This window comes from Natronococcus sp. A-GB1 (assembly GCF_029688845.1).
Classification (GTDB): domain Archaea; phylum Halobacteriota; class Halobacteria; order Halobacteriales; family Natrialbaceae; genus Natronococcus.
In genome coordinates this window covers 279833-335484 of sequence record NZ_JARUKW010000001.1, presented here as the reverse complement: position 1 = coordinate 335484, position 55652 = coordinate 279833, and the positions used below count along the sequence as shown (strand labels likewise).

The window sequence follows — 55652 nt, the reverse complement described above, 5'->3', positions numbered from 1 at the left end:
ACGGGTGCAGCGTTCGCTGCCGGTGGCGTACTCTCCTCGACCGTCTCCGGCGACGGCGACGGCGACGCCGACGATAACGACCTCCCGGACCCGGCTATCGAACCGAATCCGGAGACGGACGCGGTGTGGCCGTCGTTCGACGGCGACGCCGGCCACGCGAGATACGCCGCCGGTGCCCCCGAGTTCGACGGCGAGGCCCTCGAGGTGGCCTGGACGTTCGAACGCGCCACTGGAGAGGCGGCAGTCGTCGACGGCGTCGTCTACGCGTCGAGTCCGGACGGAATCGTCGCGCTCGACGCCGCGGACGGCTCGACGATCTGGGAGTACACTGACGCCGACGCGAATAGGCCGTCGGTCGTCGACGACACCGTCTACGTCGTCGATGACGAACTGTACGCGCTCGACGCCGCCGACGGAGACGTCCGCTGGCAGACCGAGATCGAGCCCGAGGATTCGACAGGGACACAGACGATCGCCTACGGGAGCGCGTTCGTCGTCGCCGACGGCACGCTGTACGCCCTCGATACCGACGACGGCTCGGTTCGGTGGGAGCTCGAGTCGATCACCGCCGAGACCCAGGGCTCAGACGACGAGGAGGCGGAGTTCGAGTTCAGGAGTACGACCGCCGCCGCGAACGGCGTCGTCTACGCGCTGGCGGCGGACGACGACGGCGGCGCGCGCCTCGCGCTCGACCCCGAAACGGGCGACGAGGTCTGGCGGGCCGAGTATATACAACACGACGGCTTCGGAATTCCGCGGGCACGTGCGACCACGACTGTCGTCGCTCTCGGCGGGGTAAGCCACTACGCACGAGACGTCCTCGACGCACAGACTGGCGAAGAAAAGGGGAAAGCACGGGCCGAAGGAATCGCACTCGTGCTCGGCGAGGCGATCCACATCGGCGGCTACGACGGCGACGCGCTGACCGCAACGTCGGTTTCCGACGACGCTGACGATTGGGGTGTCGACGTGCTTCGAAACGTTAAGCATGCGGCGGCCATCGGCGGTGATACCGTCTACCTGCACATCAACGACAACGCGGGGACCGGCGACACCACAGATGCCGACGAGCTCGATCACTCGGAGTACCACGACGAACTCGTCGCCTTGAACACGGACGACGGGAGCGAGCAGTGGACGATCTCGCCCGACGAGCTGCCGATCGGCCATGTTGTGGCTATCGACGACGAGACCCTTTACGTCGAAGACGACGACAACGAGGGCGAGGGCCTCGTGGCACTTCGCGAGGAAACCGACGAAGACGGTCAGCAGGAGGATGACGATGGACAGGAAGACAGTGAGGATGAAGAGGACGGTACCGATGAGGACGAGCGGGAGGGGCCGGAGGAAGACGGCGAAGACGACGGAGACAACGGCGACGAAGACGAAGATGGCGACGGTGACGAAGACGAGCAAGACGACGGTAGCGAGGAGGATGACAGCGGGGACGAACAGGATGAAGACGACGAGGATCCGGACGATGACGACCAGGGAGAGCCGGAAGGCGATGGCGAGGACGAAAGTGAAGCCGACGACGACGAAGAGCCGAACGGCGACGATCAAGAGCATGACGACGAGGAGGAGAGCGCTGACGATGGAGATGAGGAAGACGACGCCGACGAGGACGACGAGCAGTACGGCGGGGAAGAAGGAGACGAGGACGAAGCCGAGCGTGATGACGGCGCCGGCGACACCGACGAGGACGACGGTATCGGCGAAGAGGGAGACGATGAAACGGGTGACGACGACCCGAACGGAGACGACGAAGTCGAAAGCGAGGACGAGCCGGACGCCGACGACGAAGACGATGAAGCCGATACGGACGACGATGACGACACGGACACCGAAACCGACGACGAGTCCGACTCCGTCCCCGGGTTTACTACCGGTGCGGGTATCGCGGGCGGTGCGTTAGGGCTCGAGTGGCTCCGCCGACGGGCCGCAGCCGACACGTCGGCGGAGTCGATGAACGAAAAGGGAGAATCCGCGGACGAACCCACGAACTAGCGGGTCCATCGCGGCACCGTCAACGACGCCTTTTCGACGATTCGATCGGCAGAAACCGAAACGCTGCCGTGCTACTCCGGCGCGCCCTCGAGGATCTCGACCCCGCTCGAGGCGCCGATCCGTTCGGCACCGGCGTCGATCATCGCCATCGCCTCCTCGTAGCTGCCGACGCCGCCGCTTGCCTTGACTGGAAGATACTCGCTCATGAGTTCGACGTCCGCGACCGTCGCGCCGCCGTCGGCGAACCCGGTCGACGTTTTGACCATCGCGGCGTCGGCCTCGCGGGCGGCCTCGCAGGCGTCGCGTTTCTCGTCGTCGGTCAGCAGGGCCGTCTCGATGATCACCTTGACGGGGATCGGGACGGCCGCGACGAGCTCGGCGAGTTCGTTTTCGACGGCCTCGAGCCGGCCCGTTTTGACGTCCGCAACGTTGAGGACGACGTCGAGCTCGTCGGCGCCGGCCTTCCAGGCGAGGACGCCCTCGCGGCGTTTCACGTCGGGGGCGTTCTGACCGTGGGGAAAGCCGATTACGGTCGCGACGGTGACCTCGGGGGCGTAGTCGGCGGCGTGTTCGACGGCGTACGGCGGGATACAGGCGTTCATCCCGTGTTCGGCTGCGACGTCGAGGACGGCCTCGACGTCGGCGATCGTCGTTTCGGGGCCGAGGACGGTGTGGTCGATCAGGGGAGCGAGTTCGTCGCGATCCATACCGACCCGACTCGCCGAACGGTCAAAAATCCGTCCGATCCCTTATTTGGGTTCGGTGGCTACTGGCCGCCATGGACGAGGAGCAACCCGACGTCGCCCCCGTCGTCGAGGCGACGGCCGACGATATCGCGACGATGGAGATCCGCGGCGCGGCGGCGATCGGGGACGCCGCGGCAGAGGCGCTTGCAACCCAGGCCGAGCGCTCCGACGCGTCGACCCCGGCGGCGTTTCGCGACCAGCTTCGCGCCGCCGCCAAGGAACTGTACGAGACCCGGCCGACCGCCGTGAGCCTCCCGAACGCCCTCCGGTACGTCCTGAGAGGGATCGAGGGCGAGACCGTCCCGGAGCTTCGGGAGTCGACGATCGGACAGGCCCGGGAGTTCCAGGCCGACCTCGAGCAGGCCCAGGAACGACTCGGCGAGGTCGGGGCGAACCGCTTGCGGGACGGCGACGTCGTGATGACCCACTGTCACTCGACCGACGCGCTGTCCTGCGTCGAGGCGGCGCTGGATGCGGGCAAACACGTCGAGGCGATCGTCAAGGAGACCCGACCGCGAAAGCAGGGCCACATCACGGCCGAACAGCTCCGGGAGTGGGACGTTCCCGTGACGCTGGTCGTCGACAACGCGGCCCGGCGCTACCTCGACGACGCCGATCACGTGCTGGTCGGCGCCGACAGCATCGCGGCCGACGGCAGCGTCATCAACAAGATCGGGACCAGCGGACTGGCGGTCAACGCCCGCGAGCGCGGCGTTCCGGTGATGGTCGCCGCCCAGACGATCAAGCTCCACCCCGACACGATGACGGGCCACACCGTCGAGATTGAGATGCGCGACGAGTCGGAGGTACTCTCCGAGACGGAGTACGCCGACATCACCGGCGGCGACCGCGCCGACGACGGCCTCACGGTGGAGAACCCGGCGTTCGACGTCACGCCGCCGAGACACGTCGACGCGATCGTCACCGAACGGGGCCAGTTCCCGCCGGAAAGCATCGTCACGCTCATGCGGGAGCTGTTCGGCGAGACGACCGGCGAACCCTGGGAGGTGTAGACGGGACGACGGCACCTCGAGGCGGTCGGGATCGGAAGCGGTTAGTCGCTGCTGTGTTCCAACTCGAGTATGGTGCTTCCCGAGGGGTTCGCGCTCCCGCCCGCGCAGTTTCTCGTCCCGCTCGCAGTGGCAGCCGTCGCCGTCGCCGCGGCGCTGTGGTCGGCCGATCCGCCCGTAACCGATCGGACGGTGCTCGCCTTCGTCCCCTGGATGGTGTTCGGCTCGAGCCTGCACGTTCTCCACCGGCTCGAGGCCTACCCCGACGACCTCGCCGTGCTGTTCGGAACGCCGAGCGTCTACGTGATAACGGGGACCGTCGGCGGCGCCGTCTGGCTCGGTGGGATCGCGCTCGAGCGAACCGGAGCCGTCTCGAGCGAGTCCCTCGTCGCCGCCGTCGGTACGCTCGGCTTCGTCGGCGCTGCAGCGACCGCCGTCAGCGTTCAGGGCGGGTTCGGCAACGTCTTCTGGCCGCTGCTCTCGGTCGTCCTGACGGTGCTGGTCACGGCCGGCGTCTGGGCCGCGCTCGGCCGGCGCTACGACCGAGTCGCCGCAGTCACGGGCGCGACCGGCGCGCTGGTCGTCTTCGGCCACACCCTAGACGGGATCTCGACGGCGATCGGCTTCGACGTTCTCGGGGCCAGCGAGGAGGTTCCGCTCTCGCTCATGATCCTCGAGGCCGGCCACGCCCTCCCGACGGCCGACTACATCGGCGGCGGCTGGCTGTTCGCCGTCGTGAAGGTCGCACTCGCAGTGGTTATCGTCGGCCTGTTCCGGGCGTACGTCGAGGACGCCCCGCGACAGGGTCGGGCGCTGCTCGCCCTCCTCGCTGCAGTCGGTCTCGGACCGGGCGCGCACAACGTGCTCCTGTTTCTCGTCACCTAGACTTTTTGCCCCCCGCGCCCTCTGTTGATAATCTGTTATGGTTACCGTCCTCACCGCGGGTCACGTCAACTGGGACGTGACGCTCCGTATCGATCGACTCCCGGTCGCCGACGGCGAGGCCTCGATCCGCTCCCAGCAGCAGTCCGGTGGCGGCAGCGCGGCGAACGTCGCCGCGACGCTGGCCGGACTCGAGGTCGACGTCGGTCTCGTCGGCAGCGTCGGCGACGACGACAACGGACTGCTCGCCCGTCACGAACTCGAGGAGACCGGGGTCTCGATCGACGGCGTTCGGATCGTCGAGGACGCCGAGACGGCCGTCAAGTACCTGCTGGTCGAGGACAGCGGCGAGGTCGCCGTCCTCGGCAACGACGGTGTCAACGAGGCCGTCGAGCCGGCCGACCTCGAGCCCGAGCGAATCCGGGCGGCGAGTCACGTCCACCTGACGAGCCAGCGTCCCGACACCGCCGCCGAGATCGCGTCGATCGCCAGCGAGGCCGGCGTCACCGTCAGCTTCGATCCAGGACGTCGCCTCGGCGAGCGGGACTTCGGCGACGCGCTCGCGCTCGCCGACGTGATCTTCGTCAACGACCGCGAGGCCGAGGCGATGCTCGAGGCCGAGTACAACGATTCGGCGTTCGACGACCGGTTCGTCGTCGTCAAACACGGTGCCGACGGCGCGTTGCTCCACACGCCCGACGGCGACCACGTTCACCCCGGGTTCGAGGTCGAGACGGTCGACACCGCGGGCGCCGGCGATGCCTTCGCCGCCGGCTTCCTCGCAACGATGGCCGCTACCGGCGACGGCGAGTTCGACCCCGAGCGAGCACTCGAGTACGCGAACGCCTGCGGTGCGCTGACTGCCGGACGGAAGGGAGCACGAAGCGTCCCGTCGGCCGCCGAGGTCGAGGCGTTTCTCAGCGAACGCCACTGATGGGTTATTTTATATGATCAAGTATGGTAGATGACGGTAGATGTCTGACATACGAATGACGGCTGTATGACGAGCGGATGAGAGCGTCCGCGTCCGGCGGTTCTCATCGAGTGTTTCCCGGCGGTACCTATTTGTCGAGTGCCGTTGGCCAGTGGTCTAGGGAGTCACGGCGACGTGACTGAGAGACATGAACGAACGAACGACACCCAACACCCCTGGATGTGGGTTCGGTCAGCGCGTCCAGTACGACCGAGACGACAACGAACCGCCCAGTATCGCCGTCGCGACGGCACTCGCGACCTACCACGGTGAAGAGGTCACCGACTCGAGCATCCGGCTGTACGACTACATCGATCCCGAGGCGCTCGACTCGCTGTTCGTTCGTACGTACGGCGGCGGCGATCGGTCGGCCGGGACGGTCGTCTTTGACGTCGACGACGTCACCGTCACCGTCAGCCCGGACCAGGTAGAGGTAACCGGGTAGGCCGACTGCGCGCTCGAGGGTCGACGGGGGCTCCGGGGGTGCCCTCGAGGCCGTGCCGGCCTCGAATCTTTTTTCTCGTCGCCCGCGGAACGCGAGGCTATGGCAACGCAGCCACACCTGCTGGTCGAGGAGGGAGACCTGACGGACGTCGCGCTGATTCCGGGGGATCCGGGTCGCGTCGATCGGATCGCCGACCACTGCGACGAATCCGAGACCGTCGCCGAAAACCGCGAGTACAAGGTCGTCAACGCCACCTACGGCGACCGCGAGCTGACGATCTGCTCGACGGGGATCGGCTGCCCCTCCGCGGCGATCGCAATCGAAGAGATGGCAAACGTCGGCGTCGAGACGTTCATCCGCGTCGGAACCACCGGTGCGCTCCAGTCCGATATCGAGATCGGCGACATGATCGTCGCGACCGGCGCCGCGAAGAACGAGGGAACCTCGAAGCGATACGAGGACGCGGAGTACCCCGCCGTTCCCGATTACGAGGTGCTGTCCTCGCTGGTCGACTCGGCGGAAGCCAACGACGAGGACGTTCACATTGGTCCGATCGTCTCCGACGACGCCTACTACGCCGAAACCGACGAACACGTCGCCGACTGGGAGAACGCTGGCTTGCTCTGCGTCGAAATGGAGGCCGCCGCCGTCTTCACGCTGGCCCGACGGCGCGGACTCAGCGCGGGCGCCATCTGTACCGTCGACGGCAACCTCGTCGAGGGTACCCAGAAGGGGACCGACACCGAGGACGACGAACTGCCGGAAAAGGCCAAGAACAACGTCGGCCGCGCGATCGACATTGCGCTCGAGGCGACGACCCAACTCTAAGCAGTTCCTGGTGAAACCCTAACCCGTTACGGGTTGTACCGGGCGTATGCGAGACACACTGTTCGAACTCGAGCACGCCTACGACCGCGACGAGCTGGCCGCCATTTTCCGCGAGTTCGCTGCCGCCCTCGAGGCCGAGACCCCCGTCGAACTGCATAGCGGCAAGCGCCGGCTCACGATCGACGTCCCCGCGGACGTCGTCGCCGAGCTCGAAGGCGAACATGAGGACGGACGGACCGAACTCGAGTTCGAACTGGAGTGGGACGATCCGGACGGCTCCGGCATTCGCATCACGGACGCCGGGGCAGAGGAGGGTGCCGAAGACGACCGGACGCCCGCCGCAGACGAGAGTGCGGACGCAGACGCTGACGAGGCGAGCGACCGCGTCGAGACGAGCGAGTCCCCGGGCCGACGGAGCCGATTCGAGGTGTACGAGGACCGCGCGGAGGAGTGGCGCTGGCGACTCGTCCACTGGAACGGGAACGTGATCGCCGACAGCGGCGAGGGGTACGCCTCCCGGTCGAACGCCGAACGGGCCGTACGGGGGGTCATGCGGAACGCTCCGAGCGCGCGGATCGAACGTCTCGACGGCTAACTGGGAGCGGCTCAGCGCTCGAGCGTCTCCTCGAGTTTCAGGGTCTCGCGACGGGGCGCCCGCTCGTACTCGAGGGTCGGCGTCGCCGACTCCGGGATCGACTCGTACTCCCGGAGGAACGACAGGATGCCGCGCTTGCCGCCGAAGTCGCCGCGGTACCGCCAGAAGAGGCGGGGAACCGTCGCCGTCTCGTCGTCGGGATCGTAGCCGACGGTTTCCTCCAGGTGCCAGCGGATCGAGATGTCCAGCTCCTCGTCGACGTCGGCCGCCGAGTAGACGGCGATCGGCGGACAGTGGTCGCCGCCACGACTCAGCGCGAAGTGGATCCGCGGATCGCACTCCTCGAGTCGGAATCGGCGCTCGAACCGGGAGGGAAACGGCCGCGGGACGTAGCCGAAGCCCCAGGGATGTTTCGATCGGCGGAGCATCCCGTGTTGAATATCGTTGAGACTCAGCCAGACGCCGCCGACGGGGATCCGGTCCCGGCCGAAGAACGTCCAGCGGTCGACGAGCCCGCCCTCGAGGAGTTCGGGCGACTCCTCGAGTAGCAACTGCGCATAGGCGTTGTAGCAGTTGAACCAGAACGCCAGTCGGCGCTTGCGACTCGACAGCGCCCGCTCGAGCCGGGAGCGCTCGAGGGTCGCCAGGTGCGTTCGCAACCAGTCGTGGTCGCCCTCGGTTTTGACCGTGTAGAGAAGATCGGCCGACAACGAGAGGGGATCGAGCTGGGTCGACATCCGAACTAGGCTAGGTGAACCAGCTTCTTGAAGGCGTGTTGCGACTGGCTACGACACTCCGCTGTCGGAATATGTCGGGTCCGGCTTTATCTTCACGACGCCGGAACAGTAAGTCGTGAACCGCAGCAAAGGGTATCTACTCGTTCTCGTCGTGATATTTGCCTATCTCTCCTGGCAGCTCGTCGTCCCGTTCTTCCAGTACGTGTTGCTCGCGCTGTTGCTCGGGTTCGTCCTGTTCCCGCTCCAGCAACGGCTCGAGGAGTACGTCTCGCCGACGATCGCCGCGCTCTCGCTCGTCTTACTGGCGATCGTCGGCTTCATCGTTCCGTTCGTGCTCGTCGCCGCGGTGGTCGCCGAGGACGCGGCGAACCTCATCCAGGACACCGATCCCGACGACCTCCAGATCGCCGAGATCGAGGCGCTGATCGAGGAAGAAACGGGAATGGAGGTCGACATCGTCGGAACGGTCGCCGACTCCGCCCAACAGATCGGCTCGATCGTCCTCGAGCAGGCGACGGAGTGGTTCAGCGCGCTCGCCAGCGCGCTGATCGGCTTCGGGCTGGCGCTGTTCCTGCTGTTTTATCTGCTCAAGAGCGGGGACGATCTCATGGACTGGATTCGCGCCCGGACGCCCCTCCCCGACGACGTCCAGGACGACCTCTACGGCGATCTCAACGAGGTCACGTGGGCAGTACTCGCCGGCCACGTCCTGATCGCGATTATCGAGGGCGTCATCGCCGGCCTGGGGCTGTTCGCGGTCGGCATCCCCAACGCCGCGTTCTGGACGTTCATCATGGTGATTCTCTCGCTGGTGCCGCTGATCGGCGCGCCGTTCGTCTGGGTTCCCGCCTCGCTGTACCTCTTTGCGACCGGCGAGCCCGTCCTCGCCGCGGCGCTTGCCATCTACAGCGCGGTCGTCGTCGGTATCTGTGACGACTACCTCCGGCCGGTCGTCGTCGATCGCTACGCCGAGATCAGCCCTGCCGTGATCATCCTCGGCGTGCTCGGGGGTATCTATGCCTTCGGCATGATGGGCGTGTTCTTCGGTCCCGTCGTCGTCGGTGCGTTCATCGCCGCCGTCAACGTTCTCGACGAAAACTACGACCGGCTCGGGGCGGAGTCGGGATCGAGGTAAAGGTCACGGAGACGGCTACCGCGCTCGGTGCCGCATCGTCCTGTAACCGGCGTACGCGAGTCCGGCGAGCCCGAGCCCGAACCCGAACGTCGCCTTCCCGGGCGTTCGCCCGCGCTGTCGCAGCCTGGTGTAAAGACTCGACTCGGCGACGTACCCCTCGTAGTCGCCGCGTTCCTCGAGGTCACCCGCAGGCACCTCGAGCCCGCTCTGGGCGTCCGGACGCGGGGGTTCGCCCTTTCGCTGCTGGGGGCCGAAGACAGTCTTCATCAGTGTATCCATCAGCTCCGGGGTGTACTTCCCGAGAAGCGTGAACTGTTTCCCCCCGCCGCCGACGGTAACCTCCCGCTGGGGGTGTTCCGCGGCGTGGAGGATCGCCCGCGCGACCGTGTCGGGCGCGTACACCGGCGCCGGTACCGTCGCCGCCTCGTCCATGTGGTTCTCCGCGTTTTGCGGGTAGGGCGTGTCGATCGCGCCCGGTTTGACCAGCGTTACGGTGATCGGTCCCCCCTCCTCCTCGAACTCCACCCGCAGGGCGTCGGTGAAGGCCTTGACCGCCTGTTTCGACGCCGAGTAGCTGCCCTGCAGCATGATCGAGCGATCGGAGACGATGCTGCCGACGTTGATGATCGTCCCGCCGTCTTCGAGGACGTCGAGGGCCTCGAGCGAGCCGTACAGCAGGCCCCAGACGTTGGTGTCGAACTGCTCGCGCATCTCCTCGACGGGGATCTCCTCGAGGCGGCCGTAGATCGAGACCGCGGCGCCGTTGATCCAGGTGTCGACGCCGCCGTAGCTCTCCTCGGCGACGCGGGCGATCTCGCGGACGTCCTCCCGGTCGCCGACGTCGGCGACGACGGAGGTGGCGTCGCCACCGTCGGCCTCGATCCCCGCGACGGCCTCGCGCAGGGCGTCCTCGCTGCGGGCGGCCAGGACGACCCGCGCCCCGCGCTCGGCGGCCATCCGCGCGGTCGTCAGTCCGATTCCCGACGAGGCGCCGGTGATCACGAGCACCTGCTCCTCGAGCGGTTTCGGCTCGGTCTCGATCTCTCGTCCGCCGGTAAGTCGTCGGAGCATCAGTATCGTCCCAACGAGGACGAGGGGTTTGCGCTCGAGGCCTGTATGCGCGTGTCCACCGGCTCGCGCGAGCGCCGCATCGTCACGGTCGGCGGGGCGAGCGCCCGTCCGCTCGAGACCGACCCCGATCCGTCGGGCTTTTGGCTCGCGGGGCCCGAAGGGTGACAACGACGATGGCCCGGTATCACATCGAGACGTACGGCTGCACGTCCAATCGCGGGGAGAGCCGCGAGATCGAGCGACGGCTTCGCGACGCGGGCCACCACCGGGTCGACGGCCCGGACGAGGCCGACGTGGCCATCCTCAACACCTGCACGGTCGTCGAGAAGACCGAGCGCAACATGCTCCGCCGGGCCGACGAGTTGGCCGACGAGACCGCCGACCTCTACATCACGGGCTGTATGGCGCTGGCCCAGGGCGAGGAGTTCGCCGCGGCCGACGTCGACGGGCGAGTGCTCCACTGGGACGAGGTCCCCGAGGCGGTCACCAACGGCGAGTGTCCGACGACGACCCCCGACGCCGAGCCGATCCTCGACGGCGTCGTCGGCATCCTCCCGATCGCGCGGGGCTGTATGTCCGACTGCTCGTACTGTATCACCAAGCGCGCGACGGGGAAGATCGACTCCCCGAGCATCGAGGAGAACGTCGAGAAGGCCCGGGCACTCATCCACGCCGGTGCGAAGGAACTTCGGATCACGGGCCAGGACACCGGCGTCTACGGCTGGGACGAGGGCGAGCGAAAGCTGCATCGCCTGCTCTCCGAGATCTGCGACCTCGAGGGCGACTTTCGAGTCCGCGTCGGAATGGCCAACCCGAAGGGCGTTCACGGCATCCGCGAGGAGCTTGCCGGGGTCTTCGCCGCGAACGACGAACTGTACGACTTCCTGCACGCCCCGGTGCAGTCCGGATCGGACGACGTGCTCGGCGATATGCGCCGCCAGCACCAGGTCGAGGAGTACCTCGAGGTCGTCGAGACGTTCGACGACCACCTCGACTACTGGACGCTGTCGACGGACTTCATTGTCGGCTTCCCGACCGAAACGGATCACGACCACGCCCAGTCGATGGCGCTGCTCCGCGAGACCCGCCCCGAGAAGGTAAACGTCACTCGCTTCTCGAAGCGGCCCGGCACCGATGCAGCCGAAATGAAGGGCCTCGGCGGGACGATCAAGAAGGAACGGTCGAAGGAGATGAGCGCAGCGAAGCGAGAGATCGTCGGCGAGGCCCACGCGTCGATGGTCGGCGAAGTCCGCGAGGACTGTCTCGTCGTCGAGGACGGAACTGCCGACTCGGTGAAGTGTCGCGACTCGGCGTACAGACAGATAATCGTCCAGAACGCCAGCGACCACGGCATAGAGCCCGGCGACTTCGTCGACCTCGAGGTCACGGCCCACGAGACGATGTACGCCTTCGGCGAGCCCGTCTGAACCGCTTCGACCCGCTCGACTGTCCTCTCCCGGGCGCCACCGACACTTTTGGCACACCCGTCCGTACCCGCACGCGATGCTCGAACTCTACCAGCTCGAGGGCTGTCCGTACTGCGAGGTCGTCGCCGACCGGCTCGACGAACTCGAGGTCGACTACGAGAGCGTCTGGGTCGAAGCGCTCCACTCCGAACGCGACGAGGTAAAACGGGTCTCCGGCCAGCGCGGGGTTCCCGTCGTTGTCGACGAGGCCTACGGCGTGACGATGGCCGAGTCCGAGCGCATCCTGGAGTTCCTCGAGTCGACGTACGCCTGAACGGCAGCGCGAAGCGGGCGACCGCTACTCGCTCCCCTCGTCGAACTCGCCGGGATCCCGCCCCGGGTCCTCGACGTTCGGCGCGCCGACCGCGAGTACGATCCCCTCCTCGTCGCCGACGTTGCGGTGGCCGTGGCCGACCTCGGGTCTGGCCAGCCAGAACGCGCCGGCCTCGATCTCGCGGCGCTCGGTGTCGCCGTCACGGCCGAGCGTCAGCTCGAACTCCCCCTCGAGTGCGAAGTACAGCTCCTCCTGTTCGGCGTGGGCGTGGTACCGGATCTCCTCGCCGGGCTCGAAGTACCAGAGCTTGAGCTGGACGTGCTCGCTCGGGAGGAAGTCGTCGATCGCCCGCATCTGTAGATCCGAGGGTACCTCGTCGATCTCCGAGAGATCGGTCAGCGGGACGTCGTCGGTGTGTACCACCTCGTACTCCATGTGACCCGAGCCACGGAGCGGCAGCTCAAAAAGCATACGGACGGGACCACACTTGCTGTGGTTCGATCGCGTCGCTACTCGAAGACGACGGCACCAGTATCGGGAACGGTCGCACCCTCCTGGTCGGCGAACGCCTCGCGGACGCGCTCGTAGGTGTCCTCGAGGGCCTCGACGATCACCGACGTGTCGCCGATGACCGGCATGAAGTTGGTGTCGCCCTCCCAGCGCGGGACGACGTGGGTGTGGAGATGGTCGTCGATCGAACCGCCCGCGCCGTCGCCCAGGTTGAGTCCAGCGTTAAACCCGTCGGGGCCGAGTGCGATCTCGAGGGCGTCGAAGGTGCGCTGTTTCAGCCGGGCGTGATCGAGCAGCTGCTGGTCGTCGAGTTCGCCGTAGTCGCCGGTGTGTGCGTCGGGAATTACCATCGCGTGGCCGGGGTTGTACGGGTAGTTGTTCAACAAAACGAGGGCGTGCTCGCTGCGCGCGACGACCAGGTTCTCTCGGTCGGCGTCGTCCGCCGAGAACGTACAGAACACGCAGCTGTCGTCAGGGTCTCGCTCGTCCCGTTCGACCCACTCGATCCGCCACGGTGCGAACACTTGTTGCATATCCCGGTACACTCGAGGGATCCCTATAGTCGGATCGAAGGACGGCGGGGAGGCCGTTCGAGAGACGAACCACAGTATCCCGGTTGTATGACGGAACGTGGCACCGGGTGGGAAACGTTTCGGAGAAGGGGCGATGAACGATATAAGCGGATTTGAGGACTTATCGGGGACGAGAGCCGGTCGACGAACACGTCAGTATACTTCTCGAAACGATACAGAGGTTTAAGATGGTACTCCGAGAAGAGAGAAGTAATGGCAACCACAGACGACTCGTTCAACGGGCTGACCGAACACTGCGAGGACTGCGGCCTCGACACCCCACACGAGGTGTCGGTCCAGCTCCGAACCGAGAGCCGAAAGGAGGAGAACGCACAGTTCTCCCGGGAACCCTACCGCGTCGCCGAGTGCAAACGCTGTGGCACGCGGACCAGTCAACGGATGAACAACGCCTAGCGATCCGAAACGATCAGGACGTCGTCACTTCGCAGCCGTCCTCGGTGACGATGACCGTGTGTTCTTTCTGACTGACGAGACAGCCCTCGTCCTCTTTCAACACCGGATAGCCATGGACGATGTCGTTTCGTTTGAGTCGGCGCAGCGCCATCTCCGGCCGGCTGGTCTCGAGCCAGCGGGTGGCAAACGGCAGCGTGCGGAACTCCTCGGTGATCTGTTCTAAGGCCTTGCGGGCGTCCCGGTTTCGAACCGATCCCTCGCGCTCGAGGGCGAAGATCTCCTCGCTTGCCCCCTCGGTGACCTTCCCGCCGCCGTCGGTCGCGAACGGCTCGATCGCGACGACGTCGCCGACCTCCAGGGTCGTCCCCTGCGAGACCGCGCGGTTCGGGATCGTCGGACTGGTGTGTTGCTCCCAGTGACCCAGCCCGTGACCGGTGAGGTTGACGACAGGGTTGTAGCCGTAGCTGGTGATGACGTCCTCGATCTCCGCGCCGATCTCGCCGGTCTCGACACCCGGTTCGACCATGTCGATCGCGGCCTCGAGGGCCTGTTCGGGTGCCTCGGCGAGTTCGGGGTTGCCCGAGTGGTCGACGGTGATCGCGGTGTCGGCGAGCCAGCCGTCGATACAGACGCCGATATCGAGGTTGATCATCTCCTCGCCGAACGTCGACTCGTCGTCGATCGAGGGGGTCGCGTGGGCTGCCTCCTCGTCGATCGAGATATTCACGGGAAACGCCGGCTTGGCGCCCAGTTCCCTGATGCGGTCTTCGGCGTACTCTGCGATTTCGAGGTGGCTCGCGCCGACCTCGACGCGGTCTGCGGTCTCTGCGCGCACCTGCGAGAGGATCTCCCCCGCTTCGCGGAGCTTCTCGTACTTCTCGGAGTCGAAGTCCACCTCGGATTCGGCCATGTACCCGAGTTACACCGGTTGGCAAAAAGAGGTTCCGTCTCCCGACGGGCGAGGCGTTCTACCGTTCGGACGCCGACGACGCGATCCAGCGACACGCCGGACAGGTCTCGAGACCCTGAACGTTCGAGAGGGTGGTCTCGCACTCGGGGCACTGCCGAGCGCCGTGGTGGGGTGGTTCGAGCATCGACTCGGAACTCGGTACGACAATAAATAAAAGTATTCACGACAATCGTCGATATCAGCCGCCCGAGTGAAGTGGTACCGATGAACCAGCCGTTACGTGGAGTAACCAGGCGCAACTGCGCGAAACGGTCGTCGCAGTTTTATCGCTCGAGAGCGTCCGTGCTCGCGGCGTGAGAGACGCCAGTTCGGGTACCGCACGCGCCGACCGATCCTCGGGGTCGACGGTTCGCACCCGGCGTAACGACTCCCCGGGGGTCGTTATCGGTCGGTCGCTCGAGCGGTTTGCATTCCGTCGCTGTTGTATGCCGAGCCCAGCCGACCCCGAGCGTCGATGGCGATGACACCGGCGGTCGCGCCGGTGAGTTCGGCGAACTCCTCGATCGCGAGCTCCGCGGCGGCGTCGGCGTCGAGGCCGCGCTCGACGTGGCCGGCGACCCGTTTCGAGAGGGTTACCCGTGCGATGTCCTCGCCGGCACCGGTCGCGCTCACCGCGGTCGAGGGACAGCAGTAGAAGCCGGAGCCGACCTGCGGGACGTCCCCGACGCGACCGGCCAGCGCGAGCCAGCGTCCGCCCGTCGACGTCGCGGCGGCGAGGGACTTACCGTCGAAAGCGACCGCACCCACCGTGTCGTGGTCGAGGTCCGCGGCGTCCGCATCGATCTCGGCCCCCTGCTCGTCGCGCCCGTCGGGATCCGTTCGGCCGTAGCGTTCTCGGATCCACTCGAGTTCGCTCTCGGTACCGCCGGCGGGTGGCTCGAGGTCAGCCCACTTCTCGCGCGTGCGTTCCGACCAGAGGTCGACACCCGTCTCGACGCCGAACGCCTCGGCCAGCGAGACGGCGTGCTCGCCCGAGACGAACCCGTGGGGCGTCTCCTCCATGACGATCCGGGCGACCTCGACCGCGTGTTCGACGTCGGGCATCGAGCAGGCCGCACCGACAGAGCGGTCGTCGGTCATGATCCCCGCATCGGTTCGGATGCGGCCGTCGCTCTGGACCGCGCTGCCGACGCCCGCGTTGAACCGTGGTGAGGACTCGAGGACGCCGACCGCGGCCTCGACGGCGCCGACCGGGGTCGGTCGCTCGGCACCGGTTTCGGCCGCCCGCTCGAGTACTTTCCGTCTCCGTTCCGGCTCTTCGGGTGTGCTCCCGGCGCCGCCGTGGACGAGTAGCTGCATACCGACCTCTGGTGAGGCGAACACGGTAACGGTTTCGCGACGGCCTGGAAACCCTACACACTTACCAGCGGGGACTGAGTAGCAACGTCGAAGATGACGTCGGCCCTCCTGCTCGCCGGGTTCTGCGCCGCGATGACCGTAGTCGCCGTCGGTCGGCTACTGACCGGCGACGAGCCGACTCCCTACCAGGGTGGGATCGCGCTCCTTGCACTCGGGATCACGCTACTGGCCGGTCTCTGGAGCGCGATCAGGATGGGGTGGTCGACGGAAACGGGGCGAGCGCTGCTCGGGGCGAGCGGCGTCGCCGTCGCGGTTGTCGGTGCCGTCCTTCTCGCCCGGTACTGGGGGACGGCGGCCGACGGGGCGCGCGATCCCATGGGGTGATCGCCGTTCGTCGGAGACGGGTTCGACAGCCGACGAACGAGTGTGTCACGATCGAAACTGTGTTTTACCGGTATGAGGGGTGCTCGAGCGGATTTTTCGACGATCGGCTTCGGTCGACCGATTGACGGTGGAAATCGGATGCAACATCGGCGGAAATGGGAGCCCTTTTAGCCCCATCGGAGCACGGTACAGACGAGATGAGCTACGACAAGATCGAGGTCCCCGAGGAGGGGGAGAAGATCACGCTGAAGGAGGGTACCGACAACGAGCTGGAGGTCCCCGACAACCCGATCATCCCGATCATCTACGGCGACGGCGTCGGCAGCGACGTCGGCCCCGCCGCCCAGAAGGTCCTCGAGGCTGCCGCCGAGGCGACCGGTCGCGAGATCAACTGGATGCGCGTCTACGCCGGCGAGTCCGCCCGCGAGAAGTACGACGAGAACCTGCCCGACGAGACCGTCGAGGCGATCAAGGAACACCGCGTCGCGATCAAGGGGCCGCTGACGACGCCCGTTGGCGCCGGCTTCCGCTCGCTGAACGTCGGTCTACGCAAGCTGCTCGACCTCTACGCGAACGTTCGGCCGACCTACCACCTCGACGGCGTCCCGTCGCCGGTCAAATCGCCCGAGCAGATGGACATGGTCACCTTCCGCGAGAACACGGAGGACGTCTACGCCGGCATCGAGTGGGAAGCCGGCTCCGACGAGGTCGAGCAGGTCAAGGAGTTCGTCGAGGACGAGATGGGCCAGACCGACATCATCCACGACGGCCCCGTCGGCATCGGCGTCAAGCCGATCACCGAGTTCGGCACGAAGCGACTCGTCCGCCGCGCCATCGACTACGCCCTCGAGCACGACCGCGACTCGGTCACGCTGGTCCACAAGGGCAACATCATGAAGTTCACCGAGGGCCAGTTCCGCGACTGGGGCTACGAGGTCGCAGAAGAGGAGTACGGCGACGAGGTCATCACCGAGGATACCCTCTGGGAGGAGCAGGACGGTGAGGTCGACGACGACACGCTCGTCGTCAACGACCGCATCGCCGACAACATGCTCCAGCAGATCCTCACCCGCACCGACGAGTACGACGTCATCGCGACGATGAACCTGAACGGTGACTACATGTCGGACGCCGCCGGCGCCCAGATCGGCGGTCTCGGCATCGCGCCCGGTTCGAACTTCGGTGACGGCCGTCTGCTGGCCGAGCCCGTCCACGGCTCCGCGCCCAAGTACGAGGGCCAGGACAAGGTCAACCCGACCGCGATGATCCTCTCGGGCCGCATGATGCTCGAGTACCTCGGCTGGGACGACGCCGCCGACCTCGTCCGCGACGCCGTCGAGGAGACCATCTCCTCCGGAAAGGTGACCTACGACCTCGAGCGACAGCTCGAGGACGCCGAGAAGCTCGCCACCAGCGAGTACGCCGACGAAGTTGTCAGCAACATTGAAAAACTGGCATAAAGCCAGTTTTTCGAGCAGTCGGATTCGACAGAATCCGACGACAGTGAAAAGCTCTCGTAGAGAGCTTTTCAAGCAATCAGCTGCCCTTGCAGCTGATGATATCGAGGAGCTGTCGTAGACAGCGTTCTGGTCTGCTTTTTTGATCTGACGGTGCTCGACAAGCAGTTTAAGTAGGGGATAGCCTCGCCACGGCCGAATCGCCGGGGTACGCGGTTCCGTTTTAGAGACGGCATAGGGACGAATTTCAAAATTCAGGACGAGGGATTCCTTACAGAAACCATATTAACTGGGTAGATACGTTCGACCACTCCGAAGATCGATCTCATATCTATCAGTTTCGTCGAGTATTACGAGGGATATAGAGAAGATTATGAAGTAGCGCCGAAGAGACATCGGAACGAAGACATGATACTCGAGGGAGCACACAGTCGGATCTCGACGGGGGAAGGCTACCGATCGGTCGGCGCCAGCGAGGCCGAGCGAACCGTGGACAACGCGTCCGAGCGACGAACGGCCATCGGAGTCGGAGGACCTCCGAGCTGGCTGTCGGCTCGAGGTGAGCCGTAGATGCGTCGGCGGAACCTGCTGGCGGTCCTGGGGGTCACTGCGGCCGGCGGCGCCGCTACCGCATACGGGGTTTCTCAGCGCGATTCCGACGAGAACAGTGGGGCCGACGACGATCAAAACGGGTCGGACGGAAACGGGGATGACGAGTCGGGAAGCGAGGAGTCGAGCGACGAGTCGGCCGACGACGAACAGGCGGACGACCTCGAGGAACGCCTCGAGGGCAGCGAGGGGATGCTCGTCTTCACGTACGACGACAGTCCGATCGAGGACTACACGCTCACCTACCAGGTCCACAAGGAGTACGACGTTCCCGGCTGCGTCGCGGCCTGTCCCGGCTGGATGCAAGACGACGGCGGCGGCGAGTACCTCTCTCCGGACCAGCTTCGCGAGATGTACGACGACGGCTGGGGGGTCATGTCCCACACCTACTACCACCGTGCACTCGGCGAGATAGAGCTGACCGAAACGGCTCAGGAGGGAGACGACCGCATCTACGTCGAGGCGAACCGACACGCGGACATCGAGGAGGATCCGCTGGTGATCTTCGACGACGAGAACAGAGCGACCGCGACCGTCGCCGGCGGGGGGAGCGACTCCACCGGGGAGTACGTCGAACTCGCCGAGCCCCTCGAGGAGACGATCGACGCCTCGGGCCACGTCAGGTATCCGGAGGAGTTCATGCAGGATATCCTCGACGACACGGACGCACAGCTCGAGGAGTGGGGGCTCACGGTCGTCGGATTCGTCTACACGTACACGCGCTACCACGGACTCATCGAAGATCTCGTTCGGGATCACTACGACGCCGTCGCGAACCACCGCTTCGGCGGCGGCCACAACGAGATCGACGGCCTCGATCCGACGACGATGCAGCGGATGTACATCGAAACCGATCGGGCAACCGAGGAGGAGATCGAGGAGTTCATGCAGACCGCCGCCGAGGACGACGTGCTCTCGGTCGTCGGCGGCCACTCACACTTCGAGACGATCACCGAGGAGCGACTCCAGTATACGATCGAGACCGCTCTCGAACACGATCTCGCGATCGTCACGATGGAGGAGGCGCTCGACGAACTCGAACTCCGTTAACACCGATTTCGACGATCACTTTGGCTCGGCCGTGTCGACGGATCAACGTCAGTTCTCTCGGGCTCGACGAACGCCACGAGAGATATGGAGAGCATTATAACGTCGCGCAGGTGAACTGTCTGAACAAGGATATGACACCCGAGGGGGTATGCAGTCGGATCTCGAAGGGGGAGCGATACCGTTCGACCAGAACCGACCGGCTCGAACGAACCGAAGACGACGCGAACGGGCGATCAACGGGTACCAGGACCGAAGCCGCCTCGAATCGGTGGCCGACTCGAGGTGAACCGTAGATGCGCCGCCGGAATCTGCTGGCGGTCGCCGGGGTCACCGCAGCCGGCGGCGCCGCTACCGCGTACGGAGTCTCACAGCGGGATACGGACGAAGACGGTGACAGCGACGACGGTCGGAACGAGTCGGACGGAGACGGGGACGGCGAGTCGGCGGACGAGGAAGCCGACGACGAACGGGCCGACGACCTCGAGGAACGGCTCGAGGGCAGCGAGGGGATGCTCGTCTTCACGTACGACGACAGCCCGATCGAGGATTACACGTTCACTTACCAGGTTCACCAGGAGTACGAGGTTCCGGGCTGTCTCGCCGTCTGTCCCGGTCTGATGGAACAGGATTCTGACGCGTATCTCGAACCCGATCAGCTGGTCGAGATCTACGAGGCTGGGTGGACCGTCATGTCCCACACCTACGAACACCGGGCGCTGGGACACACGCCCCTAACCGAAGCTGCAGACGAGGGCGACGACCGGGTCTCCGTCGAGTGGGGTCGACACGGCGAGTTCGAATCGGATCCACTCGTCGTGTTCGACGACGACGGCGCCTACAACACGACGTCGGTCGCCGGCGGCGGCACCGATTCGACCGATGCGTACGTCGATCTCGAGGAGCCACTGACCGAAACGGTCAGCGCCGACGGCTATCTCAGACATCCGGAGGAGTTTATACAGGATATCCTCGATCGGACCGACGACCGACTCGCCGAGTGGGGGATCGACGTCACCGGGTTCGTCTATACGTACGACCGCTACCACGGCGTCGTCGAGGAGATCGTCCGCGATCAGTACGACGCCGTCGCGAACCATCGGTACGGCGGCGGCCACAACGAGATCGACGACCTCGACCCGACGACGATGCAACGGATGTACATCGAGACCGACAAGACGAGCGAGGAAGAGATCGACGAGTTCATGCAAACCGCTGCGGACGAGCGGGTACTCTCGATCGTCGGCGCCCACTCCCAGTTCGAAACGTTCACCGAGGAACGCCTCGAGTACACCATCGAAGCCGCCCTCGAGAACGATCTGGCGATCGTCACGCTCGACGAGGCGCTCGCGGAGCTGGGGTACCTGTAACCGTCTGATCGGACCGTAACGCTCTCGAGTCGCCTCGCCGTAGCCGCCTGCCATGATCGAAACCCGGATCGTCGACTCGGACACCGAGCACGAGGACGCCCTCGCCGTTCGTCACGCGGTGTTCGTCGAGGAGCAGGGCGTCGACGAGGACCTCGAGTACGACGAGTACGACGCCAACGCCGTCCACGTCGTCGCCTACGACGGGAGCGATCCCGTTGGTGCCGCGCGACTTCGAGAACTCGAGGACGGCGCCGGCAAGGTCGAGCGCGTGGCCGTCCTCGAACCGCGACGGGGCGAGGGGATCGGCCGGAAGCTGATGGCCGTCCTCGAGAAGCGAGCTCGAGCGGACGGGTTCGACGAGCTGAAACTCCACTCCCAGACGCACGCGGCCGGCTTCTACGCGGAGGTGGAGTACGAGCGGTACGGCGAGGAGTTCGAGGAAGCCGGCATCCCCCACGTACGGATGCGAAAGAAGCTGTAGCTGCGAGCGGGCCCGTCGCTACCGCGAGTGAGCACGGAGCCGATCCCGAACCGCGGTTCCGACGAGTCCGACGATCGCGAGCGCCATCGCCGCGGCGAAGGCGACGACGAACAGCGCGGTCGGATCGCCCGCCGACGCCGCCGGCAGCTCCTCGAGGACGAACTCGCCCGCCAGCACGACCGCCACCGCGAACAGGACGAGCCCGCCGACGTTCTCGAGGACGGAGTTGGTCTCGCCGACGACGTCGGCGTCGTTCAACAGGACGAGGATCACTGCGAGCGCGAAGGGAGTCCCGACGAGACCGAAGGCGAGGACGAGCACGAGCAGTTCGAAGAAGGCGCCCTCGAGGAAGGCGCCGATCGACGAGGCGAGCGCGACGACGACGAGTGCGACCCGGTAGCGCGGGTCCTCGACGGACTGCTCCCAGCCGAGCTTGTCAGCCAGCAGGTACGGCGGAACGATCGTGTTCCCCCCGAGCGTCGAGACCGCGGCGCCCCAGAGTCCGAACAGGAACAGCCAGGTCGCGTACTCGCCCGCAACCGGCCCCAGCGCCTGCGCAGCCTGGATCTCGTCGATGGTCGCGGGATCGACGCCGGCCTCGGGGAGGACGCTCGCCGCCACGAGAAAAACCGCGAGGCTGAATATTCCGAAGGCGACGAGCATCGAACTCACGACGTCGAAGCGCGCGATCCCGCGGTCGCGCTCGGTCCACCCTCGAGCGCGCATCGTGTAGCTCTGCATCGTCAGCAGCGTGATGTGGACGGCTCCGCCGAGGACGCCCGCGGCGACGACCGCGCCGCCGACGCCGGCCGGCATCGAGGGAACCAGTCCGGTCGCGGCCTCGGTCGGATCAATCGGGACGACGAACGCCGAGGCGACGAACGCGAGTACCACGAGCGAGACGAGCAGCTTCGCGCCAAGTTCCGCGACCCTGTACCCCCCGCCCGCGAGTCCAAGCGAGAGAATTACCGCCCACGTCACGCCCCACAGTCGGGGATCGGCCAGGGCGGCGACGCCTGCGCTCCCGACGATCGTCGCGCTGACGTCGGCCAGCGTCTTCATGATCACCAGTTGTGCGAGCCCTGCCGCGAGCACGACGTCGATCACGAGCACCCATGCCCAGAACGAGCCGAGGCGGTCCTCGACGACGGCGACGATCCCCGCCTTGGTGAGCAGGCCGAGGCGCATTGCGAGGTACTGGCCGAACGTTCCCAGGATCGCCGAGAGGACGACGACCCACAGCAGCGTGTAGCCGAAGCTCGCGCCCGCGACGAGCAGACTGACCATCGTCGCCGGCCCCGCGGCGATCGCGCCCGCGAGCCAGGTCGGCCCCAGACGCTCGAGATAGCCGGTCACACGTCCGATTCCCCAGCGATCCGACGATCGCGTCTCCGTTCCCATCGGTGTCCTTTTCGCCGAGACGGGTATAACTCCGTGGTATTCGTCAGTTGGGAGAGGGTGGTCCGACGCTCGTTAGTCGTCGCCTGGGATCCGGTCCGTCTGGGAGACGTCCGACGCGAGCGCCGCGGACGGCCGAGAGACGAACGCGAACGCGAGGAGTCCGAAGGCGAACATCACCAGCGCGACCGGGCCGGCGACCTCGCCGTAGCCGGCCTCGGGATCGATTCCGATCGCGGCGGCGCCGCCCAGGAACGCGACAGCGACGACGGCGGCTGGGAGCGAGCCTCGAGCCGGAATCGCTGGCGGTCGAGGGACGCGCCCGGCGACGGCGTCCAGGCTCGCGTGACGGCCGGCGAGGGTGGCGGCGACGATCGCGCTCGCGAAGACGAGGGGAGCGAGGCGAACGAGTCCGAGCGCCGTCAGCAGCGCGAGGTAGCTGACAGCAGCGACCCCCGCGGCTCGCGTGCGATAGCCGACGAGCAGCGCGATTCCGATCGCAGTCTGAACCGCGGCGAACGCGAGGACCCACGCGCTCATCGCCGGCAGCACCGCCAGTTCGATGAACGCGCTCACCGGAGCGACGTGCGACGCGGCGATCCCCTCGAACACCTCGGCCTGGGCGTCGGCGCTCGCCCAGCCCGGGAGGGCGTTCGCGCCCGGCTCGGATCGGACGACAATCTCCTGGAGGAACCGGTAGCCGACGAAGACCCGGAGCGCGTCTGCGGCGACTGCCGTCGGGTTCGCTCCGCGATAGACGTAGGAGAGGCCCCCGGCGGCGAGTCCGGCGAAGACAGTCAGCTCGAGGCTCGTGACGTGGACGCGGGTGTCGACAGTTTCGGGAATCGAAAGCAGGTAGTACGCGCCGACGACGGCAACCGCTGCGGCTAGCGGCGGGTACCAGGTCCGCCGGATCGGCAGCGGTGCGTTGACGGCCCGCGTGAGCCGCCCGACCACGTCGGGACGGTTCCAGAGGACGGCGTCGAGCCCGTAGTATCGTCCGGCGTTCGCCACGAAGGCGAACGCGATCGGGACGGTAAACAGCGGCGACGTCCGGATCATCCCGAGATGAAACACCGGGAGGAAGTAGACGATGCCGAGCAGGGCGGCGGGCCGCGTCCAGAGACCGAGAATCAGCCCGACGGCGGTGGCGATCTGTGCCGCCAGCGCGAGGACGGTCCAGAGCTCGGGAGCCGGAAGGACGACGGCCTCGAGCAGCGCCGCGAACCAGCCAAACGTTCCCTCCTCGATCGCCTGTTCGGAGACCCCGTACACCTCCGCGCCGGCGTCGGCGCCGACCCACTCGGGGTTCGGCCCGGTCGTGATCCAGCCAAGTTTCCACCAGCCGCCGAGGGTCAGTTCGTACAGGACCAACAGACCCGCGAAGATTCGGGCGAACGCGATCCACGATCCCGCTCGTTCGTCGGTCAGTGACTCCGTCTCGGTGTTCCGAGAATTTAGCATTTAAATCTAATAAATTAGTATTTCTTAATAACCTTGTCGGGTTAGTTATTACACAAGAGATTGACTGAAGGCCGCCCCTCGAGCCTCGAGTAAAATGGGTGTCGCCGCTGTCGAGCGGTATCGCCGGAGAACGAGCCGGTCGGCCGTCTCTTCGCTACTCCTGCCAGGTCGGATTCTCGCGGGGCGGGCTGAAGATGTCGACGCCCCGAACCGTCTCGTCGCCGCGGTTCTCGGCGGCGTGGGGCTGGTCGGCGGGGATCGCGTAGGAGTCGCCCGGACCGCAGACGGTCTCGTCCCCGTCGCTCCGGAAGGTCAGTTCGCCCTCGTAGATGAACCCCGTCTGTTCGTGGGGGTGGCTGTGCTCCTCGACGGCGGCACCCGGCTCGATCTCGAAGTGCTGGACGTTCATCTCCTCGGCACCGGCCATGATCGCGAGGTGGACGCCGTCTGCAGCTTCCGAGATCTCGCTATCGGACAGGGAAACGCGTTCCATACGTCTCGAGAGGCGAGGGCGGAGCTAATAGTCCTACGCCTCGACGACTACTTTCGCTCCGCGTACCGAACCTTGAACTGCAGTCCGGTCCCACCTCGAGCTAGCATGTACGCCGTCGTCGGCTGTAGCGACTGTTCGCACCTCTGGATGATCGAGGGCCGCTCGGAGACGACCCAGTGTCCCCGCTGCGGTTCCAGAAAGGCCTACGAGCGCCGCAAGAAGTTCGTCGAGACCGACGACGCCGACCACGCCCGGGACGTCCGGGCCTCGATGCTCGCGAACCGCCAGGGGGAGGGCGAGGCCTTCGCGAAGCTGGATTCCTTTTCGGATCTCGAGCGCGACGTCGCCGACGGCGTCGTCGACGACGAGGAGTACCTCGAGGCGTCGGGACTGGACACCGACGAACTCGAAGCGGCGGGCGAGCGCGATCCTCGCGGTTCGACGAACAGCGGCAGCAAAAAGGAGATCGTCGAGCGCGCACTCGAGGACCTCGAGCGACCGACCGAGAGCGAGGTCGTCGACTACGCGGGCGAACGCGGCGTATCGGCCGGCTACGTCGAGGACGCCCTCGAGAAACTCACCAGGCGCGGTAAGGTGAGCGAAAGTCAGGGGCGGTATCGTCGGCTCTGAGCGCGACGCCCTGCTCCGCGGCCACGGCCCTCGAGCGGCAGTTCTTTGCACCCGCAGTCGGTACGGAACGACAATGGACGAGACGGTCGACGTGCAGGCGATGACAATCGGCGTCGGAACGGTGGTCGCGATCGCGCTCCTCGGCTACGGCGCCGCCGTCGGTGACTCGCTGCTCGGCGTCGACACCACGACGCTCGCGGTCGGCGCGTTCGCCCTGACGTTCGTCGCGCTCGCAGTCCTCCACGGCGCCTACGGTCGACGGGACTTCGCCGCCGCCTACGGCGTCGCCGGGATCGGACTGGGAGTCGTCGCCGTCGCCTCGAGCGGGTTCGGGGTACTCGGCGGCTACCTGTTGCTTGCCCTCGGCGGTGGGTACGTCGCGATCGCGACGGTCCGGGTCCGGAGGAGCGTCGAACGGGCCGGGTAACTCGGGACGTTCCGAACGATTTATCTGATCGGTTTACAGTACGACTGCGTATGGAGGACTCGACTGTGATCACCGCCGGTTTCGCCGCACTGCTCGTCGGAGTAACCATCATGCTCGTCGGAGTCTTCCTCGGTGGCGAACTCGCGATCATTACCGCGGGCGGGACGCTCATGGTTCTCAGCGTCGCCGGATTCGTAATCCCCGCACTCGGAGACGACCACGGCGCTGCAACGGGTGCGCACTGAACGATCCGTCGCGAACGACCGCATTTTTCGTACGACGCTTCGGCCCCGAGCGTCGCGGCTGTCGATCGCTCCGTTCGACTACCGGCCGAGGTCCTCGTGAGCGCTCGCGAGGTGGTTCGACGCCAGCGCCGCCAGAAGCGAGAGTTCACCCGCGAGTGCCGCGACGGCGATGATCTCCGCTAAGGCGTCGGCGTTCGAGCCCGCGGGATCGCCTCCGCCTCGGAGCCCGAGGATCTCGAGGGCCTCCGACTGCGTGGGGAGTTTGGTACCGCCGCCAACGGTGCCGACCTCGAGCGAGGCCAGCGAAACCGAGGCGTAGAGGTCGGTCGCGCCGTCCTCCGCGTTCCGGGTGTCCATCGTCGTGATCGCGTTCGCGCCCTCGACGACCTGGGCTTCGTCCTGGCCGGTCGCGAGGAAGGCGGCGCCGACGACGTTCGCAGCATGGGCATTGAAGCCCAGGCTGCCGGCTTTCGCGCTTCCGACGAGGTTCTTCCGGGTGTTGGCCTCGACGATCGCTTCGGCGGTGGTGTGCAGGCGATCCTCGACGAGTTCGCCAGGGATCACGACGTCGGCCGTCACGGATCGTCCGCGCCCCTCGACGGCGTTGATCGCCGCGGGTTTCTTGTCCGAACAGAGGTTCCCCGAGAGCGCGACCAGGGAAGCCGGCGTCTCGCGTTCGACGACCTCGCAGGCCGCCTCGGTGGCGATCGTGGCCATGTTCATCCCCATCGCGTCCTTCGTGTCGTAGGCAAAGCGCAGGTAGACCGAGTCGCCGACGACGTAGGGTTCGATCCCCAGTAATTCGCCGTGGCTCGTCGTCGATTCGGCCGCCTCCCGGAGCGCCTCGAGGTTGTCCTCGACCCACTCGACCGCCTCGGCGGCCTCAGCGACGCCGTTGACCCGAAACACGGGGGCGCGGGTCATCCCGTTCTTCGTGACGCGGGCGTCGGCGCCGCCCGCGGATCCGATCACCGAGAGTCCGCGGTTGACCGACGCCAGCAGCGCGCCCTCGGTCGTCGCCAGCGGCAGGTAGTGGTCGCCGTCGGCCGCCCCGCCGGAGACCGAAACGGGGCCGACGACGCCCATCGGAACCTGGGCCGCGCCGATCATGTTCTCGATGTTCGGCTCGGCTCGTTCGGCCGGGAACGCGTAGTCGCCGATCGTCTCGAGGTCGGCGCCGGTCTCGCGCTCGACGAGCAGCCGGCGGGCCTCCGCGGCGGTGTCGAAGTCGGCCTCGGCCTCGAGTTCGTGGATGCGAAGCTCCCCCTCCTGGACCCTGTCGACGAGGGATTCGGGATCTATCATGGTGGGGCCAACACGCGGGCCCGCCCTAAGGATTGCTGATCGGCGCGCGAAGCTACGGCCGGGAGGCGGCGTCGCCGCTCGCGTCCCCGTTCTCGATCGACTCGCGGTATGCCGTACGGATCTCACGACGGCAGACGACCAGCAACGCGATTCCCGCGATCCCGAACAGCAACAGGGACGGCGTTCCGATCGGCGCCGCAACGAACCCGACCACGAACAGCCCTGCGAGGACGGCGGCGACACCCAGCCTAGTTCGGGGCGCGACCTCGTCGTCGGTCCGCGCGAGGTACAGCTGCGGGAGGACGATCGCGACGGCGAACGCGAACACGGCGAGCGGGCCGTCGCCGACCGGGACGCCGAGTGTCGCCTCGAGAATCGACAGTCCAGCGAGGGCGAGCACGAACACGCCGAAGGAGGCCATGATCGCCCGGTTCTCGCGGCTTGGCATGCCTGTGTCTTCGATTCCAGGATACTACTAGATTCTGGCCTGACAGGGTTGGCTTGCAGCGGGACGTTCTCGAGACGGCGACCACTACCGTTTTGCTCCTCGCGTGTGGGATTTTACCTATGACCGAGGCTGCCGATCTGGTGGTGACGAACGCGCGGATCTACACGCTCGCGGGCGAGGACAGAGAGGCCGAACCCGACCCCGAGGAGGCGCTGGCCGTCCGGGACGGCGAGGTCGTCCGCGTCGGCGACACGTACGAAATCGAGTTCCTCGAGGGCGTCGAGACCGAGCGAATCGACTGCGAGGGACGGGTCGTGCTCCCGGGCTTCGTCGACGCCCACACCCACGTCGAGAACGCGGGCCGATACCTGGTCCACGCCGACCTCTCGGGTGCCGACGACGCCGCGGACTGTCTGGATCGCCTCGCCCGACGGGCCGCGGAGACGGAATCCGGGTGGGTGCAGGGCTTCGGCTACGACGAGAGCGAGTGGGACGGCGACGACGGCTACCTCACCCGCGAGCAGCTCGACGAGGTGAGCGAGGACCGCCCCGTCGTCGCCCTGCGGATCGACATGCACGCCGCGTCGCTGAACTCGGTTGCCCTCGCGGAACTCGAGGACGAACTTCCCGAGGACGACGTTCGCCGCGCGGGCGGAGAGCCGACCGGGATCGTCGTCGAGGACGCCGCCGAGCGGGTTCGCGAGCACATCGCGCCCGGCTACGACGAGACCCGAGAACTCGTCACGTCGGGCCTCGAGCGAGCGGCCGAGAAGGGCGTGACGGCCGTCCACGACATGGTTCGCAACTCCCGGTCGCCCCAGGTGTACCGCGACCTCGAGGCCGTGGGCGAGCTGCCGATCCGAGTGCGGATCAACTACTGGGCCGACCACCTCGAGAGTGCGATCGAGGTCGGGCTGGCGACAAACGCGGGCAGCGACCGGGTGCGGACGGGCGCGATTAAGACCTACACTGACGGCAGCATCGGCGCGCGGACGGCGAAGCTGTTCGAGCCCTACGAGACCGAGGCCGAACCCGATCCCGGGGACGACGGAGAGTGGGTCATCGCCCCCGACGAGCTCGAGGAGATCGTCGAGCGGGCCGACGGCACGGGCTTTCAGGTGACCGCCCACGCCATCGGCGACGAGGCAATCGAGGAGGCGCTGTCGGCGCTCGAGGCCACCGACGATCCCGAAGGGTCGCGCCACCGGATCGAACACCTCGAGCTGGCGACCGACGACCAGCTCGAGCGAATGGCCGAGGCGGGGGTCGTCGCCTCGATGCAGCCGAACTTCCACCAGTGGGCCGGCGAGGACGGACTCTACGACCAGCGGCTCGGACGGGAGCGGCGGAACCGGACGAACCGCCTGCGACGGGTCCTCGAGCACGGGATCCCCCTCGCCTTCGGATCCGACTGTATGCCCCTGGATCCCCTGCTGGGGATCCACCACGCGGTGAACGCACCGACCGACGCCCAGCGGCTCTCCGTTACCGAGGCGATTCGGGCTTACACCCGTGGAGCGGCCTACGCCGGCTTCGACGAGGATCGGCTAGGAACGCTCGAGATCAGTAAGCGGGCGGATCTGGTCGTCCTCGAGGAATCGCCATGGGAACAGCCCGAGCGGATCGACGAGATCGACGTGGCGACGACGGTGGTCGACGGCGAGGTCGTCTTCGAGCGCTGACGGGGACCGATCCGACACCATCTCACCGGGAACAGTCGGCGACGCACGGTCGATCGATCCCGGCGAGAACCGTCGAACACGTCGAGCGGAAGTCATGTTGTAAGGATTAATACGACAAGTAGTGTACCCCCAATGACGGATGGTGGCACACGACACTGGTCCGGGGGCGGCCGCGGTAACGGCCGAGAGCGTCCGCCGAACGTACCACCTCGCCGAGCCGGTTCACGCCGTCGACGGCGTCTCGCTGTCGCTGGGCGAGGGTTCGTTCACGGCTGTCATGGGACCGAGCGGCTCCGGGAAATCGACGCTGATGAACCTCGTCGGCTGCCTCGATACGCCTGACGAGGGACGGCTCGAGGTCGGCGGACGCTCGGTCGGGGAGCTGTCCGATACCGAACGGGCGCGGCTGCGGGGCACCGAGATCGGGTTCGTCTTTCAGACGTTCAACCTGATGCCGCGGCTGACCGCTATCGAGAACGTCCGGCTGCCGATGGTGTTCCACGACGGCGTCGGGGCCGATCGACAAGAGCGCGCGCGGAGCCTGCTCGAGCGAGTCGGTCTCGGCGACCGTCTCGAGCACGAGCCCAGCGAGCTCTCGGGCGGGCAGCGCCAGCGGGTCGCCCTCGCGCGGGCGCTGGCGAACGAGCCGACACTGGTGCTGGCCGACGAGCCGACGGGAAACCTCGACACGGAGACCGAAGCCGAGATCATGGAGCTGCTGGTCGACCTCAACGAGGCGGGCGCGACGATCCTGCTGGTTACCCACGAGCGGGCGGTCGCCGAGTACGCCGACCACGTCGTCCACCTGCTCGACGGCGAGATCGCGTCCCTGGAGCACCTGAGCGGCGCCCGCGACGTGACGGCCCGCGAGAAAGCGACGGAAGGGGCGGGGAACCGACGGTCGACGGGGGAGGGTGAGGCATGAACCTCCGGGAGAGCCTGCGGATCAGCTGGCGCTCGATCAGGGCCCACAAGCTGCGGTCGGCGCTGACGACCCTGGGCGTCATCATCGGCATCGCCGCCGTCATCACGTTCATGGTGCTCGGTGGCGGGTTCTCCGAGGACGTTGTCGGTGACATCGAGGCCGAGCAGGAGCCCGCGATGACGGTCCAGACCCAGACCACGCCGGAGGACGGGTTCGGCGTCATGCTCGTCGAGACGCCGATCTACACCGAGAGCGACGTCGACGCACTCGAGCAACGGGAGGGAGTCGAGTACGTCGCGCCACAGGGATCGCTCGACGTCGTGCAGGCGGAGTCAGACGGCGAACAGCTGACGGGCGTCGTCGACGCCCAGGCGACCACGGCCGATCGGTTCGAGCACGCGACGTTCGTCGACGGCGGACCGTTCGACGGCGCGGACGAGGCGGTCGTCAACGAACAGGCCGGCCAGGCCTTCGAGGAGAACGTCTCGGCGGGTGACGAACTCGAGCTCACCTTCGAGGACGGCGAGACGACGAGCGTGACGGTCGCCGGCGTCGCCGAGAGCGAGATCGGCGAGCAGACGCCGCCCCAGGTGTTCGTCCCTGCCGACGAACACTACACAACGACCGTCGAGACGCCCGACGGCGACGAGGAGCGGGCGTACCCGACCCTGCAGATCGGCGCCGAGGGACTCGACGACGTCGACCCGGTTCAGGAGACCGCCGTCGACTACCTCGAGGACGACTCCCACGCCGCGGAGCTGAAAGCGGACGACGACGAGATCGCCGTCCAGACCGTCGAGGACGCCATCGAGCAGTTCGACGACCTCGTCGGACAGCTCACGGTCTTCATCGGCGCCGTCGCCGGAATCGCGCTCGTCGTCGGCTCGATCGGCATCGCTAACATCATGATCGTCAGCGTCACCGAGCGAACTCGAGAGATCGGGGTCATGAAGGCCGTCGGTGCCACGAAACGCGATATCATGCAGCTGTTTCTCGTCGAGTCGGTCGTCCTCGGCGCGATCGGCGCGGTCGTCGGCGTCGCCGCCGGCCTCGGCTTCGGCTACCTCGGCGTGTGGCTGCTCGGCTGGCCGATGGTCTACCCGCTCGAGTGGGTCGCCATCGCAGTCGCCGTCGGGATCGGCGTCGGGGTCGTCTCCGGGCTCTACCCCGCCTGGCGGGGCGCCCGCGTGGATCCGATCGAGGCGCTGCGCCACGAGTAGCGCATCCGGGGGCAACCCCTGCGCCGACGTGTCGCTTTCCGTACCGGTATCGTTATTGTCATCTCGCGACGATACGGACGCATGTTCGGCCCACTGCTCGTCCTCGGCGGGTTCGTCGCCCTCGCGATCGGACTGTTGAAGCTCAGGCCGGCCTACCACGTCTACCGGGGTGAGACCGACGACGTCGTCGCGGTCGAGCGCGCCGAGGGGCCGGTCGAGATCGAGGGAACCGCGACTCCGCTCGGCGATCGGCTTCGGGCACCGATCACGGGGACGGACGCGCTCGCCTACGAGTACGAAGTCGAGGAGTACCGCTCGAGCGGGAAGAACTCCTCCTGGAAGACCGTCGACGAGGGACGGGCGGCAACGGCGTTCCGGCTCGAGGACGCGACCGCGAGCGTCCGGGTCGAGCCTGCGGGCGCCGAGCTGGCGCTGTCGACCGACACGACGATCGAGGTCGGCGGCGGCGAGCCCGAACCCGAGCCGATTCGGGAGTTTCTCGCCCACGAGTCCGACCTCGAGTCGGAGAACACCTCGCTCGATCTGAAGGTGGTCGAGCTCGCGACCGGGAACGACCGCAGGTACCACGAGCGTCGGCTCGAGCCCGGCAGGGAGGCGTACGTGTTCGGCCAGTCGAGCTACGACGTCGACGCCCGCGAGACGATGCGTGACGTGAGCGCGGTCGTGAGCGACGGCGACGGAACGCCGGCGTTCGTCGTCTCGAACTCCGGCCAGGAGGGGACGGCGCGGCTACTCGTGAAGCGACAGCTGCCCTGGTTGGTCGGCGGTCTGCTCGCGATCGGCGTCGGCGTCTGGCTGTTGCCCTCGTCGGGGCTGTTCTGAGCGACGGGGCGACGCCGTCGATCCCGGCGACGGCACCGACGCTTTTGTCCCCGCCCCTCGTCGGGCCGTCCATGGACACGGGACTGTTGACGACGAGCACCGACGAGCTCTCGGAGGCCGACGTCGCCGTTCGCGCCGAGGAGCTGGGATACGACGACGTCTGGCTGCCCGAGCTGTGGGGCGAGAGCGGCGTCGTCCGAGCGACCGAGATCGCGACCCGGACCGACGAGCTCGGAATCGGGTCGGCGATCCTGAACGTCTACTCGCGCTCGCCGGCCGTCCTCGCGATGACCGCGGCCTCGCTGCAGCGGGTTTCGGACGGCCGGTTCGTCCTCGGAGTCGGCACGAGCACGAAGAAGTCGATCGAGGACCTCCACGGCGAGGCGTTCGACCGTCCCGTGCGGCGCGCCCACGAGACGATCGAGCTCGTCCGCGCGTTCACCGCGGATGAGGGTCGGATCGAGTACGACGGCGAGTTGCTCGAGGCGAAGGACTTCCCCTCCCTCGAGGTGCCGACGCCGATCTACCACGCCGGACTGGGCCCCGCGAACCGCCGGGTCGTCGGCCGGCTCGCCGACGGCTGGATCCCGCACAACATCCCCTTCTCGAGGCTCGAGGACGCTTTCGAGGAGGTCGCGACGGCGGCCCGAGAGCGGGATCGAGATCCCCAGGCGATCGCCGTCGCGCCGTACGTTCCTGCGGCCGTCAGCGAGGACCTCGAGGCGGCCCGGGACGCGATCCGCGGCCACGTCGCCTACTACGTCGGCAGCGGCGAGGGGTACCGGCGGGCCGTCGGCGCGGCGTACCCCGACGAGGCCGATCGGATCGCCGAGGCCTGGCGCGACGGAAACAGGGGCGAGGCAGCCGACGCGGTGACGGACGAACTGGTCGCCGACCTCGGCGTCGCGGGGACGCCCGAGGATGCCCGGGATCGCCTCGAGTCCCTCGTCGCCGAAACCGGAATCGATCACCCGATCGTGGTGGTTCCCGACCCCGCCTCGGACGAGATCGTCGAGCAGACGCTCGAGTCGCTCGCGCCGAGCTAGCGGAGGGCGGATAAACGGGTTGAAGCCGCCGCACTAACGGCTCCGCCGTCGGTTCCAGCCGTTCTCGCAGTCGAGTTCATAATCGGTATCTCGAGCGCACGTCGTCGAATTTCTTCCGAGCCGCTCGGTTCCGGGGTTTCGCCGTCGAGTCCGTCGTTCGTCCGTCGCACGACCTTGAGCGCGTCCCACGGTCCCAGGACCAAAACCGGTCGTCGGCCCCAATTGAGGGTATTATCCTACCAACCTCTAACCATCGGATGGTACCTGTGCATGATCCTATATCGAATAGAAGAGTTATTCAATAATGGTTGGTGTGTGCTACTAGCCACAGGGAACCCAAATGGCCAAACTAGAAAGCACGGAGTTCGAAACTGACCTGAGTCTGTTCAAATATGACCACCTCGAACAGCTTCCATCGGAGTATCGAGGTCTCGAAGAGGACGAGCGAACGAAGCGAATCGAGGACGCCCTCGAGATACTCGGCGACGATGTCGTCGTCCTCGGACACAACTACCAGCGACGGGAGATCGTCGAGCACGCCGACTTCGTCGGCGACTCCTACGGGCTCTCGAGGGAGGCGGCCGCGGCCGACGCCGAGTACGTAATCTTCGGCGGCGTGACGTTCATGGCCGAGAGCGCCGACATTATCACCGACGACGACCAGACGGTGATCCTCCCCAGTATGGAGGCGTCCTGCCCGATGGCCGGGATGGCCGAGGCGCTGCAGGTCGACGCCGCCTGGGCGGAGATCACGGCGGCCGCGCCCGACGCAGAGATCGTCCCGATCACGTACATGAACTCCTACGCCGACCTGAAGGCGTTCTGTGCGAGCCAGGGCGGGCTGGTCTGTACGTCCTCGAACGCCCACGAGGCCTTCGAGTGGGCCCTCGAGCGCGGCGACAAGGTCCTCTTTCTGCCCGACAAGCATCTCGGGGAGAACACGGCCCACCATCTGGGGATGGCCGACGAGACCGTTACGTGGGACCCGTGGGACCCTGAGGGAAAAAGCGCCGAGGCGGTCGCCGAGCGGGACCTGATTCTCTGGAACGGCTACTGCCAGGTCCACGAGCGCTTTAGCGAGGCTCACGTCGAGCGAGTACGGGAGGAACAGCCGAATGCGAACGTGGTCGTCCATCCCGAGTGTCGCCGCGAGGTCGTCGAGGCCGCCGACGTCGTCGGCTCGACGGCGACGATCCGCGAGACCGTCGCCAACGCCGCCCCCGGCGAAACGTGGGCGATTGGGACCGAGATTCACCTCGCCGAACACCTACAGCGCTGGCACCCCGAGGTCGACGTCGTCCCGCTGTGTGGCGACGCCTGCATGGACTGCAACGCCATGCGCCAGATCGACCCCAACTACCTCGGCTGGGTCCTCGAGGAGCTCGTCGCGGGCCGAGAGCGCAACGTGATCGAGGTCGCTCCCGAGGAAAAGGAGCTCGCCGGGCTGGCCCTCGAGCGTATGCTGGAGCTCTGATCGACCATGTCCGAGACACCACCTCACGACACCGCGGACGTCCTCGTCGTCGGCAGCGGCATCGCGGGCTGTGCGGCCGCCCTGCAGGCCGCCCGCGAGGACGCGGAGGTACTGCTGGTGACGAAGGCCGAGCGACCCACCGACGCCAGCACCGACTGGGCCCAGGGCGGCATCTCGACGGCTCGTGGCGACCCCGAGGCGCTGAAACGTGACGTCCTCGCGGCCAGCGACGGAACCGCAGATCCCGACGCCGTCGACGTCCTCGTCCGCGAGGCCGACGCGGCCGTCGAGGACGTCCTCCTCGAGACTCTCGAGATCCCGTTCGACGAGCGCGAGAACGGCGCGTTCGACTACGCCCGCGAGGCGGCCCACTCCGAGCGACGCATCCTCCACGTCGACGCCGCGACCGGGACTCACATCCTGCGCCCGTTCCTGAACTACCTCGACGACCACGAGCGCGTCGAGGTTCGACAGGACACCGCCGTCCTCGAGCTGATTACCCACGAGGGCCGCGTCCACGGCGTCCTCACCGACGAGGACGCGACCGGCCACCCCGTCTACGCCGGGGCGACGGTGCTGGCGACGGGCGGCATCGGGGCGCTCTACCTGCGCTCGACGAACCCCGAGGGGGCTACCGGTGACGGGATCGCGATGGCCGCGCTCGCGGGCGCCGACGTCGCGGACCTCGAGTACGTGCAGTTCCATCCGACCGCTTTCGACGGGGAGGATCCGTTCCTGCTCTCGGAGGCCCTCCGCGGCGAGGGCGCCGTCCTCCGGGACGCAGACGGCGACCGCTTCATGGACGACTACCACCCAGACGCCGAACTCGCGCCCCGGGACGTCGTCGCCCGCGCGGTCGCCGCCGAGCGCGAGGCAACCGGCGAGGTCGTTCTGGACGTACAGACGCTCGAGGGCGATTTCGAGGACGAGTTCCCCGGGATCGCCGAGAACTGTCGTGACCGCGGAATCGACGGCTACCAGATTCCGGTCGCGCCCTGCGAGCACTTCCTGTGTGGCGGGATCGACGTCGACCACGACGGGCGAACGAGTCTCGAGGGACTGTACGCCGTCGGCGAGTGTACCCGAACGGGCGTCCACGGCGCGAATCGCCTAGCGAGTACGAGCCTGCTCGAGGGACTGGTCTGGGGATTGCGGGCGGGCGAGACTGTGGTCGGCTGCGAAGCGAAACCTCGGGTCGTCGACGCGCCAACTCTCCGAGACAGCGATCCCGCACTGCCCGAGCGCTTCGCCGCCGAGAAGTTCAGGCGGCTGCGGCGAACAATGGCCGAACAGCTCGGCCTCGAGCGCGATCCCGACGGGATCGCCCGCGCGAGCGCTGTCCTCCGGCGGCTCAAGGGCGAGGTCGACGCTTACACCCGCACCAGGACCTCCCGCGAGCTCTACGAGCTTCGAAACGCCTGCGTCACCGCGCTGTTGATCGCGCGGGCCGCGGGCGAGAACGCGGAATCGCGAGGCTGTCACCACCTCGTGACCGAGGAGTCGACGGCAGCCGAATCCACGGCGGACGACTGACCATGATTACGGACTCACAAGTCGAGCGCTGGCTCCGCGAGGACCTCGGCCACGACGACGTCACGAACCAGGTCCCCGGGGAGACGACCGGGCGACTCGTCGCGAAAGAACGGGGCATCCTCGCGGGCCTCGAGGCTGCCCGCGCAGTCTTCGACTATCTCGATGTCGACGTTCTCGAGGCGCTCGAGTCGGAGACGGCGATCGAGCCTGGCGACGAGGTTCTCCGCGTCGCGGGGGCTACGCGCGAGGTCCTTCGAGGCGAGCGCCTTGCGGTGAACCTAGTCGGGCACGCCTCGGGCATCGCGACCCGAACCCGCAGGGCGGTCGACGAGGCGCGAGCCGAGTCGGACGACGTCCGGATCGCCGCAACCAGAAAGACGACGCCCGGCCTGCGGGGCCTCGAGAAGCGAGCCGTCGTCGCCGGCGGGGGCGACACCCACCGCCTCGACTGTTCCCATATGGTGATGGTCAAGGACAACCACGTCGCCGAGCTGGGGCTCGAGGACGCCGTCTCGCGGTTCCGGGAGCGGGTCTCCTTCGCGACGAAGGTCGAGGTCGAGGTCGAGTCGCCGGGGGACGCCCCACGGGCCGTGGAGGCCGGTGCGGACGTCGTCCTGCTCGACAACATGTCTCCGCCGGAGACGCGGGAGGGCGTCGACCTGCTCGCCGATCGCAGGGGCGTGCTGACGGAAGCAAGCGGCGGAATCGAGCTCGAGGACGTCGCCGACTACGCCGCAACTGGCGTCGACGTGATCTCGATGGGGTCGCTGACCCACTCGGCGCCCGCGCTGGATCTATCCTTTCGAACCGGCGAGAGAGTAGCGTAGAACGCGCCGCTTCGTACACGGCCTTTTTCGTTCTCGAGCGCTACCGACCTCTCGTGACGGAGCCAGTTCGAACCTGCGCGGAGCACGGCCCGCTTGCGACCGACGACGGGAGCTGTCCGCGCTGTGGTGCCCGTGGGACGGAGCTGCTTTCGGGGGCGCGGCGGCGTCGCCTCTCGAAGTTCACGAGCGGTGCCCTCCGACACTTCCCGGAGGACGCCAGTCTCGAACTCGACGACCGAGGGTGGACGAGCCTCGAGGAGGTGGTCGCCGCTGTCGAGGGGAACTACGACTGGGCGGAGGCCGAGCACGTCGCGGCCGTGATCGCGACCGATCCGAAGGGGCGGTTCGAGCGAACCGATGGGACGGACGGCGACGACCGCGTCCGCGCAGCCTACGGCCACTCCGTCGACGTTGACCTCGAGCCGACCGACGCGCCGGTGTCCGACGAGCTCTACCACGGCACCGCCCCGGAGAGCCTCGCGTCGATCCGCGAGTCGGGGCTACGACCGATATCCCGCCAGTACGTCCACCTCTCAGAGAGCCCCGGGGCCGCCGGGCGAGTTGGACGTCGTCACGCGAGCGATACCGTCGTCCTCGTCGTCGACGCCGCGGGGCTGCTCGCGGACGGCCACCGGATCACGAAACGCGGTCGCGAGACGTACACGACCGATCGGGTGCCGCCGGCGTATCTCGAGGGGGTCGACCGAGCGTCCGAGACGAGCGACCAGCGGTCGGGATCGATCTAACAGCCACCGATTCGAGACGGAACCGACTGCCGTCCGATCGGCGAGTGTCGCCTCAGCCAGACCGATTTGGGATCTTCGTCTCGGAAGGTGGCTCCCGTGTGCGCTCGAGGCGGCTCGAGAGAAGAGATTCGAATTGCGGTCGTTTCGCTCCACTCCCTGATTCAAATCCTTCGTTTCGCAGCTACCGTTCACGTGTTCTAGAACGCGAGGGAAGGGATTTGAACCACCTGAACTTCGGTCGCTTCGCTCCCTCGTTCCGTAGTTCAAATCCCTCCGTCCCGCAGCTACCGCTCACGGATGTTCGCGGTAGCATGCGAGGGAAGGGATTTGAACCCTCGGACCCCTACGGGAGCGGGTCTTAAGCCCACCGCCGTTGGCCTGCTTGGCTACCCTCGCACAGAAGTGCGCTCGAGGGTAGCCACCGTGCGGGAATGTGTGTTTCGGTGTTCGCTCGCACCTCGCTTCGGCCGACCGACGTCGGAGCGTAGTTATTTGAGGAGCGACCGAATATCGTGGGTGTATGAGTGAGAGTAACTTGCAAGAGGAACAGGAACCGCTGAAGGCCGAGTACGAGGAGAAACCGGAGTCGGCCCAGATCACGCTGACCGCGACCGGCGAAGAGCAAGATGACAGCCGGAGCTGTAACGTGGACATCGGCCGGGCGATCTACGAGGCCGAACTCCACGAGGGCGCCGGCGGTCCCGGAACCGGCGCCTGTTCGGGCGACTTGCTGTTAGGTGCGCTGGCGGCGTGCTCGCAGCTCACCGCCCAGGCAGTCGCGGAGAACTTCGGCCTCGAGGTCGATATCGGCGTCGAGGCCAGCGGCGACCTCGATCTCCGCGGGACGATGGGCGTCGACGCGGACGCACCCGTCGGCTTCCAGGACATCCGCCTCGAGGTCACCGTCGACGGTGACGTCGACGACGACACGAAGGCCGCACTGCAGAAGTACACCGAACGCTACTGCGTCGTCTACCAGACCCTCGCGGAGCCGTCGGCTCTCGAGACCGAGTGGACCTTCCGGGAGGGCGAGGCGGACTGATCGAGCGAACGACACGTCGGGGCTGTGCCCTCGCTACCAGTCGACGCTCAGCGTGCCGTCGCCGTGGGGATCTGGAGCGATCTCCTCGTCCGTGCGGCGGTCGATAACGTGGATACAGCCGTCGCCCTTCTTCGCGGGACAGACCTCCGCGGCTCGGACGTTGTGCTCGAGATCGTCCTCGTCGAAGAAGTAGGCCTCCGGCTGAGCGATTCCCGACTCGAGGGACATGCCCCAGTTGTCGCTGACCTCGGCGCACTTTCCCGCGCCGAAACACTTGTTCGCCTCGAAGACGATCTTGTACGGCTTCTCCGAGACCGGCGGCGCGTCCGCGGAGCCGACGTCGCTCGCGCACGTAATCTCCTCGTCGCTCATTGCGTAGGAGTTCGGCCGAACCGTCTTTCGCGTTACGATCGGCTCGAGGGACGACCGATTAACTCCGCGCCGGCACGCCGGCTTTCGGCTCCGGGAGGTCGTACGTGACGCCGGTCAGATCGCTCGAGACCGCCCACAGCCAGCGGGCCGTCTCCTCGTCGTACGATCGCTCCGAGGACGCCTGGCGTTCGGGCGGTCCGCGTATGCTCGCGAGCCCACCGGGGCCGTAGTAGGCGCCGCCCTCGGCTTCGGGTGCCGTCGCGGCGTACAGCGTCGGCAACGCACCGTCCGCCGAGGACTGCGCGACCGCCCCGTTCAGGAGCTTCATCGCCGCCATCCGGAGCCGACTCCCCCGCATCTCGGGACCTCGGTACTGCAGGTTCGTGTCCGCGTAGCCCGGGTGAACCGCCATGCTGTCGGCGTTTAGTCCGGCCGTGAGAAACCGACGCTCGAGCTCGTACGCGAACAGCACGTTCGCTAGCTTCGACTGCGCGTAGGCCTCCCACTCGTCGTAGGATTGCTCGCCGTGGAGATCCTCGAAGCGGATCCGTCCCCGCTCGTGGACGGCGCTCGAGACGGTCACGACTCGCGCGGGCTCCTCGCCGTCGGTTGTGAGGTTTCCGAGGAGCAGACCCGTCAGCGCGAAGTGGCCGAGGTGGTTGACGCCGAACTGCGTTTCGAACCCGTCTGCGGTCTCCGAACGGGGGATCGCCATGACACCGGCGTTGTTGATCAGGACGTCGATCTCGTCGTCCTCGAGCCGATCGGCGAAGGCCCGAACCGACTCGAGGTCGCCCAAGTCACACTCCTCGACGCGAAGTTCGGCGTCGGGCGCGTCCCGACGGACCTCGCGTGCCGCCTGCTCGCCTCGATCGGTGCTTCGACAGGCCATGATCACCCGAGCGCCGTTGCGCGCGAGTTCGCGGGTCGTCTCGAGGCCGATCCCGCTGTTGGCTCCCGTGACGACGATCGCCCGGCCGCTCTGGTCGGGAACGTCCGCAGCCGTCCAGTTCATACGACAGCCAGGGGGGCCGTGCCCCTAAGCGTAGCCGTTGCATCGTTCGGCCGAACCGGGGGTCGATCCGGCTCCGCCGAGCTCAGTCTTCCCTGAGCGACGGCGACGCGGCGTCGATCGTCGCCTTGAGCTTGAACCCGTCGTAGGCGGCGGCGACGGGAAGCTCGAGGAGGTCGCCGTCGGTGCCGGTGTAGCCGTAGTGTTCCTCGTCGGGTTCGAACTCACCGAAGACCCGCAGCTCCTCGGCGTCGGTGGTGGCGAGGAACTGCTGGAGGTCGCCGGTGTCGTACCCGATCCAGAGGAGACCGTTCTCGATCTCGGCGGAGACGGGGTCCGGAGCATCCTCGTCGACGTCGGCCGTCACGCTAAAGAACGTCTCGGCGTCGCCGACCTCGGCCGCCCCCTCGGGGGTGTCGAAGCAGAGCAGCGTTCGGCCGTTCTCCCGGCGAACGTCCCGGTGGCTCCCGACGTCCTCGTCGACCCGCAGGATGCGGTTCTCGAGTTCGGGTTCGACCGGGCTGTGCTCCTCGACGTACTCCATCACGGCGGGCCCGAGGACGATTCCGCCCTCCCAGAGCAGCTCCGCGTCACGGAAGGGCGCGTAGTCCTCCGCGGTGTCTTTGAGGTAGTCGGTCGTCGAGACGACGTACGTCTCTTCGGGCTCGAGGGGTTCACCCTCGACGTAGACGTCACCGACCTCGGGCTCCTCGTGGCCGCTCCACTCGTACTGGAGACCGCCGACCTGCTGGCCCTGCTGGGCGCCGAAGGTGTTGTCCGGGAGCGTGTCGATGCGGTTCTCGAGCACCTGCAGGATCTCCTCGCCGGTCGCCTCGAAAACGACCGCCTCGTTGCCGAACGGGAGGATTCCCAGCACGTCGCCCGCGGTGAGTTCGCCCGGGCCGTACGTGGTGTTCGTTCGGATCCCGCCGCCGTTCTGGAAGGCGACCTGTGCGTCGGAGTGCAGGTCGAGCATCGTATCGGTGATGAGATTACCGATCAGGGCCTCGCGGCCGTAGGTGATCGAGCCCGAGGTGTCGAGTTCGACGGCCGTCTCGCCGATCACCTCCGAGAGCTCCTCATCGAGCTCGTCGTACTGGGCCTCGATGCGCTCCTTGAACTCCGGATCGGCTTCGGTGTCCTCGTCCAAGTCGAGGCGCTCCCAGCTCACGAGGTTCCCCTCGGAGTCGAGGGTCATCACGCCCAGGTGGAAGTAGGCGTAGCCGACTTCGCTGATGACGGTTCCTTCGTATTCCTCCGCGGTATCCATCGTGTAGTGGGAGTGCGAGCCGAAGATCGCGTCCAGCCCGTCGACCTCCTCGGCGAGCTCGAAGTGGGTCTCGTGGGGGGTGTGCGACGAGCAGACGACGACGTCGGCATCCTCCTCCTCGCGAAGCAGCTGGGTCATCTCCTGGGCCGTCTCGACGGGGTCACGTTGTTCGTAGTCGTCCGGGTAGTCCGTAATCCCATGAAAACCCCGTAGAACGACGTTGAACAGGCCGACCGTGAGGTCGCCGATCTCGAGGGTGGTGTACTCCTCGGTCTCGGGGAACAGCTCGCCGTCGGGCGTGTACAGCGCCGAGTTCAGCCACGGGAACTCGCTGTCAGCGAACCGTTGCTCGGCGACCTCGACGCCGTAGTCGAAGTCGTGGTTGCCGACGCCCGCTGCGGTGAGGTCCATGTCGTTCATGAAATCGATCTTGTGCTCACCCTCGGTGAAAAACGAGATCGTCGACGAGCCGAGTTCGTCCCCGTTGGCGAGGAAGACGGCGTCGTCCCGATCTCCGAGTTGCTCCTGGACCACGTTCCAGTAGCGCGCGATGTTCGGCTCGCCGGGTTCGCCGATCTCGCTGTGGGTGTGCAGGTCGTGGACGATCGTGACGGTATCGCCCTCGGGCTCCTCGGCTGCGACGCCGGAGACCTGCGAGCCGAGCGTCAGCGCACCCGCGGTGGCTGCGGTCGCCCCCATGAACGTTCGGCGGGTGTGCGTTCGTCCGCAGCCACACTCCCGAGCTACCTCCGAGGGCTCCTTGGGACGGAGCTCGCCGTCGTCCTCGACCGCGTAGACCTGGCTCCGCTCCGTCGCCGGGTTGCCCCGCGTCGATCGACGCCCCGTTCGCCGTCCGCAGTCCGACTTGTCGGAAGACATTGATCGATAATTGAAAATCACCCGTGAAAGTTGTTCTCATACACTGCCTATGCCTGTTGTAATCTGACACGACTGGTAAAACAATCCGCTCGAGCAGCGCATCAAATCGACAGAAGCGGCTCGAAACCGTGGAAACGACGGGCCCAAAACGAGAGAATCGCTCGAGTCGTTACTCGTAGTCGACCGACACCGACTCGAGGACGACGTCCTCGCGTGGTCGGTCGTTGGCGTCGGTCTCGACGTCGCCGATCTCGCGGACGACGTCCATCCCGTCGGTGACCTTGCCGAAGACGGCGTGGCGGTCGTCGAGGTGGGGCTGGGCGTCCAGCGTGATGAAGAACTGCGAGCCGTTGGTGTCGGGCCCGGAGTTGGCCATCGAGAGGATCCCGGCGTCGTCGTGGCGCAGCTCCTCGTGGAACTCGTCGTCGAACTGGTAGCCGGGGCCGCCACGACCGGTTCCGGTCGGATCGCCACCCTGAATCATGAAGCCGTCGATGATTCGATGAAAGATCACGTCGTCGTACAGCGGCTCGCCCTCGACCTCCTCGCCCGTCTCGGGGTCGGTCCACTTCTGGCCGCCCGTCGCGAGCCCGACGAAGTTGTCGACGGTTCGCGGCGCGCGCTCGTCATAGAGTTCGACCTCGATGTCGCCCTCGCTCGTGTGCAGGGTCGCAGTAACGTTGCCCATACGTCGGCCGACGGCCGGACGGGTGAAAACGGTAGTGGTCTCGGAACGGTGGGGCCGCCTGCCGCAGGTACATACCGCCGGGCATGAAACGATCGCCTATGACAGCCGGAACCCACACGACCGAGGAGGTGACGCTCGCACGGTTGCCGTCGGGCGTCGAGATCGCGACGACGGTACACAGCTACGACGGCGCCGACGACGGGCCGACGCTGTACGTCCAGGCCGCCCAGCACGGCCGCGAGATCAACGGCACCGAGGTGCTGCGTCGGTTCCACGACCGGCTCCCGCTCGAGTCGCTATCGGGACGGATCGTCGCTGTCCCCGTTGCGAACCCCCTGACGTTCGATCGCGTCTCCTACACGACCCCGGAGATCATCGACAGCGTCAACCCGAACATGAATCGGGTGTGGCCCGGCAACGCCGACGGGAGCCTCCACGAACGCATGGCTGCCCGGCTCTGGGAGTACGTCGGCGACGCCGACGCCGTCGTCGACCTCCACACCGGGAGTCCCGATATGCTCCCACACGTCGTCTTCCTCGAGGGCGACGAGGAGTCGCGCGCGCTGGCCGAGGCGTTCGGCACCGACCTCCTGCTCTCGGAGGAGGCCGACGACGAGGCGAGCGAGGAGTGGCACCGCCGCGGGTTCGCCGGCAAGCTGCGGGTCGCAGCCGCAAACGAGGGGATTCCCTCGATCACGCCCGAGCTCGCCCACAACAAACAGATCCTTGAGGACGCCGTCGAGATCGGCGTCGACGGGCTGCTCGACGTCTGTCGCCAACTCGGACTCCTGCCCGGCGACGTGCCGAACCGCGAGCAGACGCTCGCCAGGAACCACCTCGGCCAGGTCGTCGCCGACCACTCGGGGCTGTTCCGGCCGGATCCGGCCCTCGAGATCGGCCAGCCAGTCTCGGAGGGCGACGTACTCGGGACGGTGTACGATCCGACGACGTACGAGGCGCTCCAGGAGGCCGTCGTGGGTCGCGAGGGACTGTTGTACACCCTCACCCAGGAGGCGACCGTCCCGGCCGGCGAAAAGCTCGCGAGCGTTGCGCTGATCCGCGAGGAGTGAGCGTCACGTCCCGTGCGTCGTGACCTCGAGGACGGACAGTGACTCGTCGAGGGTCGCCTCGAGTCTGTCCCCCTCGAGCTCGATCTCGACGCGGAGCCGATCGGAGTCGGCCACAGTCGAGACGTCGACGGCGGTGAAGAACTCGGGCGTCCACAGGGGCCGCTTCCGGACGTCGATCCCGTGGTCGTAATAAAAGGCCGCGACGGTCGGGTGACGCAGCAGGCTCACGATGACGGGGATCTCGACGCGAACGCCACAGCGCGAACACCCCGTGTCGATCGACGGGAGTTCGGCGTCCGGGTCGACCGTCGCCGACCACTCGAGCCGGGCGTAGCAGTACGGGCAGACCCGTTCGACCGCGAACGCGAGGTCTCGCCTGGACTTGAGCGCCAGCAGGTCGACGAGTTCCGACAGCGTGCGGTCCTCGATCGCGCCGGGCGGCAGCGCGTTCCGAAACACGTGGTCGTTCGGACAGGCGACGACGAGAAGGCCGTCCTCGTAGGTCGCCGTGAACGGTTCGTCACAGCCGGGGCAGCTATCTTCGAGGTCGGTCGGGCCGAGCCGCGTCCCCTCGCCGTAGACGCCGGTGATCAGCGCGGTCACGACGAGCAGCCCCGCGGGGGCGATCCGGTACCCCTCCGGCGTCCCCCTGACGAACCGTCCCTCGAGTTGCTGCAGATGGTAGTTGAAATTCCCGGAGTCGCGAACCCCGACCCGTCGGCGGAGATCGGCGAACCCGATCGTCGGGTTCTCGGGACGTTCTCGGAGTCTGTCCGCGAGCGCTCGAAGGATCTCGACGCGCGTTTCGTCGCTGAGCAGGTCGAACCCACGCTGCGGGTCGGATCCGTCCGCATCGACCATATGCGATGGTATGACAACTCATCGTACAAGGGTTTCGGCGCGTCGTCGATCCGTCGACCGAACCGGTCGGATCGCGAACTGTATCGCGTTGCTGGATCGATACAAGTGCCAGCAACGCGAACTGTAGTTCGGAATGACGACGACCTCGTCACCACTCGGGCGCGTTCCGAACCGTATCGATCCGCTGACCGCCGGCGGGATGACGATCGTTCTGCTCAGCGTCGCCGCAAGCGCCGTCGCGTACACCGTCGGTCCCGAACACCTGCGCGTTCGCTGGGCCTACGGGGTCCACTACGGACCCGAGTACGCTCCGGCCGCGCTCGTTCTGGTCGCGTTCCCGCTGGTCATCGTGGCGCTCTACGCCGGTAGTCGCTGGCTCCGGACGGTTCTCGAGCGATCGAACGAGTTCGAGGCGGTTCGGACGACCTACGACGCCTGCGTGCTCCTGACGCTGGGAGCGCTGCTGGGCGTGCAGTGCGCGCTCGTCCTGGCGAACCTCGGTCCTGTCTGATCGGGAGTCGGACTCGCCGTCGGAGGCGACCCGAACGAACTTCAGCAGGTCGAAAAGCCGCCGTCGACGACCAGCCCGTGACCGCTGACGAACGAGGCCTCGTCGCTCGCGAGAAACAGGATCGCGTCGGCGATCTCCCCGGCTTCGCCGAGCCGCTTGAGCGGGTACTCTTCGGCCATCGCCTCGCGGGCCGCGTCGGGGTCGTCCCGCATCGCCAGATACTGCTCGAGCAGTGTCGTATCGGTAAAGCCCGGACAGACGGTGTTCGCCCGGACCCCGTAGGGACCCGCCTCGGCGGCGATCGCCCGCGTGAGGTTGAGCACGGCGCCCTTGCTCAGCGAGTAGGCGGCCTGCTTGGGCAACCCGAGGATGCTCGCCAGCGAGCCGACGTTGACGATCGACCCCTCACCCTGCTCTTTCATGTGCGGCAGAGCGGCGTGACAGCCGTTCCAGACGCCCTTGATGTTGACGTCGATGACGAAGTCCCGGATCGAGTCGTCGGTCTCCTCGAGCCGCGAGGAGGGGTGGCCCGTCCCCGCGTTGTTGACGACGATATCGAGCCCGTACTCCTCGGCGACCGTGTCGACGACCGCGTGAAACCCCTCGCTGTCGGTGACGTCGAGTTCGTAGAACTCCGCTTCGGTGTCGCCGTCGGCGAGTTCGGCCGCAACGGCTTCCCCGCCGTCGCTGTCGATATCAGTGACGATGACGCGTGCGCCCTCGTCTGCGAAGCGTTCGGCCGTCGCGCGTCCGATCCCCGACGCTGCTCCCGTGATGAGGGCCGTCTCGTTCTCGAGTCGCATACCACGATGCTCGGACGGCTACTATATAAATTCGTTCGTGGTTTCGACCGATTCTCAAACTTCGTTCGGGATATTGGCACAGATTCAAAACACTGGTAATCCCGCTCGAGCCGATCGCTAGAACTCGCTTTCGGCGTAGACGCCGATAACGCCACCGAGGGCGCTCAAACCAACGGTGTATATCGTCACGAAGAGGAGCGCGACCAGTCCCAGCAGGCCCAGCACCGCCGAGTTTGCGCCGAATCCGAGGAGAAAAAGCAGGAAGAACCCGATGACGCTCAGCGGGAGCAGCACGACCAGTCCGGCGAGCGCGCCGACCCTCAGTCCATCGTCGGTGTCGCCGCCCTCGAGGTAGCCCGCGACGGCGCCCCCGAGCACCGGCGACAGCGGAACGAACGAAAGGACGATCCCGACGACGCCGCCGAGGACGGCGTTGAGCGCGGTACTCGTGCCGCGTCCGGGATCCTGTTCGTCGACCGGGGGCGGCGTCGAGTTCTCGACCGACGGCGGCGGATCGTTCGGAGCCATACGCCAACCAATACACGATAGTTGATATATCTGGCTGTCAGGTCGCCGGAGTGGGCGGGACGATCGTCGGCGAGGTCCGATCGCCACGTTCCGACCGACAGCGGGCTCGACCGTGGCGGCTCCTCGTGCGAGTCGGAAGGAAACCTCTCGGCTCAGAACTCGCGTAGTTCCTCGAGGACCACCTGCGCGCTGCCGTCGGCGATCACGTCGCGAGCCCGCTCGAGGCCTTCCTCGAGCGAGTCGACGTCCTGGCGGGCGTACATCCGGAACGCGCCGTTGAGCGCGATGGCGTCGGCGAACTGATCCTCGCGCTCGCCCGCGAGAACGTCCTCGGTGATCGTCGCCGAGGCGGCGGCGACGTCGTCGACCGCGAGGTCTTCGCTCTCCATTTCCATGCCGTACTCGGCGGTCTCGATCTCGTAGTCGGTCAGGTCCTCCCCCGCGTTCCACTCGGCGACCTTCGTGTACCCCGGCCGAATGTCGTCGTACCCCTCCATCCCCTGGAAAAAGATGGCTCTCGAGTAGTCGAGTTCCTCGCTTTCTCTGAGCAAGTCGGTCAGCTTCTTCGCGAACGCGAGGTGGTAGAAGGAGCCGAGGTGGACGTCAGCCTCGGCGGGGTTGGCGACTGTCTCGATCGTGTTGACGAACGTCCGAACGCCCATCTCGTCGCGTCGCTCGAACAGGCCGTCGATTCCCGGATTGAACGCGGGCTGGTAGTAGAAGCCGAAGCCGGTCTCGTCGACCATGTCGGCGCTTTCGTCGGGCTCGAGTTCGGTCCGAACTCCCAGTTTGTCCAGCACGTGCTTGTAGGCGGTCTCCTTCTGGGTCGGAACGCCGTCGCCGGAGTGGACGACGACCGGAGTGCCGGCGGCCGCGGCAACGACGCCGGCACCGACGCCGAGCAGCGCGGAGGTGTGCTTGCCGTCGTAGTTCGCGCCGCAGTCGACGGGGTCGCAGTCGGGGGCAGCGGTGACGACCGACTCCTCGCGCATGACGTCGGTGTAGGCCGCCAGCTCCTCGGGCGTGTTTCGCTTCCAGCGGTTCGCCAGCCAGAACGCGCCGAGCGTCGTCTCCTCGGGCTCGCTAGCGAGAAGGCGCTGGAACGCCTCGCGGGCCTGTTCGCGGGTCATGTCGTCGGCCGATTTGGGTCCGGAGCCGACGACCTCGGTCAGCAGCCGCTTGAGCGGCCACTCGCCGAACGTCTCGGAGTTGTTCGTCATGGATCGTCGTTACCGAAGCGGGCGCAAAAGATTCGCGCTTCCGGCGCTTTTTCGGGGCCGTCTCCGACGCCGAGCGACGTGGCTGGGTTCGGTCCGGGCCTCGCTCTCGAGGCGTCTTGCGGTTCGTGGCCGATCCGAGTGCCGACACCGGGAGCCGTCTCAGCGGACGATCGTAACCGGGACCGGTGAGCGGCGAGTGACTGTCTCGGCGACGCTGCCCAGCAGGATGCGACTCGCGCCCGAGCGACCGTGGCTTCCCATGACGATCCCGTCGATGTCGTGGTCGGTCGCGTAGTCGACGATCGATCGGGCGACCGCACCGGTGACCCACTCCGTCTCGATCTCGGCGCCGCGTTCGGCGGCCGTTTCCTCGACTTCCGCGAGCAGCGCCCGGGCCTGCTGCTCGTAGTTCTCCTGGATCTGCTCGTAGTTGGTCGTGATGCTGCCCTCGATACCGGTCCCGGAGTAGAACTTCCGCGGATCGACGACGTGGAGTGCCGTGATCGTCGCGTCGGGGTGGACCTCGAGGGCGTACTCGAGGGCCTCGTTCGAGCGCTCCGAGTCGTCGATCGGGACGAGTACGGTGGAGACCATGGCGGGTCCTACGACAGGCAGCGCCATAAACCGACTCCTCGAGTGCTGATCGGTCGACTACTCGCTTGATTCGTCGCTCCGAATCACACTCCGTCCGTCGATGGGATCCTCTTTCGATGTTTCTGACATGTAATATTCGGATTGAACGTATATGGTTCACAGAATATATCGATCGGTTGTATCCATAGATTATTTTACACTGTCTTGGTAACGTATCTCGCGTCGTATGACACGAAACAGATCGCGTCGAGCAGTGCTAGCGGGAACGGGCGCCGCGGTCGCCGGACTCGCAGGGATCGGATCCCAGGCGGCCGCCGACGGACACGACGTACCGGTCGTCATCGAGTCGGTGACGCCCGAGCAGGACCTTATCGTCCTGCGCAACGAGGGGGAGTCGACCGTCGATCTTTCCGGCTACATCGTCGACTGGCTGTACAATAATCCGGACTACGATCAGTCCGACTCGCTGCCGAGCGGAACCGAGATCGCGGCGGGAGGAGAGCTTCGCGTCACCTCAGGGTACTACGACACCGACGCCGACGTCACCTACGACTACGACGGGGGACGGATCGACAACGAGGGCACGAACGTGATCGCCCTGTATACGCCGAGTCGGTCCAACGCAGTCTCGGTCTACGATACCTCGACGGGTGAAACCGAGCCCGGCGATCCCGTCGACGACACGGAGGACGAGGAAGCCGAAGACGAGGATCCTGAAGACGAAGAGCCCGAAGACGTCGAGGAAGACGTCGAGGAAGAGCCCGACGAGCCGGAGCCCGAGGCCGAGGAAGAGGAGACGGCCGAACAGAAGGAAGACGACTGTCCCGAGGAGGAAGCTGAAAAAGAGGAGCCAAAAGAGGACGATTGCCCCGAAGAAGAGAAGGAAGAACCCGAAGACGACGACTGCCCGGAGGAAGAAAAGAAGGAACCCGAACCCGAAGACGACGACTGCCCGGAGGAAGAAGCGGCGGAGCGATCCGAAAAGAAGGAAGAGGACTCCGGAAAAGAGACGGACAAATCGGTACGCACGGAAGACGACTGCTAACCAACAACCGGGTAGCGCGATTCGCTACCGGGCATTTCGACTGGAAGGTTTCGAGCGGGAGCTACCGAAGCGCGGCGTCGACGAGTTGGATCGGCGTCGGGGGCTCCTCCGTGTCTCCGTCGCGGTTCTGCAGCTGGGTCCGACACGAGGCGCCAGGGGCGACAACCCGCTCCCCGGGACTCGAGTCGACCTGGTCGTAGAGGATCGAGGCGATCGCGTCGCTCATCGAGCCGTGTTCGGCCTCGTACCCGAAACTGCCAGCCATCCCGCAACAGCCCGAGTCGAGGGGGTCGACGGCGTACCCCGCCCGCCGGAGGACGCCGACGGCGTGGTGGTCCTTGGCCGTCGCCTTCTGGTGGCAGTGGCCGTGGTAGGTCAGCGACTCCTCAGGCGCGTCGAACGCGAGCCGTTCGTCGAGCCGAAACGTATCGAGGTACTCGCAGATTCCGTAGCCCGCCTCCGCCAGGGTTTGAGCCTCCTCGTCGGAGAGCAGGTCGAGGTAGTCCGACTGGAGCATCACCGCATCGGAGGGTTCGATCACGACCACGTCCCACCCCTCCTCGACCAGCGGGGCGAGCGCCCGGACGTTCTCGCGGGCGGTCTCGCCGGCCTGCTCGAGAAAGCCCTTCGAGAACGCGGGTCGGCCCGTGTCGTCCAGGTCGTCGGGCACCCTGACGGGGACGCCCGCGGCCTCGAGGACGCGCACGGCAGCCTTCCCCGCCTCGGGGTGGCTGTAGTTGGTGTAGGTGTCGGGGTAGACGATCGCCTTCCGATCGGCGCCGCGCTCGGGAACGCGCGAGCCACCTCGCTCCTCGAACCAGTCCCGAAACGTCATCGGTTGGAACGACGGCAGCGGTCGGCTCGAGTCGATCCCGACGGTCGCCTCGAGCAGCTTGCGGGCGCCGGGGAGCTTCGGGGCAGCGCTCGAGAGCAGCGGGAACTTCGACCCCCACTTCGAGAGGGTCGAAACGTTCGCAAAGAGCCGATCCCGCAGCGACGAGCCGTTTCGTTCGTGGTACTCGTGGGTGACCTCGGCTTTGAGCTTCGCCATGTCGACCTCGCTCGGACAGTCGATCGCACAGCCCTTGCAGCCGATACAGAGGTCCATCACCTCCTCGACGAACTCGTCGGAAAAGGCCTCGCCGGGCTCGAGGTCACCGCTCATCGCCTGCCGGAGCGCGTTCGCCCGCCCGCGGGTGCTCGTAATCTCCTCCTCGCTCGCCCGGAACGTCGGACACATCACGCCGCCCGTCGTCGACTGCTCGCCCCGACAGCCGCCACAGCCGTGACAGAGCTCGACCATCCCCTGAAAGCCGTTGTCGTTGTCCCACTCGAGGGTGGGCTCGAAGCCGGGTTCGAACTCGTAGTCGGGGCCGAAGCGGTGGTGCTCGGTCACCTCGGTGGGATCGTCGTCGCGGAAGACGACCTGGCCGGGATTGAGCAGCCAGTCGGGGTCGAACGCCGTCTTCAGCTCCTGGAAGGTCTCCCAGAGCTCCTCACCGTACAGCTTGCGGTTCCACTGGGTGCGCGCGCGGCCGTCGCCGTGCTCGCCCGAGACCGAGCCGTCGTACTCGACGACCAGATCGGTGACGGCATCGGCGATCGATCCCATCTCCTCGAGGCCCGCCTCGGTCTTCGTGTCGATCAGGGGTCGGATATGCAAAACGCCGGGTCCCGCGTGGGCGTAGAAGCTGGCGTAGGTGTCGTGATCCTCCAGCACCGCCTGGAAGTCCGCGACGAACGCCGGGAGGTTCTCGGGCGGGATGGCGGTGTCCTCAAGGAAGGCAATGTGCTTCTCGTCGGTCGTCCGCGAGAGCAGGATCGGGAGCCCGGACTTTCGCAGCTTCCAGATCTGGCTTCGGCTCTCGGCGTCGTGGGCCTCGATCGCGTCGAACGCGTGGACCGCCTCGTCGGTGACGATACGTTCCTCGGGGGGGTCGACCTCGCCGACGGGATCGACCGACGGACAGCGGTCGGCCAGCAGGTTCGCGACTCGTCGCTTTCCGTCGGCGGCGTCCTCGGCGTAGAACTCGACAATGAGGACCGCTCCCGTTCCCTCCGGCAGCATCTCCGTGACGGGCGCGAACTCGGCTGTCCCCCGTGCGAGGTCGATCAGCACGTCGTCGATGACCTCGACCGCGGCCGCGTCGTGGTCGACGATCGCCGCCACGTCGTCCATCGCGTCGAGGACAGTGTCGTAGGCGAGCAGCGTCATGCTCTTCTCGGCGGGGATCGGCTCGAGCGAGACGGTCGCCTCGGTGACGATCGCGAGGGTTCCCTCGCTGCCACAGAGGAGCTTCGCGAGGTTGATCGTTCCGCCCTCGGAGTCGGGCTCCCCCACCCCGCGCTCGGCTCCGCGGGCGTCCTCGACCAACCAGTCCAGGTTATAGCCGGAGACGTTGCGCTTGAGGTCGGGGTACGCTTCCTCGATCAGGTCGCCTCGCTCCTCGAGAACGCGAGCCACCTCGGCGTAGATCGCTGACTCGAGATCGTCGCCGTCGGCGAGCTCGGGCAGCTCCTCTACGGCGACCTCGCCGAACCGCGTGCGGCTGCCGTCGGCGAGGACGACCTCTACTTCCTCGACGTAGGCGTCGGTCTTGCCGTACTGCAGCGAGTGGGCGCCCGTCGAGTTGTTGCCGATCGCGCCCCCGAGGGCGCTCTTGTCCCCCCAGGCCGGGTCGGGGGCGAACTTCAGCCCGTGGGGCTCGAGGGTCTCGTTGAGCGTCTCGAGGTAGATTCCGGGCTGGGCGGTCGCCCGACGGGCGTCGGGGTCGACGTCGACGACGCCGTCCATGGACAGCGTAAAGTCGAGTACGACCGCCTCGTTGACCGTCTGGCCGGCGAGGCTCGTTCCGCCGCCCCGCGGCAGTACCGGGATCCCCCGTTCGGCACAGTACTCGACGGTCGCGGAGACATCGTCGGCCGAGCGCGGGAAGACGACCGCGACGGGCGTCACCTCGTAGATGCTCGCGTCGGTTGCGTACAGCTCTCGCGAGTACGAGTCCGCGCGCACGTCGCCGTCGATCAGCCCGCCGATGTCCTCGACCAGCGCCGGCCGATCGACGTCGTCACTCCGGTAGTCGTAGTCGGCTCTGGGATCGTCGGCCGGATCCGACCGGGAGGGTGGCGTCGTCGTCATAGGGGTGGTCGGCGTTCGTCCGCGGTGAAAGTTCCTGTCGCGATACTTGAACGACCGCCGAGAACCGAAGGGGGACGGTCACCGCCGCGCTCGAGGGAGAATCGAACGGCCATTATCCGACCATGAGTGGACCCCACATATAGTTGCTGGGCTAGAGGAGGGTTTTCGTCACGGCCCCTCGCGGCCGACCCGCGAACCGACCCCTCGACGGCACCGGGGAGTCGCTCCCGGTGGTGAGACAGCCACTCGAGGGAACGGGTTGCACAACAGTAATGTGGATCGGGTCGCAGGGTCGAGATATGAGTACCGAATCAGGGTCGCTTCGACGGCGGTTCCAGGACTCGCTTGCCGACCTCGAGGTCAGCGTGAGCCGGACCGAACCAGCTTCGTTCGAGGCGACGCTCGAGGACGTCGTCGACGACCCCGTCGTGGGTACCCCCCTCCCGTTCGACGGCGTCTCGCTGCCGGCGTGGGTCGACGAAGAACCGTCGCCGCGGACGCTCGAGGCGGCGACGACGGGCGTCACCGCCGCCTCGTTCGGGATCGCCGACTACGGCAGCGTCGTCCTGCCGTCGACCGAGGACGGCGCCGAGCAGGTGAGCCTCTTTCCGGACCTCCACGTCGCCGTCCTCCGGGAGGCGGATCTGGTCCCCGACATGCCGACGGCGATCGACCGCCTCGGACCGGCACTTCGGGACGGCGACAGCGCGATCCTCGCGACGGGTCCGAGCGCGACCGCCGACATGGGGTCGCTCGTGAAAGGCGCCCACGGGCCGAAGGCGGTCCACGTCGTCCTGCTCGAGGAGGGCGGCGATGAGTAAGCCCGACGACCGACGGGCGAAGGCAGCCCGGATCCGCCACCTCCTCGAGACCGAGGGCGACGCCGTCGAGGCCAACACCGCCGGCTTCAACCGGGGGCGGTACGAGGCCGTCGCCGACCTCGAGTCCTACGAGGAGCTAAAGGGTGAGGCCCGCGGCATCAAGGAGGACGCGATCGAGCGCCTACCGGAGCTGCTCGAGCAAGTGACTCAAACCGTCGAGGCAAACGGCGGGACGGTCTACCTCGCCGACGACGCCGCAGACGCCAACCGCTACATCCGGGAGATCGCCGCCGAGAAGGAGGCCGACCGGGTCGTCAAGTCGAAATCGATGACCAGCGAAGAGCTCGAGGTCAACGACGCACTCGAGGGCGACGGCGTCGACGTCGTCGAGACCGACCTCGGCGAGTGGGTGTTACAGGTCGCCGACGAGTCCCCTTCCCACATCGTCGCGCCGGCGATCCACCGCTCACGCGCCGAGATCGCCCGGCTGTTCAACGACCGCTTCGACCTCGAGGAACCGCTCGAGACCGCCGAGGAGCTGACGATGTTCGCCCGCGAGCGACTCGGCGAGCAGATCCGCGAGGCCGACGTCGGGATGACGGGTGCGAACTTCATCACGGCCGACTCGGGGACGATCATGCTCGTCACCAGCGAGGGAAACGCCCGTAAGACGGCCGTCGTGCCCGACACTCACGTTGCAGTCGCGGGTATCGAGAAGGTCGTCCCCTCGGTCGAAGACCTCTCGCCGTTTATCGAGCTGATCGGGCGGTCGGGCACCGGACAGGACATCACCTCCTACATCTCCCTGCTGACGCCACCGGTCGAGTCGCCGACCGTCGATATCGACGAGCCCGACGTCGCCTTTGCCGAGCGAGAGGACGACCGCGACTTTCACCTCGTGTTGATCGACAACGGCCGCACGGCGATGCGCGAGGACGACCAGCTCCGCGAGACGCTGTACTGCATCCGGTGTTCCGCGTGTGCGAACTCCTGTGCGAACTTCCAGTCGGTCGGCGGCCACGCCTTCGGCGGGGAGACCTACTCGGGCGGGATCGCGACGGGCTGGGAAGCCGGCGTCCACGGCGCCGACAGCGTCGCCGAGTTCAACGACCTCTGTACGGGCTGTTCGCGCTGCGTCAACGCCTGTCCGGTCGAGATCGACATCCCCTGGATCAACACAGTGGTTCGCGACCGGCTCAACCACGGGGTCGATCCGGACCGCTTCGAGTTCCTCTACGACGAGCTCGTCCCCGACGAGGAGCCAAGCGGGCTCGACCTCCAGAAGCGCCTCTTCGGCAACTACGAGACCCTCGCGAAGCTCGGCAGCGCGACCGCGCCCCTGGCGAATCGAGTAGCCGAACTCGGGCCGGTTCGGTCGCTGCTCGAGCGATCCGTCGGCGTCGACAGCCGGCGCCCGCTGCCGGCGTTCGAGCGCGAGACGCTCCGTGAGTGGTACGACGAGCGGGGCCCTCGAGTCGCGGCGAGCGAAGCCGACCGCGAGGTCGTCCTTTACCCCGACACGTACACGAACTACGTCGACGTCGACCGCGGGAAGGCCGCGGTTCGGGTACTCGAGGCGCTCGACGTCCACGTCACGGTGCCCAACGTGGGCGAGAGCGGGCGCGCACCGCTCTCTCAGGGGATGATCGCGACCGCCGACGAGCAGGCCAGCGAGGTGTACGCGGCGCTGGCCGAACACCTCGACGCGGGCCGAGACGTCGTCGTCATCGAACCCTCGGATCTGGCAATGTTCCACCGGGAGTACGAGAAGCTGCTGCCCGAGCGCTCGTTCGAACGGCTCCGAGACGG

57 protein-coding genes and 1 tRNA gene (2 of these 58 running past the window's edge) are annotated in these 55652 nt (G+C 66.8%); 34 read left to right on the top strand and 24 right to left on the bottom strand.

Annotation, left to right across the window (positions count from 1 at the left end):
- On the top strand, positions 1-2007 hold the 3' portion of the coding sequence (locus QA600_RS01725; protein WP_278290242.1) for a PQQ-binding-like beta-propeller repeat protein. 30 nt of this gene lie to the left of the window's left edge; the window shows 2007 of its 2037 coding nt (coding positions 31-2037); the start codon falls outside the window, past its left edge; it ends in the stop codon at positions 2005-2007.
- 71 nt (positions 2008-2078) lie between these two features.
- On the opposite strand, the gene deoC is transcribed toward QA600_RS01725, so the two are convergent.
- The gene (gene deoC, locus QA600_RS01720) at positions 2079-2714 is read right to left on the bottom strand and encodes a deoxyribose-phosphate aldolase (protein WP_278290241.1); all 636 of its coding nucleotides are present in this window, start codon (positions 2712-2714) and stop codon (positions 2079-2081) included.
- A gap of 71 nt (positions 2715-2785) precedes the next feature.
- On the opposite strand from deoC, the gene QA600_RS01715 reads away from it, so the two are divergent.
- The 6 genes from QA600_RS01715 (at position 2786) to QA600_RS01690 (ending at position 7486) form a co-directional block, all read left to right on the top strand.
- Complete coding sequence (locus tag QA600_RS01715; RefSeq protein WP_278290240.1) at positions 2786-3766, top strand: ribose 1,5-bisphosphate isomerase; 981 nt, start codon at positions 2786-2788, stop codon at positions 3764-3766.
- 69 nt (positions 3767-3835) lie between these two features.
- Entirely contained in the window at positions 3836-4648 is an 813-nt protein-coding gene (locus QA600_RS01710) for a DUF63 family protein (RefSeq protein WP_278290239.1), read from the top strand.
- A 37-nt stretch (positions 4649-4685) separates the two neighbouring features.
- Complete coding sequence (locus QA600_RS01705) at positions 4686-5579, top strand: carbohydrate kinase family protein (protein ID WP_278290238.1); 894 nt, start codon at positions 4686-4688, stop codon at positions 5577-5579.
- A 187-nt stretch (positions 5580-5766) separates the two neighbouring features.
- Positions 5767-6063 (top strand): HalOD1 output domain-containing protein, encoded by a 297-nt coding sequence (locus QA600_RS01700; protein ID WP_278290237.1) that lies wholly within the window; start codon positions 5767-5769, stop codon positions 6061-6063.
- Positions 6064-6162: 99 nt separating this feature from the next.
- Positions 6163-6891 carry a nucleoside phosphorylase gene (locus tag QA600_RS01695; RefSeq protein WP_278290236.1) on the top strand — a complete coding sequence of 243 codons (729 nt, stop codon included), beginning with the start codon at positions 6163-6165 and terminating at the stop codon, positions 6889-6891.
- Between the two features lie 46 nt (positions 6892-6937).
- Entirely contained in the window at positions 6938-7486 is a 549-nt protein-coding gene (locus QA600_RS01690; RefSeq protein ID WP_278290235.1) for an amphi-Trp domain-containing protein, read from the top strand.
- 11 nt (positions 7487-7497) lie between these two features.
- Here QA600_RS01690 and QA600_RS01685 read toward each other — a convergent pair whose 3' ends face one another.
- Positions 7498-8223 (bottom strand): DUF547 domain-containing protein, encoded by a 726-nt coding sequence (locus QA600_RS01685; RefSeq protein ID WP_278290234.1) that lies wholly within the window; start codon positions 8221-8223, stop codon positions 7498-7500.
- A 115-nt stretch (positions 8224-8338) separates the two neighbouring features.
- On the opposite strand from QA600_RS01685, the gene QA600_RS01680 reads away from it, so the two are divergent.
- The gene (locus tag QA600_RS01680) at positions 8339-9358 is read left to right on the top strand and encodes an AI-2E family transporter (RefSeq protein ID WP_278290233.1); all 1020 of its coding nucleotides are present in this window, start codon (positions 8339-8341) and stop codon (positions 9356-9358) included.
- Between the two features lie 15 nt (positions 9359-9373).
- On the opposite strand, the gene QA600_RS01675 is transcribed toward QA600_RS01680, so the two are convergent.
- The gene (locus QA600_RS01675) at positions 9374-10429 is read right to left on the bottom strand and encodes an SDR family oxidoreductase (protein ID WP_278290232.1); all 1056 of its coding nucleotides are present in this window, start codon (positions 10427-10429) and stop codon (positions 9374-9376) included.
- 173 nt (positions 10430-10602) lie between these two features.
- Between QA600_RS01675 and QA600_RS01670 the strand changes: the two genes are divergently transcribed.
- Positions 10603-11856 carry a tRNA (N(6)-L-threonylcarbamoyladenosine(37)-C(2))-methylthiotransferase gene (locus QA600_RS01670; RefSeq protein ID WP_278290230.1) on the top strand — a complete coding sequence of 418 codons (1254 nt, stop codon included), beginning with the start codon at positions 10603-10605 and terminating at the stop codon, positions 11854-11856.
- A gap of 76 nt (positions 11857-11932) precedes the next feature.
- Positions 11933-12169, top strand: a complete 237-nt coding sequence (locus tag QA600_RS01665) for a glutathione S-transferase N-terminal domain-containing protein (RefSeq protein ID WP_278290229.1) — start codon at positions 11933-11935, stop codon at positions 12167-12169.
- 24 nt (positions 12170-12193) lie between these two features.
- On the opposite strand, the gene QA600_RS01660 is transcribed toward QA600_RS01665, so the two are convergent.
- Together QA600_RS01660 and QA600_RS01655 are read right to left on the bottom strand one after the other, a co-directional pair.
- Entirely contained in the window at positions 12194-12604 is a 411-nt protein-coding gene (locus QA600_RS01660) for a cupin domain-containing protein (protein ID WP_278290410.1), read from the bottom strand.
- A gap of 74 nt (positions 12605-12678) precedes the next feature.
- Complete coding sequence (locus QA600_RS01655) at positions 12679-13212, bottom strand: HIT domain-containing protein (RefSeq protein ID WP_278290228.1); 534 nt, start codon at positions 13210-13212, stop codon at positions 12679-12681.
- Between the two features lie 252 nt (positions 13213-13464).
- On the opposite strand from QA600_RS01655, the gene QA600_RS01650 reads away from it, so the two are divergent.
- The gene (locus QA600_RS01650) at positions 13465-13665 is read left to right on the top strand and encodes a hypothetical protein (RefSeq protein ID WP_278290227.1); all 201 of its coding nucleotides are present in this window, start codon (positions 13465-13467) and stop codon (positions 13663-13665) included.
- A 13-nt stretch (positions 13666-13678) separates the two neighbouring features.
- On the opposite strand, the gene map is transcribed toward QA600_RS01650, so the two are convergent.
- The 3 genes from map to QA600_RS01635 form a co-directional block, all read right to left on the bottom strand.
- Positions 13679-14575, bottom strand: a complete 897-nt coding sequence (gene map, locus QA600_RS01645) for a type II methionyl aminopeptidase (RefSeq protein ID WP_278290226.1) — start codon at positions 14573-14575, stop codon at positions 13679-13681.
- A gap of 58 nt (positions 14576-14633) precedes the next feature.
- Positions 14634-14759, bottom strand: a complete 126-nt coding sequence (locus tag QA600_RS01640) for a hypothetical protein (protein ID WP_278290225.1) — start codon at positions 14757-14759, stop codon at positions 14634-14636.
- A 257-nt stretch (positions 14760-15016) separates the two neighbouring features.
- Entirely contained in the window at positions 15017-15934 is a 918-nt protein-coding gene (locus QA600_RS01635) for an isoaspartyl peptidase/L-asparaginase (protein WP_278290224.1), read from the bottom strand.
- 93 nt (positions 15935-16027) lie between these two features.
- On the opposite strand from QA600_RS01635, the gene QA600_RS01630 reads away from it, so the two are divergent.
- From QA600_RS01630 to QA600_RS01610, 5 genes are all read left to right on the top strand, one after another.
- Positions 16028-16318, top strand: coding sequence for a hypothetical protein (locus QA600_RS01630; RefSeq protein ID WP_278290223.1), 291 nt, complete (start codon positions 16028-16030; stop codon positions 16316-16318).
- A 197-nt stretch (positions 16319-16515) separates the two neighbouring features.
- Entirely contained in the window at positions 16516-17778 is a 1263-nt protein-coding gene (gene icd / locus QA600_RS01625) for an isocitrate dehydrogenase (NADP(+)) (protein ID WP_278290222.1), read from the top strand.
- A gap of 567 nt (positions 17779-18345) precedes the next feature.
- Positions 18346-19434, top strand: a complete 1089-nt coding sequence (locus QA600_RS01620) for a polysaccharide deacetylase family protein (protein ID WP_278290221.1) — start codon at positions 18346-18348, stop codon at positions 19432-19434.
- 293 nt (positions 19435-19727) lie between these two features.
- A complete protein-coding gene (locus QA600_RS01615; protein WP_278290220.1) occupies positions 19728-20801 on the top strand; it encodes a polysaccharide deacetylase family protein in 1074 nt (357 codons plus the stop codon).
- A gap of 52 nt (positions 20802-20853) precedes the next feature.
- Positions 20854-21282 carry a GNAT family N-acetyltransferase gene (locus QA600_RS01610; RefSeq protein ID WP_278290219.1) on the top strand — a complete coding sequence of 143 codons (429 nt, stop codon included), beginning with the start codon at positions 20854-20856 and terminating at the stop codon, positions 21280-21282.
- A gap of 18 nt (positions 21283-21300) precedes the next feature.
- Here QA600_RS01610 and QA600_RS01605 read toward each other — a convergent pair whose 3' ends face one another.
- From QA600_RS01605 to QA600_RS01595, 3 genes are all read right to left on the bottom strand, one after another.
- Entirely contained in the window at positions 21301-22683 is a 1383-nt protein-coding gene (locus QA600_RS01605; protein ID WP_278290218.1) for a divalent metal cation transporter, read from the bottom strand.
- 72 nt (positions 22684-22755) lie between these two features.
- Entirely contained in the window at positions 22756-24144 is a 1389-nt protein-coding gene (locus QA600_RS01600) for a DoxX family protein (protein WP_278290217.1), read from the bottom strand.
- A gap of 154 nt (positions 24145-24298) precedes the next feature.
- Positions 24299-24637: a cupin domain-containing protein gene (locus QA600_RS01595; RefSeq protein ID WP_278290216.1), complete on the bottom strand. Its 339-nt coding sequence runs from the start codon at positions 24635-24637 to the stop codon at positions 24299-24301.
- Positions 24638-24742: 105 nt separating this feature from the next.
- Here QA600_RS01595 and QA600_RS01590 point away from each other — a divergent pair, with 105 nt between their 5' ends.
- From QA600_RS01590 to QA600_RS01580, 3 genes are all read left to right on the top strand, one after another.
- Positions 24743-25267 carry a DUF5817 domain-containing protein gene (locus QA600_RS01590; protein ID WP_278290215.1) on the top strand — a complete coding sequence of 175 codons (525 nt, stop codon included), beginning with the start codon at positions 24743-24745 and terminating at the stop codon, positions 25265-25267.
- A 73-nt stretch (positions 25268-25340) separates the two neighbouring features.
- Positions 25341-25694 (top strand): hypothetical protein, encoded by a 354-nt coding sequence (locus tag QA600_RS01585; RefSeq protein ID WP_278290213.1) that lies wholly within the window; start codon positions 25341-25343, stop codon positions 25692-25694.
- A 50-nt stretch (positions 25695-25744) separates the two neighbouring features.
- Positions 25745-25939 carry a hypothetical protein gene (locus tag QA600_RS01580; RefSeq protein ID WP_278290212.1) on the top strand — a complete coding sequence of 65 codons (195 nt, stop codon included), beginning with the start codon at positions 25745-25747 and terminating at the stop codon, positions 25937-25939.
- 78 nt (positions 25940-26017) lie between these two features.
- Here QA600_RS01580 and hmgA read toward each other — a convergent pair whose 3' ends face one another.
- Both hmgA and QA600_RS01570 read right to left on the bottom strand, forming a co-directional pair.
- On the bottom strand, positions 26018-27244 hold the full coding sequence (gene hmgA, locus QA600_RS01575) for a hydroxymethylglutaryl-CoA reductase (NADPH) (protein ID WP_278290211.1): 1227 nt from the start codon (positions 27242-27244) through the stop codon (positions 26018-26020).
- Between the two features lie 52 nt (positions 27245-27296).
- Positions 27297-27692 (bottom strand): hypothetical protein, encoded by a 396-nt coding sequence (locus tag QA600_RS01570; RefSeq protein WP_278290210.1) that lies wholly within the window; start codon positions 27690-27692, stop codon positions 27297-27299.
- A gap of 119 nt (positions 27693-27811) precedes the next feature.
- On the opposite strand from QA600_RS01570, the gene QA600_RS01565 reads away from it, so the two are divergent.
- The 9 genes from QA600_RS01565 to QA600_RS01525 all read left to right on the top strand — a co-directional run bounded on the left by QA600_RS01565 (position 27812) and on the right by QA600_RS01525 (position 37988).
- Positions 27812-29374 carry an amidohydrolase gene (locus QA600_RS01565; RefSeq protein ID WP_278290209.1) on the top strand — a complete coding sequence of 521 codons (1563 nt, stop codon included), beginning with the start codon at positions 27812-27814 and terminating at the stop codon, positions 29372-29374.
- Between the two features lie 139 nt (positions 29375-29513).
- Positions 29514-30299, top strand: coding sequence for an ABC transporter ATP-binding protein (locus QA600_RS01560; RefSeq protein ID WP_278290208.1), 786 nt, complete (start codon positions 29514-29516; stop codon positions 30297-30299).
- The gene (locus QA600_RS01555; protein WP_278290207.1) at positions 30296-31519 is read left to right on the top strand and encodes an ABC transporter permease; all 1224 of its coding nucleotides are present in this window, start codon (positions 30296-30298) and stop codon (positions 31517-31519) included. Before QA600_RS01560 ends, QA600_RS01555 begins: the two co-directional genes overlap by 4 nt.
- Before the next feature lie 81 nt (positions 31520-31600).
- Complete coding sequence (locus tag QA600_RS01550; RefSeq protein WP_278290206.1) at positions 31601-32362, top strand: GIDE domain-containing protein; 762 nt, start codon at positions 31601-31603, stop codon at positions 32360-32362.
- Positions 32363-32433: 71 nt separating this feature from the next.
- Positions 32434-33408, top strand: coding sequence for an LLM class flavin-dependent oxidoreductase (locus QA600_RS01545; RefSeq protein WP_278290205.1), 975 nt, complete (start codon positions 32434-32436; stop codon positions 33406-33408).
- 340 nt (positions 33409-33748) lie between these two features.
- Positions 33749-34882: a quinolinate synthase NadA gene (gene nadA, locus QA600_RS01540; RefSeq protein WP_278290204.1), complete on the top strand. Its 1134-nt coding sequence runs from the start codon at positions 33749-33751 to the stop codon at positions 34880-34882.
- A 6-nt stretch (positions 34883-34888) separates the two neighbouring features.
- Positions 34889-36415 (top strand): FAD-dependent oxidoreductase, encoded by a 1527-nt coding sequence (locus QA600_RS01535; protein WP_278290203.1) that lies wholly within the window; start codon positions 34889-34891, stop codon positions 36413-36415.
- 2 nt (positions 36416-36417) lie between these two features.
- Positions 36418-37242 (top strand): carboxylating nicotinate-nucleotide diphosphorylase, encoded by an 825-nt coding sequence (gene nadC, locus QA600_RS01530; RefSeq protein WP_278290202.1) that lies wholly within the window; start codon positions 36418-36420, stop codon positions 37240-37242.
- Between the two features lie 53 nt (positions 37243-37295).
- Positions 37296-37988: an RNA 2'-phosphotransferase gene (locus QA600_RS01525; protein WP_278290201.1), complete on the top strand. Its 693-nt coding sequence runs from the start codon at positions 37296-37298 to the stop codon at positions 37986-37988.
- A gap of 312 nt (positions 37989-38300) precedes the next feature.
- Here QA600_RS01525 and QA600_RS01520 read toward each other — a convergent pair.
- Positions 38301-38384 (bottom strand) — tRNA-Leu (locus QA600_RS01520).
- A 124-nt stretch (positions 38385-38508) separates the two neighbouring features.
- On the opposite strand from QA600_RS01520, the gene QA600_RS01515 reads away from it, so the two are divergent.
- Positions 38509-39030 (top strand): OsmC family protein, encoded by a 522-nt coding sequence (locus QA600_RS01515; RefSeq protein ID WP_278290200.1) that lies wholly within the window; start codon positions 38509-38511, stop codon positions 39028-39030.
- Between the two features lie 33 nt (positions 39031-39063).
- On the opposite strand, the gene QA600_RS01510 is transcribed toward QA600_RS01515, so the two are convergent.
- The 4 genes from QA600_RS01510 to QA600_RS01495 all read right to left on the bottom strand — a co-directional run bounded on the left by QA600_RS01510 (position 39064) and on the right by QA600_RS01495 (position 43251).
- Positions 39064-39402 carry a ferredoxin gene (locus tag QA600_RS01510; protein ID WP_278290199.1) on the bottom strand — a complete coding sequence of 113 codons (339 nt, stop codon included), beginning with the start codon at positions 39400-39402 and terminating at the stop codon, positions 39064-39066.
- Between the two features lie 58 nt (positions 39403-39460).
- Positions 39461-40417, bottom strand: a complete 957-nt coding sequence (locus QA600_RS01505; RefSeq protein ID WP_278290198.1) for an oxidoreductase — start codon at positions 40415-40417, stop codon at positions 39461-39463.
- A gap of 82 nt (positions 40418-40499) precedes the next feature.
- Positions 40500-42563, bottom strand: coding sequence for a bifunctional UDP-sugar hydrolase/5'-nucleotidase (locus QA600_RS01500; RefSeq protein WP_278290197.1), 2064 nt, complete (start codon positions 42561-42563; stop codon positions 40500-40502).
- A gap of 169 nt (positions 42564-42732) precedes the next feature.
- Complete coding sequence (locus QA600_RS01495; protein ID WP_278290196.1) at positions 42733-43251, bottom strand: peptidylprolyl isomerase; 519 nt, start codon at positions 43249-43251, stop codon at positions 42733-42735.
- Positions 43252-43349: 98 nt separating this feature from the next.
- Between QA600_RS01495 and QA600_RS01490 the strand changes: the two genes are divergently transcribed.
- Positions 43350-44321: a succinylglutamate desuccinylase/aspartoacylase family protein gene (locus tag QA600_RS01490; protein ID WP_278290195.1), complete on the top strand. Its 972-nt coding sequence runs from the start codon at positions 43350-43352 to the stop codon at positions 44319-44321.
- 3 nt (positions 44322-44324) lie between these two features.
- Here the strand turns inward: QA600_RS01490 and QA600_RS01485 are convergent, their stop codons facing one another.
- Positions 44325-45182 carry a winged helix-turn-helix domain-containing protein gene (locus QA600_RS01485; protein ID WP_278290194.1) on the bottom strand — a complete coding sequence of 286 codons (858 nt, stop codon included), beginning with the start codon at positions 45180-45182 and terminating at the stop codon, positions 44325-44327.
- A 133-nt stretch (positions 45183-45315) separates the two neighbouring features.
- Between QA600_RS01485 and QA600_RS01480 the strand changes: the two genes are divergently transcribed.
- Positions 45316-45693 (top strand): hypothetical protein, encoded by a 378-nt coding sequence (locus QA600_RS01480; RefSeq protein ID WP_278290193.1) that lies wholly within the window; start codon positions 45316-45318, stop codon positions 45691-45693.
- Positions 45694-45734: 41 nt separating this feature from the next.
- On the opposite strand, the gene QA600_RS01475 is transcribed toward QA600_RS01480, so the two are convergent.
- From QA600_RS01475 to QA600_RS01460, 4 genes are all read right to left on the bottom strand, one after another.
- Entirely contained in the window at positions 45735-46496 is a 762-nt protein-coding gene (locus QA600_RS01475; RefSeq protein WP_278290192.1) for an SDR family oxidoreductase, read from the bottom strand.
- A 117-nt stretch (positions 46497-46613) separates the two neighbouring features.
- A complete protein-coding gene (locus tag QA600_RS01470; protein ID WP_278290191.1) occupies positions 46614-47024 on the bottom strand; it encodes a DUF5518 domain-containing protein in 411 nt (136 codons plus the stop codon).
- Between the two features lie 152 nt (positions 47025-47176).
- Positions 47177-48244, bottom strand: a complete 1068-nt coding sequence (locus QA600_RS01465) for an anthranilate phosphoribosyltransferase (RefSeq protein WP_278290190.1) — start codon at positions 48242-48244, stop codon at positions 47177-47179.
- A gap of 159 nt (positions 48245-48403) precedes the next feature.
- Positions 48404-48838 carry a universal stress protein gene (locus QA600_RS01460; RefSeq protein ID WP_278290189.1) on the bottom strand — a complete coding sequence of 145 codons (435 nt, stop codon included), beginning with the start codon at positions 48836-48838 and terminating at the stop codon, positions 48404-48406.
- A 226-nt stretch (positions 48839-49064) separates the two neighbouring features.
- Here QA600_RS01460 and QA600_RS01455 point away from each other — a divergent pair, with 226 nt between their 5' ends.
- A complete protein-coding gene (locus QA600_RS01455) occupies positions 49065-49883 on the top strand; it encodes a hypothetical protein (protein WP_278290188.1) in 819 nt (272 codons plus the stop codon).
- A 61-nt stretch (positions 49884-49944) separates the two neighbouring features.
- On the opposite strand, the gene QA600_RS01450 is transcribed toward QA600_RS01455, so the two are convergent.
- Entirely contained in the window at positions 49945-53022 is a 3078-nt protein-coding gene (locus QA600_RS01450) for an FAD-binding and (Fe-S)-binding domain-containing protein (RefSeq protein WP_278290187.1), read from the bottom strand.
- Positions 53023-53321: 299 nt separating this feature from the next.
- Here QA600_RS01450 and QA600_RS01445 point away from each other — a divergent pair, with 299 nt between their 5' ends.
- Positions 53322-53843, top strand: coding sequence for an LUD domain-containing protein (locus tag QA600_RS01445; RefSeq protein WP_278290186.1), 522 nt, complete (start codon positions 53322-53324; stop codon positions 53841-53843).
- Positions 53836-55652 carry the 5' portion of an LUD domain-containing protein gene (locus tag QA600_RS01440; RefSeq protein ID WP_278290185.1) on the top strand. 403 nt of this gene lie beyond the right edge of the window, so 1817 of the gene's 2220 nt are visible here — the first part of the coding sequence; its start codon is at positions 53836-53838; its stop codon lies beyond the right edge, outside the window. The genes QA600_RS01445 and QA600_RS01440 overlap by 8 nt, the downstream gene beginning before the upstream one ends.

Coding starts and splice junctions, on each gene's coding strand:
- QA600_RS01490 (WP_278290195.1), top strand. CDS start 43,350: ATGACAGCCGGAACCCACACGACCGAGGAGGTGACGCTCGCACGGTTG.
- QA600_RS01710 (WP_278290239.1), top strand. CDS start 3,836: ATGGTGCTTCCCGAGGGGTTCGCGCTCCCGCCCGCGCAGTTTCTCGTC.
- QA600_RS01620 (WP_278290221.1), top strand. CDS start 18,346: ATGCGTCGGCGGAACCTGCTGGCGGTCCTGGGGGTCACTGCGGCCGGC.
- hmgA (WP_278290211.1), bottom strand. CDS start 27,244: ATGATAGATCCCGAATCCCTCGTCGACAGGGTCCAGGAGGGGGAGCTT.
- QA600_RS01535 (WP_278290203.1), top strand. CDS start 34,889: ATGTCCGAGACACCACCTCACGACACCGCGGACGTCCTCGTCGTCGGC.
- QA600_RS01495 (WP_278290196.1), bottom strand. CDS start 43,251: ATGGGCAACGTTACTGCGACCCTGCACACGAGCGAGGGCGACATCGAG.
- QA600_RS01515 (WP_278290200.1), top strand. CDS start 38,509: ATGAGTGAGAGTAACTTGCAAGAGGAACAGGAACCGCTGAAGGCCGAG.
- QA600_RS01630 (WP_278290223.1), top strand. CDS start 16,028: ATGACGTCGGCCCTCCTGCTCGCCGGGTTCTGCGCCGCGATGACCGTA.
- QA600_RS01500 (WP_278290197.1), bottom strand. CDS start 42,563: ATGTCTTCCGACAAGTCGGACTGCGGACGGCGAACGGGGCGTCGATCG.
- QA600_RS01445 (WP_278290186.1), top strand. CDS start 53,322: ATGAGTACCGAATCAGGGTCGCTTCGACGGCGGTTCCAGGACTCGCTT.
- QA600_RS01560 (WP_278290208.1), top strand. CDS start 29,514: ATGGTGGCACACGACACTGGTCCGGGGGCGGCCGCGGTAACGGCCGAG.
- QA600_RS01690 (WP_278290235.1), top strand. CDS start 6,938: ATGCGAGACACACTGTTCGAACTCGAGCACGCCTACGACCGCGACGAG.
- QA600_RS01570 (WP_278290210.1), bottom strand. CDS start 27,692: ATGCCAAGCCGCGAGAACCGGGCGATCATGGCCTCCTTCGGCGTGTTC.
- QA600_RS01610 (WP_278290219.1), top strand. CDS start 20,854: ATGATCGAAACCCGGATCGTCGACTCGGACACCGAGCACGAGGACGCC.
- map (WP_278290226.1), bottom strand. CDS start 14,575: ATGGCCGAATCCGAGGTGGACTTCGACTCCGAGAAGTACGAGAAGCTC.
- QA600_RS01665 (WP_278290229.1), top strand. CDS start 11,933: ATGCTCGAACTCTACCAGCTCGAGGGCTGTCCGTACTGCGAGGTCGTC.
- QA600_RS01700 (WP_278290237.1), top strand. CDS start 5,767: ATGAACGAACGAACGACACCCAACACCCCTGGATGTGGGTTCGGTCAG.
- QA600_RS01555 (WP_278290207.1), top strand. CDS start 30,296: ATGAACCTCCGGGAGAGCCTGCGGATCAGCTGGCGCTCGATCAGGGCC.
- QA600_RS01590 (WP_278290215.1), top strand. CDS start 24,743: ATGTACGCCGTCGTCGGCTGTAGCGACTGTTCGCACCTCTGGATGATC.
- QA600_RS01705 (WP_278290238.1), top strand. CDS start 4,686: ATGGTTACCGTCCTCACCGCGGGTCACGTCAACTGGGACGTGACGCTC.
- QA600_RS01480 (WP_278290193.1), top strand. CDS start 45,316: ATGACGACGACCTCGTCACCACTCGGGCGCGTTCCGAACCGTATCGAT.
- QA600_RS01695 (WP_278290236.1), top strand. CDS start 6,163: ATGGCAACGCAGCCACACCTGCTGGTCGAGGAGGGAGACCTGACGGAC.
- QA600_RS01510 (WP_278290199.1), bottom strand. CDS start 39,402: ATGAGCGACGAGGAGATTACGTGCGCGAGCGACGTCGGCTCCGCGGAC.
- QA600_RS01685 (WP_278290234.1), bottom strand. CDS start 8,223: ATGTCGACCCAGCTCGATCCCCTCTCGTTGTCGGCCGATCTTCTCTAC.
- QA600_RS01550 (WP_278290206.1), top strand. CDS start 31,601: ATGTTCGGCCCACTGCTCGTCCTCGGCGGGTTCGTCGCCCTCGCGATC.
- icd (WP_278290222.1), top strand. CDS start 16,516: ATGAGCTACGACAAGATCGAGGTCCCCGAGGAGGGGGAGAAGATCACG.
- QA600_RS01485 (WP_278290194.1), bottom strand. CDS start 45,182: ATGGTCGATGCGGACGGATCCGACCCGCAGCGTGGGTTCGACCTGCTC.
- QA600_RS01660 (WP_278290410.1), bottom strand. CDS start 12,604: ATGGAGTACGAGGTGGTACACACCGACGACGTCCCGCTGACCGATCTC.
- QA600_RS01475 (WP_278290192.1), bottom strand. CDS start 46,496: ATGCGACTCGAGAACGAGACGGCCCTCATCACGGGAGCAGCGTCGGGG.
- QA600_RS01670 (WP_278290230.1), top strand. CDS start 10,603: ATGGCCCGGTATCACATCGAGACGTACGGCTGCACGTCCAATCGCGGG.
- QA600_RS01455 (WP_278290188.1), top strand. CDS start 49,065: ATGACACGAAACAGATCGCGTCGAGCAGTGCTAGCGGGAACGGGCGCC.
- nadA (WP_278290204.1), top strand. CDS start 33,749: ATGGCCAAACTAGAAAGCACGGAGTTCGAAACTGACCTGAGTCTGTTC.
- QA600_RS01585 (WP_278290213.1), top strand. CDS start 25,341: ATGGACGAGACGGTCGACGTGCAGGCGATGACAATCGGCGTCGGAACG.
- nadC (WP_278290202.1), top strand. CDS start 36,418: ATGATTACGGACTCACAAGTCGAGCGCTGGCTCCGCGAGGACCTCGGC.
- QA600_RS01640 (WP_278290225.1), bottom strand. CDS start 14,759: ATGCTCGAACCACCCCACCACGGCGCTCGGCAGTGCCCCGAGTGCGAG.
- QA600_RS01595 (WP_278290216.1), bottom strand. CDS start 24,637: ATGGAACGCGTTTCCCTGTCCGATAGCGAGATCTCGGAAGCTGCAGAC.
- QA600_RS01600 (WP_278290217.1), bottom strand. CDS start 24,144: ATGCTAAATTCTCGGAACACCGAGACGGAGTCACTGACCGACGAACGA.
- QA600_RS01465 (WP_278290190.1), bottom strand. CDS start 48,244: ATGACGAACAACTCCGAGACGTTCGGCGAGTGGCCGCTCAAGCGGCTG.
- QA600_RS01450 (WP_278290187.1), bottom strand. CDS start 53,022: ATGACGACGACGCCACCCTCCCGGTCGGATCCGGCCGACGATCCCAGA.
- QA600_RS01650 (WP_278290227.1), top strand. CDS start 13,465: ATGGCAACCACAGACGACTCGTTCAACGGGCTGACCGAACACTGCGAG.
- deoC (WP_278290241.1), bottom strand. CDS start 2,714: ATGGATCGCGACGAACTCGCTCCCCTGATCGACCACACCGTCCTCGGC.
- QA600_RS01715 (WP_278290240.1), top strand. CDS start 2,786: ATGGACGAGGAGCAACCCGACGTCGCCCCCGTCGTCGAGGCGACGGCC.
- QA600_RS01655 (WP_278290228.1), bottom strand. CDS start 13,212: ATGCAACAAGTGTTCGCACCGTGGCGGATCGAGTGGGTCGAACGGGAC.
- QA600_RS01635 (WP_278290224.1), bottom strand. CDS start 15,934: ATGCAGCTACTCGTCCACGGCGGCGCCGGGAGCACACCCGAAGAGCCG.
- QA600_RS01615 (WP_278290220.1), top strand. CDS start 19,728: ATGCGCCGCCGGAATCTGCTGGCGGTCGCCGGGGTCACCGCAGCCGGC.
- QA600_RS01470 (WP_278290191.1), bottom strand. CDS start 47,024: ATGGCTCCGAACGATCCGCCGCCGTCGGTCGAGAACTCGACGCCGCCC.
- QA600_RS01675 (WP_278290232.1), bottom strand. CDS start 10,429: ATGCTCCGACGACTTACCGGCGGACGAGAGATCGAGACCGAGCCGAAA.
- QA600_RS01505 (WP_278290198.1), bottom strand. CDS start 40,417: ATGAACTGGACGGCTGCGGACGTTCCCGACCAGAGCGGCCGGGCGATC.
- QA600_RS01545 (WP_278290205.1), top strand. CDS start 32,434: ATGGACACGGGACTGTTGACGACGAGCACCGACGAGCTCTCGGAGGCC.
- QA600_RS01580 (WP_278290212.1), top strand. CDS start 25,745: ATGGAGGACTCGACTGTGATCACCGCCGGTTTCGCCGCACTGCTCGTC.
- QA600_RS01605 (WP_278290218.1), bottom strand. CDS start 22,683: ATGGGAACGGAGACGCGATCGTCGGATCGCTGGGGAATCGGACGTGTG.
- QA600_RS01565 (WP_278290209.1), top strand. CDS start 27,812: ATGACCGAGGCTGCCGATCTGGTGGTGACGAACGCGCGGATCTACACG.
- QA600_RS01460 (WP_278290189.1), bottom strand. CDS start 48,838: ATGGTCTCCACCGTACTCGTCCCGATCGACGACTCGGAGCGCTCGAAC.